The sequence below is a fragment of the Anaerocolumna jejuensis DSM 15929 genome, from assembly GCF_900142215.1.
In the GTDB taxonomy this organism is placed as follows: domain Bacteria; phylum Bacillota; class Clostridia; order Lachnospirales; family Lachnospiraceae; genus Anaerocolumna; species Anaerocolumna jejuensis.
The window spans coordinates 57,672-115,342 of sequence record NZ_FRAC01000020.1 but is presented as its reverse complement, the minus strand read 5'-3'; the positions used below and the strand labels follow the sequence as shown (position 1 = coordinate 115,342).

Genomic DNA, 57,671 nt, shown 5'->3' with positions numbered 1-57,671 from the left:
TAAAGGTTGGCTGTGACAGAGGTCATATTCTTGTCAAAGAGCAGTTTTCCATTGCCTTTTACTGCTTTTATGGCATTCTCCTTTGTAATCAGACCCTTTATATTATCAACTTCTGCTGCTTCCTGAGGAGTCAGTCCGCTTCCGTCAGCTTTGGAATCCGCCGCAAACCCTGCCTTTTCATTTCCATAAAGATCTGTCCAAAGGTTCTGCGTATCATATATCTTCCCGGTTACTGCATCAACAGATATATAGGACTTATCGGGACTATATACCAGAAAAGCCTTCACTGTGCTTTTACCATTACTGTCCTTATTATAGGCACTCTGGTAGGATAAGGTCATCTTAATATTCTTTCCAATCCTGGAAGCCGCATCTTCCTTGGTTATTTTAACTTCAGAAGACGGGATGCTGACATCATAAAGCCAATTGACAGTATAGGAGGTAACTTCACCAGTCTGGTAATTAACACCTACCGTTACGGTATTATCCGGCATGGGGATACCGTTTTCCATTCTTTGATATTGGTAACTGTAAGTACCATTGTAAGAACTTCTTGCAGAAGCATCCGTATATTGAAGCTTATTATAAATATCCGGGGAAATCCCCTTAATAAAAGCATCTGCTTTGTCTTTTAATTCGCCCTGAAGATACACCGGTTTATAGCTTTGGTTCGTATTGTAATTATAACTCTGAATACGCCCTTTGGAATCGCAGTTAATATAGATGCTCTTGCTGGAGTCCTTATTAGCCCAGGTAAGGTTCCAGGTACTGTCCGTATAGGAACTGCCAGAGTTATAATTATATGAGAATTCCGATAAATCTGAAGGTATGGTAATTTTACTTTTTACAGTATTGATCATGTTCTCCAGATCCTTCGACGAAGCAGAATCACCTGTCTGCGCCTTGGATGAAATTGTTGTATTTACCAGATTAGTTCCTGCCAGGGAACTCGCATCTGCCTTTAATAAATAGGGTGAAGGCAGAGCACTAACTACAAGGGCACCGCTTAAGATTACAGTCCCTATTTTTTTCGTTATCATAAAATTCCTCCTTTACTAAATTTTTATCTTATTTCCTTGTTCAACCATTAGACGATGCAAATAATAATATGGTTCCATCTTTCTATAAATATTTATATTTAAAATTTTAGTAAAGTTCATTTCCTGATTCAAAAACATTTTTCCTGCCTGCTAACCCGGTCTGTGTAGGCAGAATTCTTATATCCGGTGTATGAATAACCCACTTCTTAGTTTCGGCTCGAACCAGGTAGATTTTGGCGGCATTAATTTTCCCTGGTCCGATACGGCCATCAGCTCCTTTATATCCGTAGGATACATGGAAAAAGCAACTGTCATATCTTCCCGGACCCTGCGCTCCAGCTCCCCAAGGCCTCTGATTCCTCCGACAAAATCAATCCTCTTATCAGTGCGGGGGTCCTCAATTCCAAGGACGGGACCTAAGAGATTATCCTGCAGCAGGGAAACATCAAGTCCCGCCACTGGATCTTCCTTTCGGTACTCTTCTTTTATTATAAGCTTATACCAGCCATTTTGTAAATACATTCCATACTCTCCCTTACTTTTGGGCTGATAAGGCTCTCCTCCCTGAAACACCACCTCAAAGCATTCGGAAATCCTGGTCAGAAATTCTTCCCCGGTATATCCGTTTAAGCCTTTTACCACTCTGTTATAGGGCATAATCATAAGCTCTTCGGAGGGAAATATGACGGACAGAAAAAAATTATATTCCTCCCTGCCGGTATTATCAGCATGTTCCTCTCTGCGCTTTAGCCCCACCTTTACAGCGGATGCGGCTCTATGGTGTCCGTCAGCAATATAAATGGAAGAAATGCCTTCAAATTCCTCTCTGATTTTTGCCACGATTTCTTTCTCTTCTATTTTCCACACATTATGGGTAATACCATCCGGTGAAGTAAATCCATAGAGCTTCTCTTCCTTCTTTTGCTGCTCCATAATTCCTTTCATACTGCCGGAATCACGGAAGGTCAGAAAAATTGGACCTGTCTGGGCATTACAGACATCAATGTGGGTAATTCTGTCCAGCTCCTTGTCCGTTCTGGTATTTTCATGACGCTTAATAACACCGTTGGTATAATCATCAATGGAGGCACAGGCTACAAGCCCCGTCTGGCTTCTTCCCTCCATTATTAATTCATAAAGATAAAAGCACTCCTTTTCCTCCCTGATAAAGTGCTCCTTTGTTATCATCTCCTCCAACAGTTCCTTTGCTTTCTCATACACAGCACTGTCATAGGCAGTCACACTGTCCGGAAGCTTTGTCTCCGCTCTGTCTATCTGTAAAAAGGAAAAAGGCTCCCGAACCACTTCCTCTTTTGCTTCTTCTCTGTTATAAACATCATAAGGCAGTGCCGCGATTCTTCCTGCTAATTCAGGAGCCGGCCTTACCGAACAAAAAGGCTTAATTTCTGCCATATTTCCCTCACTTTCTGCCGCTTACTGCGGCATGGCTTACAGTACATATATTACGTCCATGTTCTCCCGGCACGTGTGCAAGATAATCTTTGACATGGCTTACCGCACATATATTACGCTCATGTGTGGTATGTCCACGGCTGCACATAATGGGGCTTGACAGGATTTTAAAAAAGGTTAATACCAAAAGCCTTATAGCATCTCCCGGAATATCCTGTTTGGATGTCCTTCCGACACTATTCTCTTGGTATTAACCTGCCGCTTTTACATAATCTGTTTCATTAAGATAACGTTCTGACTCTTAATACACCATTTATTGTTTTTAACTTCTCAGCAATTCCCGAATTAATGCTGCCCTCCACATCAATAACAGTATAAGCATAATCTCCCTTACTCTTATTAATAAGGTTGGCTATATTAATATTTTCTGCGGAAAAGACTCCCGTAAACTGGGTTAACATATTAGGGATGTTCTTATGGTTAATGGTCACTCTGGTTCCCTGAGCAAAGGTACCGGCATCACAGTCAGGATAATTTACAGAATTCTTGATAATTCCATGCTCCAGGTAATCCTTAATCTGTTTTACTGCCATCACCGCACAGTTATCCTCAGATTCTTCCGTAGAGGCACCAAGATGAGGAATCGCAATAACTCCTTCCATGCCTGCGGTCTTTTCATTGGGAAAATCCGTTACATAAGAAGCAACCTTGCCTGATTTTAAGGCTTCCTCCATATCCTCATCGTTTACCAGGAGATCTCTTGCAAAGTTGAGGATAACCACGCCATCCTTACATTTTGAAAGAGTTTCCTTATTTATCATCTTCCTGGTATCCTCTAATAAAGGAACATGAAGCGTTATGTAATCACATTCTTTATAGATATCCTCCTTGGATTTTACGGAGATGATATCTCTGGATAAGTTCCAGGCGTGTTCAACGGAAATATAGGGGTCGCATCCGTATACTTCCATTCCCAGGCGGTTTGCGGCATTGGCTACCAATACGCCGATGGCTCCAAGCCCGATTACTCCAAGCTTCTTGCCCTCTATTTCTTTGCCGGCAAATTTCGCCTTTCCTTTCTCCACTAATTTTGCTACATCTTTTTCTTCCTTTACGGTCTGTACCCAGTTGATTCCGCCGACGATATTTCTGGAAGCAAGCATTAAGCCAGCAATAACAAGCTCTTTAACACCATTGGCATTGGCTCCGGGGGTATTGAATACCACAACGCCGTCACCGGCACACTTATCCAGCGGAATATTATTAACACCGGCTCCTGCTCTGGCGATTGCTGCAATATTCTCAGGTAATTCCATTTCCAGCATGGAGGCACTTCTTACCAGTACTGCATCCGCTTCCTTCATATCTTCTATTTTGGCATAATCTTCTGAAAAAAGCTTAAGTCCTACCTTTGCAATGGGATTCAGACAATTATATTTATACTTTGACATAAGCGCTCCTTTATGGTTATTTTAAGTTTTTCTTTTCGAATTCCTTCATAAATTCAACTAATTTCTTAACCCCTTCAATCGGCATTGCATTATAGATACTTGCACGCATACCGCCCACTGTTCTGTGGCCTTTTAAGTTCTCAAAGCCTGCAGCCTTTGCTTCCTTTACAAACTTGGCATCCAGCTCCTCATTGCCTGTTACAAAAGGAACATTCATTAAGGAACGGTCTTCTTTTACAACAGTACCCTTGAACAGCTTACTTTCGTCTAAAAAGTTATAAAGCACCGCTGCTTTTTTCTCATTGATTTCCTTCATAGCTTCCAGGCCGCCCAGCTTCTTCAGCCACTTGAATACCTTGCCGCAGATATAGATACCGTAAGCAGGAGGAGTGTTATAAAGGGAACCGTTGTCAGCATGTATTTTATATTTAAACATGGTAGGAGTTCCGGGTAAGGTATCCTCCGTAATCAGATCTTCTCTGATAATAACAATTACAACACCGGCGGGGCCTACATTTTTTTGTACACCGCCGTATAACAGGCCATACTTGGTTACATCTACCGGCTCTGACAGAAAACAGGAGGATACGTCAGCTACCAGGGGTTTTCCCTTGGTATTGGGAAGAGTCTTGAATTTTGTTCCATATATGGTATTATTTTCGCAAATATAAACATAATCAGCATTTTCACTGATTGGAAGGTCGGAGCAATCAGGTATGTAAGTGAAGGTCTTGTCTTCTGAGGATGCTATCTTATTGGCTGTTCCATATATCTTAGCTTCCTGGAATGCCTTCTTTGCCCACTGTCCTGTGACGATATAGTCTGCCACCTTGTTCTTCATCAGGTTCATCGGAATCATAGCAAACTGCGATGACGCACCGCCCTGTAAAAAGAGTACCTTATAGTTATCCGGGATGTTCATCAGCTCCCTTATATCGGCTTCCGCTTCATTCAGGATGGTTTCATAAGCCTTGGACCTGTGGCTCATCTCCATAACAGACATTCCGGTGCCCCTGTAATCCAACATCTCTTCTGCCGCTTCCTTCAGTACTTCCTCCGGCAATACAGCCGGGCCTGCTGAAAAATTATAAACTCTTGCCACTTAATTATCCTCCTTATATTTTCAGCCAGAGCAGAGAAGTTCAGGCTTCTTTGCCCAGCTGGATTTTACGCTTGACCACTTTAATCCATTACATTATAAAACTTAGTTAAAATATAGTCAATATGTTCTTTCGGATTTTCCCTATTTACTCTTAGCTTCCAAATCCTCTTCCGTAAATACTTCCTCGATTGCTGCACCAGGTGCAACCATGGGCCATACCTTATCGTCACTTTCGAGAATACAGTCGATAACCACGGGAATATTAAGGCTGATTGCTTCCTTCAGTACCGTTTCTGCTTCTTCCCGTTTCGTAATCCGGTAAGCCTTTGCTCCCATGGCCTCGGCTACTTTAACAAAATCCACACTGTCATTCAGGGTGGTATAGGAATAGCGTTCTCCATAGAATAAGGATTGCCACTGTCTTACCATTCCAAGGACATGGTTGTTGAAGATGACCTGTATAATGGGTATATTATATCTGGTGGCAGTTGCAATCTCGTTCATGTTCATGCGAAAGCACCCGTCTCCTGCAATATTAATGACTGTTTTGTCCGTATTTCCCACCTTTGCACCGATACAGGCCCCAAGCCCGTAACCCATGGTGCCAAGTCCTCCGGAGGTGATGAAGGTCCTTGGGTTCTTGTATTTATAGTACTGGGCCGACCACATCTGATGCTGGCCGACTTCCGTGGTTATTATGGCCTCTCCTCCCGTAAGCTCATAGAGCTTATTTAAGATAAAAGGTCCGGTAAGTCCTCTCTCATGGTATTTTAACGGATATTTCTCCTTCATATCCATTACGTGGGCAATCCATTCCTTATGCTTTTGTTCCGGAAGCTTGCCGTTTAAGGCTTTTAAGACCTCTTTGATATCTCCAATGATTGCATGGTCAACCAGTATATTCTTATTTATTTCTGCCGGATCAACGTCAATCTGAAGGATTTTTGCATTCCTGGCAAAACGGGCCGTGTTGCCGGTTACCCTGTCACTGAACCTGGAGCCGACAGTAATTAAAAGGTCACATTCTGTGACGCTGAAATTAGCCGTTTTTGTACCATGCATTCCAAGCATTCCGGTATAATAAGGGTCATCACCGCTGAAGGCTCCCTTTCCCATTAAGGTATCCGTTACCGGTGCATCTGTCCTTCTTACAAACTCTCTGACTTCTTCCCAGGCATCGGATATTACCGCTCCGCCGCCGATAAAGATAACCGGTTTTTGTGATTCTTTAATCATCTGGATTCCGGTATCGATATCCTCAGAGGTTATGGTATCTTTCACGCGCTGGATTATAGGGGGTGTCACCTTACTATATTCTGCTTTATTGGCGGTAACGTCTTTTGCGATATCTACCAGAACCGGGCCCGGTCTTCCGGTCTGGGCAATGAGGAAGGCCTTTCTGAGCGTATCTGCCAGCTGGGCTACATCCTTTACTATAAAGTTATGCTTGGTAACAGGCATTGTAATGCCTGCTATATCGACCTCCTGAAAGCTGTCCTTTCCTAAGAGATTTACTGCCACATTTCCCGTAATCGCTACCATTGGTACGGAATCCATATAAGCTGTTGCAATACCTGTTACAAGATTTGTAGCCCCTGGTCCGCTGGTTGCCAGGCACACGCCCACCTTACCGGTGGATCTGGCATAGCCGTCTGCTGCATGGGAGGCCCCCTGTTCATGGGAGGTTAGTATATGCCGTATCTCATTCTGATGCTTGTATAATTCATCGTAGATATTTAGAACAGCACCGCCCGGATATCCGAAAATAGTATCTACGCCCTGCTCCTTTAAACACTCTACCAAAATCTGTGATCCTGTTAACTGCATTTTTCTACCTCTCTTTAAGCCTTGTCATTTGAAAATCATTCTTTAAAATCTGCCGGGAACCTCCAAAATAGCCCCTTTGCTGGCTGATGTTACCAGTGCGGAATATCTGGCCAGATAACCCGTTGTTATTTTAGGCTGCTTAGGCTGCCATTTCTCCCTGCGCTTTGCCAATTCCTCCTCGGAAAGGGCAACATCTAAGGAGTTCTTAGTAATATCTATCTGAATAATATCTCCTTCTTCCAGCAAGGCAATATTTCCGCCTACGGCAGCCTCCGGACACACATGTCCGATGCAGGCTCCCCTGGACGCACCCGAGAATCTTCCGTCCGTTATCAAAGCTACACTGGAGCCAAGCCCCATTCCCATAATAGCTGAGGTCGGATTCAGCATTTCTCTCATGCCCGGTCCTCCCTTGGGACCTTCATAGCGGATAACTACTACATCTCCCGGATTGATCCTGCCGTCCTTTATGGCAGCGATAGCATCATCTTCACAGTCAAATACTCTGGCCGGCCCTTCATGCTTTAACATCTCAGGAGCTACCGCAGACCTTTTTACAACTGCAGAATCCGTTGCAAGATTACCCTTCAATATAGCTATTCCGCCTGTTTCACTATATGGATTATCGATGCTTCTTATGACATTGGTGTCCAGATTTTGGCACCCTTCTATGTTCTCGCCGACGGTATTACCGGTTACTGTAACCAGCTCCGTTTTAATAAGGCCTTTTTTATTCAATTCATTCATAACGGCATATACTCCGCCGGCTTCATTCAAATCTTCTATATATACATGGCCTGCCGGTGCCAGATGGCAGAGATTGGGAGTCTTTGCACTGATTTCATTTGCAATCTCAAGATTTAATTCCACTCCCGCTTCATGGGCAATGGCAGGTAAATGCAGCATACTGTTGGTAGAACAGCCAAGAGCCATATCCACTGTCAGAGCATTCATAAAGGCATCCTTTACCATAATATCCCGGGGTCTTATATTCTTTTCAAGAAGCTCCATTATTTTCATGCCGGCATGCTTTGCCAGACGTATTCTCTCAGAATAGACAGCAGGAATCGTTCCGTTTCCCTTAAGTCCCATTCCCAGTACTTCTGTCAGGCAGTTCATACTGTTAGCTGTATACATACCGGAACAGGAGCCGGCGGTAGGGCACACCTTACAGGCATATTCCTCCACCTCTTCTTCTGTCATCTTTCCTGCGGTATAGGAGCCTACAGCTTCAAACATACTGGAAAGGCTTGTTTTCTCACCCTTTACCCTGCCTGCAAGCATAGGACCTCCGCTTACGAAAATAGTAGGGATATTTACTCTGGCAGCTGCCATTAACAGTCCCGGAACATTTTTATCACAATTGGGTACCATTACCAGTGCATCAAAGGCATGTGCCATTGCCATTGCTTCTGTGGAATCCGCAATTAAATCCCTGGTAACAAGAGAATATTTCATTCCTGTATGTCCCATGGAAATTCCGTCACATACGGCAATAGCCGGAAATACAATAGGGGTACCGCCTGCCATGGCAACTCCCATCTTAACGGCATCCACAATTTTGTCCAGATTCATATGTCCGGGGACAATCTCATTGTAGGAGCTGACAATACCAATAAGAGGTCTGTCCAGTTCCTCCTTGGTAATGCCCAGGGCATTAAAGAGAGATCTATGGGGAGCTTGTTGAATTCCTGTTTTCACTGAATCACTGTTCATAGCAATACCACCTTTACTTTTATTTTGTCTTATTAACGCTGGAATGTATAAAATTACGATGTTTCCGTATATAATAACTTAATTTATATAAAAAATCAATATTAAAATCTTAGTTATCAAAACTTTTCATATAATAAAAGTTAACTTTATAATTACACACTTTCTTTTCTCTCTATTTCAGAACATTTAAAACAAGGCATAAATTTTGCAAAAAAGAAGTATCTTCCAAAAAACACCTTAAATGTCTTTGGAAAATACTTCTTATCTTATTTGTTAAAGGAATTTATTTTAGATTATCTTCTGTTGCATATATTTCCACAATTTTTAATAAAATTTCAACAATTTTCTCCATGGACTGTACCGGTACATATTCGTACCTTCCATGAAAATTATTGCCGCCTGCACAGAGATTCGGGCAGGGAAGTCCCATATAGGAAAGCCTTGCTCCGTCTGTACCTCCGCGGATGGGAACCACCACCGGAGTTACACCCACCTCTTCCATGGCACGTTTGGCATTGTCAATTAAGTGCATGTGGGGCTCTACTTTTTCCTTCATATTATAATAGGAGTCTTTAACTTCTACCTTAAAGGTTCCTTCCCCGTATTTTTCATTCAGGTATTCTCCGATTTTAAGAAACCTTGCCTTCTTGTCCTCAAACTGTCCCTTGTCATGGTCACGGATGATATATACAGCCCTGGCAGAATCCACAGTTCCCTCCAATGCATTTAACATATAGAAGCCTTCATAATTATCCGTATACATAGGATTTTCGTTAACGGGAAGCATATTTTGGAACTCCATGGCAAGAAGGAGTGCATTCAGCATCTTATTCTTGGCACTTCCCGGATGGATGCTCACTCCCTGTATCTGAACCTTTCCCGCTGCTGCGTTAAAGTTCTCGTATTCAATCTCTCCCAGCTCTCCGCCGTCAATGGTATAGGCAAAGTCTGCCCCAAAGCCTTCCACATCAAAGAAATCAACACCTCTTCCAACTTCCTCATCGGGCGTAAAACCAATCTGAATGGTTCCATGCTCAATCTCAGGATGCGCAAGCAAAGTTTCAGCCATCGTCATAATTTCAGCAATGCCTGCTTTGTCATCCGCTCCAAGCAGAGTAGTACCATCGGTTACAATAAGATCTTTTCCTTTTGATAAAGTTAAGACCGGATAGGCCTCCGCATTCATGCGGATGTTCATCTCTTCGTTTAGTACAATTTCACCGCCGTCATAGTTCTTTATAATCCTTGGCTTTACATCCTTACCGCTTAAGGCATTGGAAGTATCCATATGTGAAACAAAGCCGATGGACGGCAGCTTTTTCTTCGTATTAGCCGGTATGGTGGCATATACATAGCAATGGTCCGAGAACCTTACATTCTCCGCTCCCATATCCTTCAATTCTTTAACAAGCATTTCTGCCAGGTTTCTTTGTTTTTCCGTACTTGGTACATTTTCCACATCATCCTGGGATTGAGTGTCTACTTTGACATATTCCAGGAATCTTTCTGCTACATCTTTCATATTAATAACCTTGCCTTTCTTACAGCCTGCAAGCCTTGAGCCCCAGGTACAAATTTGCGTGTGAAAATTGCTTTTTCATTTTCACACTAATATCTTTTTAACTTTATTTCTGCCTTAATTCTGAAAAGCCTGCAGACTTCCTTATTTAATTTATTAACTTATAATACCAGTACCAGCATACCAAATGTTATCAGTACGCCGCCTGCGATAGTTTTAGTATTTAATGGTTCTCCAAGGAATAAAAATGCCAGCACCATGGTTATTACAACACTAAATTTATCCACCGGTACCACTTTTGACGCATCTCCGATCTGAAGTGCCTTAAAATAGCATAACCAGGAAAGCCCTGTTGCTATTCCCGATAATATAAGAAATATCCAGCTTCTTTGCGTAAGGTTTGGAATCTCTTTATATTTTCCGGTTAAAAATACTATGAGCCATGCCATGAACAGGACTACAATGGTCCGAATGGCAGTTCCTACATTGGAATTCACGTTTTTCATACCGGTCTTGGCCAATATGGATGTCAAAGCCGCAAAAAACGCTGACAAAAGTGCATATACTATCCACATTTTACTATCTCCCTTCCTGGTATCTATTGTATACAATCCTCATGGATTACACAAGTATTTTTTACCAGATATATGATTCCTCCTAATCCCATGCATAACACAAGCTTGCTTGTGTTACTGCTTAAATAGCAAGATTAAAAATGCACCGAATTATCAATCTAATCCCCATGTATACGCAAGCCTGCTTGCAATACTGCTTAAATAGAAATTTGAAAAATTCATTACCTTTATCACTCTAATATCATCTCAAATTCCAGCTCATGAAGAATAGGAATTCCATCAAAGCCTGTCAATGGTATCTGAGGTTTTATTTTTCTGGACTCGCTGATGGCATTCCTATGAACAGCTGCCAGATCAAATCCTCTTTTTTGATAAAACCTTATGGCTTTGGTATTGTCATTAGTTGTAATAAGAAATACTCTTTGACAGCCTTTTTCCCTGGCAGTACCGATTAGATGCTTTATTAAAAGAGTTCCGATTCCTCTGTTTTCCGAGAAGCTGTCAAGGGATACAATTTCACATTCCTTCTCTGATATGTGGTAAGTGATAATTCCAATGATATTACCATGCTCTATGGCTAGAAATCCCGGCAGCTCTTCTGCTCGATGGATTTTTCCTTTCGTTACAATAATATCGCTGCCCCAATTATCACTTATGGCATTCACAACAGCACTTCTGTTGCCTTCGTGAATTTCAATCATTTCAACCGGATTATCGTATTTCTCCTTTTCAAGCTTATAATAGGACAAAATTTCATCATCATGAGTGTGTTCAAAGCCTATTTTCTCCAGTACATGTCTGCTTCTAAGATTCCTGTGTACGGCATCCGCATAAATAGTGTCCATACCTAGCTGATGAAAAGCATATGTAATCAGCAATTTTTCGGCTTCCGTACCAAAGCCTTTGTTTTTTACAGCATCATTTGTTAATATGATACTCAAAGTCGCGCATTTTTTAACAGCATCCATGCGCTTTAACTGTATCTCTCCTATTATCGTATCTCTGTAAGAAATGGCAAAGAATACCCTTGTGGCATCCAGTACCTTATTTTGATAATACGACTCTATCCTTTCTTTATTATAATTGAAAGCATCCTCTGTCATCATCGGGTCCGGAATATATTGTTTATAAACCTCATGACAATGTTCCAGGGTATATGGAACCAGTAAAATATTTTCTCCCTGCAGTATCATAATTTGCCTCCTATATAAAAGTTAATTCAGTTTTCTTTCAGGTTTTTTTCTTTCTGTATTTTTATTTCTGCATTTCTTTTTTTGTATTTTTGGATTTCTATTTTGTATTTTTATTTTTGTATTTCTATTTTAGCATGAAAGCTTTATATTTACGTTTTTGAATTTCCATCGTAAATATTATACTATAAAGCACAATATCACACTATATCATTTTCTTATTTAGCCTTCTATAGTAATAAATCAGCCTTTGATATATAATGAATTCAGTTAATCTTCATACAGCCATGCCTTCCCGGCACACCGCAAGATTGGGCCGAGGATTTCACAGGCACTTGTATGAATTATTCTTTTCAATAGTTCACACTAAACATTTAAGGAGGAGTTCATTATGGATAATATCATTATAAATGTTTGGTTGTTCATAGCCATTCCTTTACTTATGAGTATTGTATGTATTTCGATGGCCAATTCTAAGGGGGATAACCGCAACAGCGGAGCCGGTTACAGGACAAAGCGTTCCATGGAGTCTCCGGAGAATTGGAATTTTGCCAACCGGACATTCGGTTATTACTCTATTGGGATTTTGATTATGGAACTTACTGCTCTTGTATTGGAACATAAAGTTTTAATACCAAAGAAAATCATCCTGACTGAGCAGATTTTTTACATCAATATCATTTTACTGATTGCAGGTACTGCAATAGGTATTATTATAATTGAACTACGGCTTAGAATGAAAAAATAGCACAACACCTCTGAAAAGCCCATTTTATCGCAACTGGCTTAACAGTCGAGTCCTAATATACCTCATTTTTATTGACCTATCTGGAAGAATAGGATATTTTAATACTAACAAACAGTATGGAGGTAAGTAATGGAAGACAAAAAATCATTTGGAGACTACATTACCAAAAGAAGAAAAGAAGTTGGATTGACCCAAAGAGAATTTGCAGAAAAACTATTTGTAACAGAATCAGCCGTATCAAAATGGGAAAGGGGAATCTCTTATCCTGATATTGCTTTAATTCGTGACATCTGCGAAATTCTTAATATAAGTGAGCATGAGCTGCTGACTGCCAGTGATGATGTTCAAAGCAGAAATTCTGAGAGGCTGGCAAATAAGTACATCCGAATGGTCAATACCTATAAAAATATCCTGATATTCTTATATGGTATATCCCTGGTAACCTGCTTTATCTGTAATCTGGCCGTTCAGCATAAGCTGTCCTGGTTTTTTATCGTAATGGCTTCAGAGCTTACAGCAATATCCCTTACTCTGGTTCCTGTTCTTGTTCCCACGAAAAAGGCCCTGCTTACATTAGGAAGTTTTACTTTGTCCCTCAGCTTATTATTGCTTATATGCAATATCTATACCGGGGGTGACTGGTTTATTATATCCTTTGTTTCTGTTATATTTGGCCTTTCACTGGTATTCCTGCCTTTTATTTTGCATAACATATATCTTCCCTCTGTGTTTTCAGATAAGAAGGCATTGCTGTATTTTACCACAGAATCGTTGCTGTTAATACTATTGATTTTCCTGTGCAGCCTCTATACCAAGGGCAGCTGGTTTTTCAGCCATGGTCTGCCAATAGCCGGTTTTTCTCTGCTGCTTCCCTGGAGCATTATGCTGCTTATCCGGTATGCCAGGATAAACATATTTTTCAAAACTGCCGGCTGCTTTGCTCTAGTCTCTGCCTTTGATTATACTTTTCAGGGATTTATGCACTTCATATTAAAGGATGGCAGCAGTCCGGATTTTCAATATGATTTTACCAATTGGAATGATGTTACGATAAATGGCAACATAAATATAATAGTCTTTCTTTTATTGCTTATTTTTGCAGTTCTCTTCCTTGCAGCCGGAATAGCCCAATGTCTTAATTTATTTCAGGTTAAGAAGGAAACTGAAAAATAAAGTAATATAATTTCTTCAGGAGTATTAGAATTTTTAGGTTTTATGGCCATATGTACTCCTTCTGTATTATATAAGGTATTAATTCTCTAAATAGTAACAAAGGTTAATGATATGCCCTTATATGAACTGCTTCATAATAAAGGCCCTGACACTGATCCTGCCATCTCTTTTGCTTTGGGATTGAAATCAGCCACAATAAAAAATAGCTTTGAGTGCTTCCTTGCTGCTTCTTCAAAATAGTGCAGTATTGTTTCCCTATGCCCATACTGCGCTTGAACAGCCCTTTCTTCTTTAAAAAAGCACACTTTTCCCAACTCAGAATGTATGAGTGCCGTAACACGCTCTAATTGATTTGAATGTTTTTGAAAGGAACTACTATGAAAAATAAAACAGATTTTGCGATTTTAGTTGATTCAGGTTGTGATGTACCGATAGAATATCAGGAAAAATACCCCATCTATGTTCTGCCGCTGTATATAAACTATAATAACACACTTTACAAAGACCGTATCGATATCACACCGGAAGAGGTATATGAAAAATTAGAGTTTGAAATTCCGAAAACATCCTTACCGAGTTATCAGGAGACAGCTGATACCTTTGAAAAGATATATGAAGATGGTTACAGTAAAATTATTGCAATACATATATCAAGAAATCTTAGCGGAACCTTGAATTTAGTACGGTTAGTAAGTGAAGAATATAAAGAAAAAGGAATCCTGACTTTTACTTTTGATACAAAAAATATTGCTATTGGAAGTGGTATGTATGCAATTTTTACAGCAAAACATATAGATGCAGGAAAAAATTATGAAGATACCGTACAATTGCTTAAATCAGCATATGGTAAATCAAGACTATTCTTCTGTGTTGAAACTTTGGAATTTCTTTATAAAGGCGGCAGAATCGGCCGTGCAGCTTCATTGGCAGGATCTGTGCTTAACCTTAAGCCTATTATAACTTGTGATGAGGAAGGAACCTATATAATTGCGGGAAAAGAGAGGGGAAGGAAAAAATGCATTGAAAAAGCGATTAATTTAGCAGAGGAATTTGCAGTAAGAGGAAAAAAAGCCGAGATTACAATAATGTGCAGCGGAAAGGTATTGGGTTTAGAGAAAATTAAAGAACGTTTGGAACAGCTAATTCCTAATTGCATTGTTACTATAAGGGGACAAATCAGTCCTGTATTAGGTGTACATGTGGGGCCTGGATTGGTCGGTATATCAATATTTATATTAGAATAATTTCTTAAAGAGGTGATGATATAAGTGACTGCTTATATTCCCTGTTCTTGTTTCCACCAAAAAGGCCCTGTTTACATTAGGAGGTTTTATTCTGTTCCTCTGCTTATTATTGCTTGTATGCAATATTTATACCAGGATAATCTTTCTTGTATTACTTATTTTTACAGCACTCTTCCTTGCAGCCGGAATAGTTCAATATTTTAATTTATTTCAGGCAAAAAAGGAGCATGAAAACAATAAATAAAACATGGCAGGAGGTGCATGCTGCACCTCTTTGCCATGTTTTACTCATTTCACTATGCTTTCGCTGAAAACTCCTTCGGTCTTATGTAAGATGTTAATTCAGGACCTTCATCATTAAACATTCATTTACCCCTTTTTTATATAAATCCGGGATAAGGCCGATTTCAACATATCCGGCACTCTTGTACAATTCTTTTGCTTTGGGATTGAAATCAGCCACTACCAGAAATAGCTTAGAGTTCTCCCCTGCTGCTTCTTCAAAATAGTGCAGTAATTGCTTTCCTATGCCCATACCGCGGTACTGTTCTTTTACCGCTATTATATGTAAATAGGGAAAACTATGGAACGCCCCCTTCGGCATTATCCAGATAAAGCCCAAGCAAATGGATTTATCATTTTCTGCCACATAAATTTCTTCTTTTGAAATACCTTCCTTTATTGCTTGAACAGCCTTTTCTTCATCCGAAAAATACACATTTCCCAGCTCAGAATGTATGAGTGCCAGGACGCAATCCTCCAAGTGCCTGCTTTCTCCCTTACTAATTTTAATATTCATTGCTGCTATCTCCCTCCAAACGAAGTGACACAAAAATAGCGCAATTCCCAGAACAGCCTGTTCTTACAAATTGTGCTTATTTTATATCCTCTTACCTGATATCTGATTAAACTCTCTTGATGATTATAAGTCCAATAATCACTTTATGCAACCAAAGGATTGTTATGCAGAGGGCTATTCCATCAAGCTAACATATTTTATGAAGAATTTCTTAGTGCCACTAAAAATCTAAACATATCAATCTTGAGTTCGAAACCAACAACATATATACTAACATACTACCATATACATATATTACCTGTTTACTTTCGAACATGTGTTTGCTATACTTATACAAACGCATGTTCTCATTGTTTGTGTGAGGTAGTAAAATGGAGAAAACAATATTTCATATTGATGTCAATTCTGCATTTCTAAGTTGGGAGGCAGTATATCGGATTAAACATCTAGGAGGTACCGTAGATTTACGTGACCAAATTTCTGCTGTCGGAGGGGATGAAGCCATGCGGCATGGGATTATTCTCGCAAAATCAATACCAGCCAAAAAATTTGGCATACACACTGGTGAAAGCATATTGGAAGCAAAGCAGAAATGTCCGGAGCTAATCCTGGTGCCTCCAAATTATGGACTTTATGAGCGCTCTTCCGCTGCTTTTATGAAAATACTGAGAGAATATACCCCTGATGTAGAACAATATTCCATCGATGAAGCCTTTATGGATATGACTGGGACGAAATGTCTATGGGGTGAACCTGTTACAGTAGCTAATATGATAAAAGACAGGATACATCGCGAGCTTGGATTCACCGTAAACATTGGAGTTTCATCTAATAAACTCCTCGCAAAAATGGCCGGAGACTTCAAAAAACCCGATCTGGTGCATACATTATATCCCCATGAAATAAAAGATAAAATGTGGCCTCTGCCTGTCAGTGAATTATTTTTTGTAGGCCGTGCCACTGCCAAAAAGCTTTTTTCCCTGGGAATCCATACCATCGGGGAATTGGCAAACACAGACCCTGATATATTAAGGGCTCACATGAAAAAGCATGGAGAGGTTGTATGGGGCTTTGCTAATGGATACGACTTTTCTTCCGTCGCATCTGAAGCTCCCCCACAAAAGGGCTATGGAAACAGCACTACCATCCCGTACGATGTTACAGATAAAAAAGATGCATATATTGTCCTTTTAGCTCTTGCTGAAACAGTAACGGCCAGATTGCGGAAAGCCAATGTTAAAGCAGAGGTTATTTCCATCGGAATAAAGGATTATGTATTTAATTACATGTCCCATCAAATGGTCTTGATGAGTGCTACTAATATAACGAAAGAAATTCACAAAATAGCATGCAAGCTTTTCAATGAAGCCTGGAACGGAGTACCTATTAGACATCTTGGTATACACACCAGCCGGTTAACGGATTATGATTTTACCAGACAGATTAACATGTTTGATACGGAAGATTATGAGAAATTAGAATATGCTGATTTAATGGTGGATGCCATACGCGGAAAATACGGAATAGATTCCATAAAACGTGCGGTATTCCTGGGAGGTCCAATTGACCATATGTCCGGCGGGATTTCCCGAGAAAAAAGAACCGTAGATTATTCAAAGCTTAAAATAGAAAACTCATGAAAGGAATGTCTTTATGTCTGCATTTGGAATTGGTATTAATACGCAAGGCACCGAAGCTGGGAAAATCCGTGGAATACAAAAAGAAATTGCCTGCGCCTGTTGGTTTACAAGTCAAGGAAAGCCAACACCTTACATGATAAAATTTAAGGATGACAATGATGAAATCCAGACTGTTAAAGAAATTTTCGTGAAGTATATGGAACAAAAGAAATACTCAGGAATTCCTTCATTAGAATATCTCTGCAATATTGTTATAAACAATATCCAGCATGAGGTTAAGCTCATATTTTTCCAAGACGAATGTAAATGGATAATGACTTTTTTATAATATTATCCCGGAGGAATAACCTCCGGGTTTTTAATGCTGCTCTCTAAATAACTAATCAACTGCCTCATATAATTTATCATCTTTATAAATATAATCATTAAGTAATCCCGCAGTACCATAAGGCGCATATATATGATTTTCGGGAGAAATATACATGTTTTTCAGTCCGTACGCTGCACCAACATAAATGACAGGGATATCATCAAAGTCAGATACACGATAAATTAAGCTTGTTTCATCCGCACTCATATCCCCAAGAGAAAGAATAATTTCTTTTACGCCATCATGATCTAAATCATAACAACTTAATTGAAAATAATAATCCTCATTAGGTTCTTCCCTATCATCAAATGCACTGCTATTTTTTAATGGGTCATTTACAATTAAATCAAGCAGATTAACGCATGTCTTCTCATTATAATACATTATTTCCGTGCCCTTTGGATTCCCAAGCCTTATAGTAAACTTTTCATTTATTTCATCCTTATTAATATCGGCTTCCATATAAGCATTACTCCCATCCAGGGTAATGTCTTTTCCCTTAATGTATATATAATCGTTTGTATGGGTATCAAATAAAATATCATTTCTAAAAGTAAAATCTTTGGTGACTTCTTTTTGATTTGTACTAATTTCTTTTTTACTGCACCCACATAACAATAAAATAGCTAAAGATAAAATTAATAATCTCTTCACTCCCATTTAATTTCTCCCATAGTGTCTTTTTTTCGGGATTTATAGGCCTGAGGCAGCGCCGGGATACCCAGCTTTCCAGACCTCCACCCCTTATGATACATAACCTTACGATTCCGCCAATATTATTTCTCATCTATTGTTTTTTATATAATCTTTAAAATAAGAAATAAATGGATTATAATATTGTTGCATTTCTTTGATTTCAGGATAAAATTCATTATATACTTTCTTATTTTGTACTTTCTCCAACTTTAATGAAAATTCTGTATCTTCATAATCATTCAACATAGTGTAAAAGTAACTGCAATCTACTTTTGCGTCATTACCATCCGTATATTTACCTGCATTTCCTAAAAATGTTGCCCATGAAATTTCATTTCTCTCGTATCTTATAAATAAACATGCTACATATAAATCATTATTTGTGTCAAACTTTTCAAAAGGCTCAGAGTATACATAATAATTTACAATACGAACAGCATTAGGAATATACTTAGTGGCAGCGAGTTCAATTATCCAAAATGGTGGTTCATTATACTGGTCAATTATTTCTTCGCACCATAAATCATAATGTTTATACCAAATCAACCTTGATTCTAACATTAGTCCTAGCTTATGTGCAAAATTTTTATTAAGTTCGAATTTCAATAATAACACCTCTCAGTTCCAGATGGTAATAAGCGATTTATCTGAAAATAGTTAATTCGTAATAGATAACGATTGTGAAAATTATTAGTCGATATTTATTATCATACATTATATCATAGTTACCACTAATTTTCTAAATCATATTTATTACCTTGTTTCAAAGCCATTCATGTTATTTCATGTAATCTTATGCTATCTCTCATTGTCTAATCCAAAATACAAAAAAGCGCAATCCCTGAAAAGCCTTGATTTTCTTAGGATTACGCTCGTATTAATCTTTGGAACGATAACGTATTTCGCTATATTCTCATAATTTTTATCTTCCAAAAAATTTTTCATTTTCTATAGACACTTTAATTATATCACCATTGAAAAGCTTATACGCATTTGTTAGTACCTTTTTATCATCACCTAAGTACTCAAATATAGTTACAATTACAATATGTTTTAGAAGAGTAATTGGATAGATCTATTTGGGCTTTTTAATTGCAGCTAAATACCCATGGCCGCCATCTCAGCAAGTATCTTTTCCCCTCTTGTCTCCATACCTCTGCCGCTGAACTTTTGCAGCGGCAATTCGGAAACGATGTTCCCGTCCTTCGTAAACAGGACTCTGTCAGCTCTGGCCGCGACTTTTGCGTCATGTGTCACAAGCAATATGGCTGTACCCTCCTTGTTGATCTCCACCAGCAGCTCCATGATTTCCTCCGCCGATTTTGAGTTGAGCGCGCCGGTAGGCTCGTCGGCAAAGAGAATCTCCGGCGCATTCATCAGGGCACGGCAGATACCGGCTCTCTGGAGCTGGCCACCCGAAACCTCAGTGGTATCCCTGTTTTCAAGCCCGGCAATCCCCGTTTTCTTCATCAGGGCCTTGGCTTTTTGCGTGAGTTTCGCTGTATTCTTTTTTCCCTCATGCATGGCGGGAAGGATGATATTATCCAAAATATTTAAGTTTTTCAGCATAGTGGGCTGTTGAAATACAAAACCCATTTTTGTCCGGCGAATATCTGCAAGCGTGTTTTCGTGGAGTTTCGATAATTCAGTATCGCCAAATTTCACTGACCCGCTTGTAATCTCGTCCATGCCGCTGAGCGCAAAAAGCAGTGTGGATTTCCCAGAACCGGATGGCCCCATTACGGCAACAAACTCTCCTTTTTTGATTTCCACATTTACTCCGTTCAATGCCTTGGCCTGCTCATTATCTTTGCCAAAGATTTTCACAATATTTTGACCTGCAATGATACAATTCATAATGTTAAGCCTCCTTAATATGTTCAGAAATTTTTAATGTCTGGATGCCGGAAATGCCCAGTATGGTAGCAGCAATGGCACAGCCCGCAATCAGCAGCGGCGAAACAAGATAGGCAAACCACGGGTTTACTACAAAATGAAAGGCTGCTGCGCCAAAGGAAGAAACGATTGCCACACCGACAAGCTCTCCCAGAGTGTTTGCCAGAATCGTGCCGATCATTATGCCCAATGCCAGCACGGTAATAGAGCGAGTAAAATACTGTCTGCGAATATCCGCACTGGTGAAGCCCATTGATTTCAGTATGGCGATCGAATAACGGTCTTTCGCCACCAGCATTTTCATAAACAGCACCGTAACCAGTAATATAAGTAAGGCAGTTGCCCCGATAGCAGCAACGGAAGCCATTTGAATTGCATCCCGTATTGAGCCGAACATTTGCTCAATGCTTTCATTAATGCTGGTAACCTTGGCAAAGGAGAATTCTTCTCTGTACTGTGAAATTGCCGTTTCTACACTCTGGCGGTCACGAAATGTGACTGCAATGCCGGTGCTCAAAACCTTCCCGCTATTTGTGTCAAAAACAGCTTGCGCTGTTCGGCCTCCGTTGGTGACATCCGAATAAATTCCGCAGACCGTCAGGCGCTTTTCCGTGCCGTCAACAACTAAAATGATATCATCTCCAACCTTTTTTTTAAGGTCTTCGGCATTGAGGACGGAGAGGGCAAGCTCTGATTCCGATTGCGGCGCACGGCCTTTAGCGTAGGTGATAGGAAAGACGGAATAGTCACCAAATGCCACCTGCAGCTTCTCCATTGTGCCGTTGTCCGCTTTCCGGTCTAGCATCCGGCTGGTGAACAAAGCATACTTGTCAACATTTTTGTCCGCCGCCAGCACACCAGCAATCTCCGCCGACTTCCCCGCAACGGCCTCCGTCTGAGTCCGCATCACCCCAATATGAGCGTCGCAAATGCCCATTCCCATATAGGTGATGAAGCTTTTGGCAGTGATGGTGCTGACGATATTTTGCGGCACAATCATAAGGAAGGAGGAAATGACCAGCACCATCAGCATTGTGACATACAGCTTTTTTCGGGAAAGAACATCCTTGATTCCAAGAAAGACATTCCGGGAAAAAAGCTTGTTGTGACTCAGCCGGAAGCCTCTGGCCGATATCGATTTTTCCTGCGGTGCGCCGAACCTCACTGCCTGCACCGCGGATATTTTACGGAAGCGCCCCAACATGCCATTCACATACAGCATGACAGCCCCGCAGATTACCACCGTTCCTAAAAGACCCCAGAGTAAGCCGGGTAACGGGTTTCCGCTTTCGCCCATGTACAGGCGGATGTTTTGCATGAAAGGCGCTTGAAGCGGCAGGGAAGCCAGAAAGCCCAGCATACAGGCCGCCCCTGCAATGGCGCCATATTTCGCAAGGTAGAGTTTTTTAATGTGCGATACCCGCATCCCAACAGCCTTCAGTACGCCGATTTCCTTATAATCCTCTTCAATTTTAGCCAACAGTGTAAAACGAATGCACAAAAATGCCACAAGGATAACAAGGATGCCTATTAACACCAGCACGGCGATCATGATGCCGTCCGTAATGCCATTTATCATTTTTACTTGATTGTAGGTGATTGCAGGCGGGCCGTTTGCAGGAAGCCCTGCATCAAGATAGGCGGCCTCAAAAGCCGGGAAGGAAATGTGCTTTTCCAGCCGGAACTCAATCAGGTATTCCAACTGTCCAAATTCACGGACTCTTTCAAAATCTACTTGGTTCACGAGAAACCGCTTGGAGCTTACCAACCCCGCATTCATGGCAGAATCCCGTAAAAACCCCGCGACGGTAAAGGAAATGCCGTGGATTGTCACCGTATCGCCAAGTGCCACGTTTCCTTTCTGCATATAATAGATGGGGACATAGATTTCGCCGTCGGCCGGATGGATGACTTCGCCATTTAAGTTAAGTAAGAAGTCAAATTTTTCGCCCTGTACAGAAAGGCCGTTGTCCTGTATGCTTCCGGCAAGAGAATTGTCCCCAATGACAATGTCCGCACCCTCGATGTTGAGGAATTTAAGTACCTGATAATTCTCTACGTTATCATTAGCGTCCGCGAAGCTTTTCAGCTGTTCCATATCTACGTCGCCTGTGTGCATCTGCATATAATGAAACGACTTTGCCGAAAGAAGCATGTTGTCAATAGCACCAAACAGGTTTACTGTCAGCGATGCGGCCAAAGCGGTCAGCATGGCGGCAACGAGGATAAACGCCATAATCGTGGCTGTAATCAGTTTACTTTTTCGTATATCGTTTTTGATTATTTTTTGATACATATCAACCTTCTGTCTTTCTGTGTTCTTAACCCTTTGGAAAACGCAGGACAAACATCTTTGTATAAGGAGAGGGTGCGTCCAATACGAGAACCTCACCATAATGCTGTTCCATCACCTTTTTTACAATGGCAAGCCCGAGGCCTGTTCCGCTGCCGGTGCTTCTCGCATCACTGCCGGAAACAAAAGGCTCGAACAGATTCCCGGCGATGGTCTCCGGGATAGCCGCTCCGTTATCGGCAATTTGTATCTCAATACGGCTGGGGTCCTCCGTCAGCCCCACGGACAACAAGCTGCCCGCCGAGTTATGACGGATTGCGTTGGTCAGCAGGTTGACAATGGCACGGTCGGTTTCCAAGGAGTCCGCCATGTGAAATATAGGTTTATCCGGCAGGCACAGCTCCAATTTCATCTGTCTGCTTTCGATTTCACCAAACAAAGCGGCGCAAGCTGCGCGAAGCAGCTCTACAAGGTCAACCCTTGTAAATTTCATCTGGTATTGCGGTGTACCCAGCTTGGAATAAGAAAGCAGCTGATTAATCAATTGGTTCATCTGCGTGGATTTCGCTTTTATCGCCAGATGATATTCCCGCTGTTTGTCCGGATCCTCCACCATACCGTTCGCTAAAGCCCCGGCGTATCCGGAAATTGTTGTCATAGGGGTTTTCAGGTCATGAGCAATGTGGGAGAAGAGCTGCATTCTCTCATTTTCCATAGCCATTCGCTTTTCTTCCGAGTCTTTTAGTTTTCGCGCCATAAAATTGAAGGCATCCCGCATTTCCCCAAATTCTGATTCTGCTTCAAAGTCCAGCGTCGTGTCCAAATGACCGGCCGTCACCGCCTTGAAGCCATCCTTCATTTTTTGTATGGGCACCATGATTTTCCTGCTGATCCTGCGTCCAAAAAGGACAATCCATATAAAATAGACTGCGATTGTAACCAGTATCCAGAAAGCTGAAAGCGCGATTTGCAGACTTTCCGTCCCCTCGGTCAAAGGGGACGATACCAGCTCCGAGAAATCCAGTCCGATGTTCCATGTAAGCAGACTGAATAAAAGCTCCAAAACCAGAAGGGTCAGCGCAATTCCGAAGGTATAGCCTATAAAACTGCCCATGATGACTCTTTTGAAGCTGCGCCTGTTCTTCATGCACGCACCTCCAGACGATACCCTAAGCCCCGGACGGTTCCGATGGATACCGCGCCGTCTTCGGGAAGCTTGCCGCGCAGCTTGCTGATGGCGACCATCACCGTGTTATCGTCCACGATGGCTGCCTCCTGCCATGCAGCCTCATAAATCTGCTGTTTGGTGTATACACGTCCGGGACTTTGCATAAATAGCTTCATCATGTTAAATTCCGTAGCGGTAAGAGGGATTGTCCCTCTGCCAAAGCGAAGAGTGCAAGCGGAAACATCCATACACAGTTCGCCTGCCGTCAGTAACGCTGCTTTGAAATCCTCCGCACTCCCGTCATAGCGACGTAATTGGGCTTTGATTCGAGCAGTGACCTCCAAAGGGTCAAAAGGCTTTGTCACATAATCGTCCGCACCAAGGTCAAGTCCCAATATTTTCTCATGATTTTCAGTTTTAGCACTCACGACAATAATGGGAAGATTGCTGTGTTCTCTCAAACCTTTAATAAGCTGATAGCCGTCAAGCTCCGGCATCATGATGTCAATGACAGCCAAGTCAATCCGTGCGGACGCGGCCTGTTTAAGCGCCTCCAATCCATTTTCAGCCTGTATCACGGCATAGCTGTCCTTTTCTATATATAACCGTAAAAGCTCACGAATTTCCTTCTCGTCATCTACAATCAGAATCGTTTTTTTCATGGTTCCACCTCTCTCTTACTCGTCATACCTTCGAGCCATAAGTTCATTATAGTTGCCTAACCTTTCAGTTAAACACGGTTAACCTTAACATTACCTTAAAATTTTTACTTCAATCCGGTGGACAATGCCGAACATTGTATCGGGTCTATTTTCAAGCTCTAGCAATTTTGTACACATATTCAAGCTCCCTTTGAAAAAGTCACTCAGGATTTACCAGTTAGGTCAATGTTATTGTATTTTACCTAAAAGGTCAATGGAGACTATTAATTCTAAAAACTTACTGTTCTTGGGAATTTACTAATAGGCAAGCAATGCTCCGGTATATACCGGAGTCGATTGTTGGTGGCAAAGCCCCCAAGGGGAAACCCACTGACGCAGGCCTCCCCTATGTTAGCTACTTGTATGCTGCCTACATTATTTCAATCGTTCTTACGCTATCTCACATTACTTATTGCAAAACACAAAAAAAGCGCAATCCCTGGAAAACCTTGATTTTCCTTGGATTGCGCTCATATTATTCTTTGATATTGCCGTTACACTCTCTTCAAATATTCGCCTGTTCTAGTATCGATGCTGATCTTATCGCCCTGTTCAACGAATAAAGGAACATAAACTGTTGCTCCTGTTTCAACTATGGCAGGCTTAGTAGCACCCTGTGCAGTGTCACCTTTAAATCCTGGTTCTGTTTCCGTAATAACAAGTTCAGCAAATAACGGGGGCTCAATGGTAAATACCTGTCCATTGTGGGAAAGCATCTTAACCATATCATTTTCTTTTACGAACTTTAAGGCATCTCCTACTGCTTCTTCGTTTAATGCGAACTGGTCATAGGTGTTAACATCCATGAAGTTGAAAAGGTCTCCGTCTTTATATAAGTATTGCATATCAGCACGTTCGATGTGAGCCTGTGGACACTTTTCAGTAGGTCTGAAGGTTCTTTCTACTACACCGCCGTTCTTAATATTTCTAAGCTTTGTACGAACAAAAGCTGCTCCTTTTCCGGGCTTTACATGCTGAAATTCAATTACCTGGTAAACATTATTATCTAATTCGATAGTTAAGCCATTTCTAAAATCGCCTGCTGATACCATAAATGATATTTTCCTCCTTAAATTAACTACACTATAGTTTATCTTATCTGATACTTTTTTTCAACTATTTTTTATGAAAGCGTAAAAAAACATACAATTAAAACGATTCTTCTAAACAATTTTACCATAGAGCTATGACATTAAGCTCTAAAAATACCTTGCATTTTTAAACTTACTATTAGGGCAGTATTGCAAGTAAACCTGCAAATCGCGTGGGGATAAGATGTTAACTATTTATTGGGATAGTAACGCATCGATAGCAAACAGATAACCCTTTAATCCAAGCCCCACAATCTGTCCGGTGCATACCGGTGCCGTAACGGAGTTATGCCTGAATTCTTCCCGCTTATGTATATTGGAAATATGCACCTCAATAATAGGTACGGTCAAAGAAGCCAGAGCATCCCGGATGGCATAGCTGTAGTGGGTAAAGGCTCCCGGATTAATTATAATACCCTGGGTGCCGTCATAATATGCTTCCTGGATACGGTCTATGATATTTCCCTCGGAATTGCTCTGGAAGATATCTACCGTTATATTCTCTTTTATTGCCTTTTCTTGAATAAGGGATTTTAAATATCCGTAATCCTCAGTTCCGTATACGGATTTTTCACGGATGCCCAAAAAGTTTAGATTAGGTCCGTTAATAACCAACAGTTTCATAGCCATCTGTTCCTCCACCTGTATTCTAACTTTGCTGTATTACCCTCTCCAGAATACTTTCTACCACATCCTGCAGATTTTTGTTTTCAGTTACTATCTTAAAATCCGAAGCAGCTTCATAAAAAGGAAGTCTTTTATCATAAAGAAGCTCCAGCTTTTGAAGTCCGTCCTTTCCGGAAAGCAAAGGTCTTGTAGTATCATTTTTAAGTCTTGCTGCCAGAACCTCCTTGGAAGCTTCCAGATAAATTACTGTCCCTAATCTCTTTAAAAGCTCAGAATTACCTGTCCTAATCGGAAGTCCTCCTCCAACAGATACAACCGTCTGGTTCAGCTTTCCAGCCAGCTCCTTAAGAGCCTCTGTTTCCTGCCTCCTGAAATGCTCTTCCCCTTCTTCTTCAAATATCCTGCTGACTGTCCGTCCCAGCTTTTGCTCAATATACTTGTCCGTATCCAGAAAGCTATAGCTTAATCTTTTGGCAAGCTGCTGGCCCACTGTGGTCTTACCGCAGCCCATGAATCCAATTAAAATTAAATTATCCATAATGCCTCATTTCCGGCTTTTTCTCTTTGTATTGGAATGTCTGTAAAAGTACAATACGATTTTTTCCAGATAGCGCTTTATAATAATTTGGATTTCCGTATCCTTTCCTATGGGATTCACAAAAATACTCTTAAGTCCTGCCCTTCTGGCACCGTAAATATCTGTAAACAACTGATCTCCGATAAAGACTGTATTGGAAAGGGTGGTTTCTAGTATCATAACTCCCTTTAAATAACCGGTTCTTGAGGGCTTCCCTGCCTTATACACATAGTTCTGATGAAGGTCTTTGTTAAATCTTTTCACCCGCTCTTCGCTGTTGTTGGATATAAAGCAAACTTTAAAGCCTAACTCATTCAAATTTCTGATTAGCTTCTTTGCTCTTTCATCGGCATCCTTTCCATGTTCTACAAGAGTATTGTCGATATCAAAAAGAATTCCTCTGTAACCTCTGTTGTAAAGAGCTTTATAATCAACCTTGTAAGCAGAATCCGCTGATTCATCAGGATAAAAATTAGGAAGCATGTTGTCCTCTCTTTCCGATAAAGCATCCAATTATTGCCTTGATGCTTTTCTCCCTATTATATCAGATACAAACGCTTATTGGCAAGACAAAGACAAAAACTTGCTTGGCAAACTTGCCGTTCATACAATGTATGGTAATTATAAGATAACCGTGTTAAAATAATAAAATACATACCATATCATAAATTTTAGGAGGACATTATGTCATCACATATTTTAAAAAATGAAGAATTAACTCTTACTTTCTCTGATGCCGGAGCTGAGCTGCAGGCTATTACAGATACAAAATCCGGAAAAGAATATCTCTGGAATGCAGACCCTGCTTATTGGAAACGTATTTCTCCCGTACTATTTCCCATTGTGGGAAATCTTAAGAATAAAAGCTATTCCTACCAGGGAAAAACCTATTCCTTACCACAGCATGGTTTTGCCAGGGACATGGAATTCTCACTGACAGAAAAAAATGCAGATTCCCTGAGTTTCTTATTAGAATCTTCCGAAGAGACCTTAAAAGTATATCCTTTCCCCTTTCAGTTAATAATACGCTATACTTTAAATGAAAGGACTGTTAATGTGACCTGGGAAGTAATAAACACCGGTGAAGACACCATGTATTTCTCTATTGGAGGCCATCCGGCCTTTTTGTGCCCTATTAATGACAAAGACAAGCAAAGTGATTACTATTTCAGTTTTGATTCAAAAGCACCCATCAAGGTTAGTAAAGTCAGCGAAAATGGTCTTATAATAAAAGATGCCTCACAACCGCCAGTGATTCTGCCTTTGGAAGATGGATTACTGCCTATTGACTCACATCTCTTTGATGATGATGCATTGGTTATTGAAAACAACCAGTATCACTCTGTCTCATTGCTGACACCGGATAGAAAGCCCTATGTAACGGTTTCCTTCGACGCTCCTTTATTCGGCCTTTGGTCCCCTGTTAAAAAGAACGCTCCCTTCGTATGTATTGAACCCTGGTACGGAAGATGCGACAGCGAAGATTTTAAAGGCACCCTCGAAACCAGAGAGTGGGGAAATGAAATAGAGGCGGGCAAAATTTTTCAAAAATCATATACTATAACAATTGGATAATATAAAGGTTAGCTGTACCTGCAATAAAGCCTGCAGGTACGGAAAGGGCAAGGTTTCTTATGAAAATACCTGTAATTGGCGTCACGCCCCATTATGAAACTGATAATAATAAAATATGTATTGCCTCTATGTATATGGAAGCCATTCTCCATGCAGGAGGCGTCCCACTCTTGCTTCCTTTAAAAGCCGATAAGGAAGCTCTTGCCGCAGCGGTAAAGGTCTGTGACGGATTTCTTTTTACAGGAGGACCTGACATCGATCCCTTCCGTTTTGGTGAGGAAACCATACCGGAGTGTGAAGTGGTCAATCCGGAAAGGGATGAGATGGAGGAGATTTTGTTTCATCTGATAATGGAAGAGAATAAACCGGTATTGGGGATATGCAGAGGAATACAGGTACTTAATGTATTTCTTGGCGGTACTTTGTATCAGGATATTCCGGCCCAGTTTCAGGGTAAATTAAACCTCTGCCATTCCCAGAAATCCGGACGGACGGTTTTATCCCACAGTGTTGCAATTCAGAAGGGCAGCCTGCTCCATGATATTCTTAAGACGGATACTCTAATGGTTAACAGCTTCCATCATCAGGGCATTAAGGAGCTTGCTCCTTCCCTCAAAGCTGCGGCAGAGTCCAAGGACGGCTTAGTTGAAGCGTTATATCTGGAAGAGCATCCCTTTTTCCTGGCTGTTCAATGGCATCCGGAGCACCTTTTTCGAACAAATGAAGGGGCAGAAAAGCTTTTCGAAGCTTTTGTAAAAGCATGTTAATATTGGTTATCCGGCAGTGTTACAGCCCGCAAATTCAATAGGAATTGATTCCAGATTGCCGCCTCTTTGAATTGATCCCCGCGGCAAAAGGGCGGTCTTTCACAATGGGACGACAATTTACACAAAGCAGAAAGAACGATTGCACTGGTTCCAAGGCGCAATCGTTCTTTCTGCTTTGTGTAAATTGCTTGTAAACATATTTGACAGGACTTTTTATGTTCAAATCTCAAATCATAGAATATTTAAATTTAATTTTTAAACTGGATGAATGTCACTTCCCAGTAATGCGGCACCGATAATTCCGGCATCATTATAGAGCTTTGCGGTTATTATTCTTGTCTGTTTATCAGAATTTCTGGAATAGCTTTCTCTTGCGACTATTTCCCTTATCGGTCCCATTAACAGGTCTCCGGCTTTACTGATACCTCCGCCGATGCAGATTATTTCAGGCTGGAAGACATTTATGATATTAATGATTCCCGCAGCCAGATATTTTATATATTGCTTTAATACTTTGATGGCTGTTTCATCCCCTCTTCTTACAGCGTCGAAAAGGGTTTTTCCTTCAACCCTGTTGATATCTTCAGCGCATTGCTCCCAGAGCAGGGAGAATACATCTCCCTTCATGGCAGCTTTTGTCTGCTGTATCAGGGCTGTAGCGGAAGCATATGCCTCAAAGCAGCCGGTCCTTCCACAGTTACAGGGCAGTCCGTCTGCCATGATAACCATATGACCAAGCTCTCCGGCTGCAAAATTCACTCCTTCATAGATTTTTCCGTCTAAAATAATCCCTCCGCCAACACCTGTTCCCAGGGTAACAGCCACAAAGGATTTCGCTTCTGCGGCTGCGCCTGCCAGATACTCTCCCCAGGCTGCGGCATTGGCATCATTATTGAAATAGACCGTTTTTCCGCCAAAGGCTTCTTTTGCCATGGGCAGAAAAGGCTCGTTGCTAACATTTAAGTTATTGGCAAATTCAATCATACCGGTCTCCCGATTAGCCGTTCCGGGAACACCTATTCCAATAGCTTCAATTTCGTATAGCTTTAGGTTATTTCTATCCAGCAGCCTATCTGTCACAGCTTTCATAGCAGCAATAATGCCGGCTGCTCCGGAAGTTGTCTTTGTAGGGACGGTTTCTTTATCAATTAGCGAAGCAGCTTCATTAACAAGTCCGACAACAAGATTCGTTCCTCCAAGATCAATTCCAATATAATATTTCATAAGATTAAGCCACTCCCTTTTATCATAGTCCGGTTTTACTCTCTTATTATCGTCCCTTTCTTTTACCTCTGGAGGAAGAGACGGATACTCTGCTGTTCCTGCTGCTTTCCTTATTACTTGTCTTTGGTTTCCCAGCCTGCTTGCTGCCTGGCATCTGTCTTGAGGTATGTCTTACGGAATTTGCCTCTTTTTTATGGCCTTGCTGCTGCCCGCTGGCTTTCTCACGGCTTTTATCACTGTTACGATGATATGCACCACCTCTTGGCCTTATGAGGCATTTTTTATCAAATCCGATTAAATCTCTTCGTCCTGCCAGTGTCAGGGCTTCTTCTACCAAATCATAGTTTTTGGGATTTCGGTATTGAATCAAAGCCCTCTGCATTGCCTTTTCATGGGGAGTCTTAGGTGTATAGACCGGCTTTAAGTTCCTCGGGTCGAGACCGGTATAATACATACAGGTAGAGATCGTGGAAGGAGTCGGATAAAAATCCTGTACCTGTTCCGGCATATATCCCAAATCCCTTAAATATTCCGCCAGTGCTATGGCCTCCTTTAAAGTGGAGCCGGGATGGGAAGACATGAGGTATGGCACTACGAACTGTTTCTTACCCAGTTCCTCATTGGTCTTCTTATATTTTTTTATAAAATCTTCGTATACAGCATTCCTGGGTTTTCCCATTAATTCCAATACGCTGTCGCTGATATGCTCCGGTGCTACCTTTAACTGTCCGCTGACATGATGTTCGCAAAGCTCTCTCATAAAGTCGGAATCTTTATCCTGCACCAGATAATCAAAGCGGATACCGGAACGAACGAATACCTTTTTTACTCCCGGAAGGCTTCGAAGCTTTCGAAGAAGTGCAAGATAATCCTTGTGGTCTACCTTTAAATTCTTGCAGGGAGTCGGGAAAAGGCACTGCTTATTGGTACAGGCACCCTTTGTCTTCTGTTTTTCGCAGGCCATATGCCGAAAGTTCGCCGTAGGACCGCCCACGTCATTGATATATCCCTTAAAATCCTTGTCCCATATCAAATGGTTTGCCTCGGCCAGAATAGATTCATGGCTTCTGGTCTGTATAATCCTTCCCTGATGAAAGGTCAGCGCGCAGAAACTGCAGCCACCAAAACATCCTCTGTTACTGACAAGACTGAATTTCAGCTCTTCAATAGCCGGAATTCCACCCAAAGGAATATAAGAAGGATGATAATCTCTCATATAGGGAAGAGAATATACCCTGTCCATCTCTGCCTGAGTAAGAGGCTTGGCCGGAGGGTTTTGAACAACGTATTCGGTCTCCTTATACTTTTCCACCAGCCTTTTACCGGAGAAAGGGTCTGTGTTGTTATATTGTATATTAAAACTTTTTGCAAATTCTATTTTACTCTTTAAAATTTCCTCAAAGGCAGGCAGCATCACCGCATCATAAACGGATTCCAGACTTTTAGCCTTATAGGCAGTTCCGTCAATAAAGGTGATGTCGGAAATCTTAAGGCCGCTGTCCAAGGCATCTGCTATCTCAACAATGGAGTGTTCCCCCATACCGTAAGAGAGGATATCTGCCTGGGAGTCAAGGAGAATGGAGCGCTTAACGGTATCACTCCAATAATCATAATGAGCCAGCCTTCTAAGGCTTGCTTCAATACCTCCTATTATAATAGGAGCATGCTTGTAAACTTTCCGTATCAGGTTACAGTAACATATGGTTGCTCTGTCCGGCCGCTTTCCCATAACTCCGCCGGGAGAATAATAATCCATACTTCTTCTCTTTTTGGCAACGGTATAGTGGTTTACCATAGTGTCCATATTACCGCCGCTGACTAAAAAGCCAAGTCTTGGATTTCCGAGAATCTGTATACTGTTTGCATCCTTCCAGTCCGGCTGGGATATGATTCCCACCTTATACCCGTGGCTCTCCAGTACTCTGCTGATAATTGCAGGACCAAAGGAGTGGTGGTCCACATAGGCATCACCTATGACGAATACAAAGTCACACTGCTCCCAGCCTCTTTTCTCCATATCTTCTTTGCTAATTGGTAAAAAATCTTTTATCATCTATATCCTCACTTTATTTCAGGTCAATTAATTTATAAGAAGAAGGAGCCTGTTTGCAGATATTGTTCACAAACAGGCTCCTGATTTGATTTTATATTTTCAATCAGTTCCTTATAAAATACACCCAATTCGCTTATACATCAAATTTATTCATGAAATTCATTGCAGCCAGCTCTTATCCCAATAATATTATTTACCGGCATAACAAAACAAATCCCATGCAGTGGGGATTTCCAGCCCGCATTATCTTTTATTACTGTCATAATTCGTTTTGCCGTGGCTTCATCAACGACTGTCAGAATGATTTCCTTTTCGTAATCAACAGTTATTCCCATGAACATTTCGTGATGAGCCCCCTCACCGCGTGCATTTATAACTGTAGCACCACCAGCACCCTCGGCCCTGATAATATCCATTACTGTATCTGTATATCCTGCATTCACCACAATAAAAAGGGCCTTGATGTTATCGGAACTTTCCATTTGAATTGCTTCCTCCTAATAAATGTTAAAATGCCATTCCCGATATGGGTAATGTAAAAGCTATCCCCGTGTTGGGATGCCCAAAACTAAACTCATTTAGTAGCATATTGAATATAGCATCTGTTTTATCTTTTTGCAAGAGGCAAGTAATAATTACTTTATTTTCTTCAGCAACAAGTCCCAGCATATCCAGTAAATAGTTTGACTCGACACTTCCTCTCCCATATATGGTGTTTACAATTCTGCAATCAACATCACATATTCTGCTCAGCAGCATATCTTTTTGCTTTCTTCCAGCTATTAAAATTAAATATTCAACATTATCTATTTTCTGATTAATCATATTTGACCTCCTTCGCATCGGAGCTTTGTTCTAACTCACATTCGGCTGCATTATATATGCCTTCCATATAATCGGCTTTGTTTTCCATATTGATTTGAGGTTCCATATCGGCTTCTGTATCCATTTGTGCCGCATATGAAAATAATTCTTCATACTCTGCATTCTCATATTCTGCATAGGCCTTCTGTGCCTGCTTCACTTTTCTGTCATATATAATCCCCAGTGCCTGCACGGCAATCAAGGGAGTCACTGATATAAAAGCGATGATTCCAAATCCGTTCGTCAGTACGGACTGCGCTTTGGAACCTGCTGTCGATGCAACTGCCTGGGCAGTGCCCAAAGTAAGAGGTGTTAAAAATGCTGAAGTCAACGCTCCACCCGTCACTCCCCCCGAATCAAAGGCAAGCCCCACAAATAAAGAAGAAGTAAACAGCATCATGAGCAAAGCCAGGGCATAAAGAGGAACCAGAAACCAGAGAATATTAATCTGTGTCAAAATCTTAGCCATGGAAAGCAGCGAGGCAAATCCAATTCCAATGGCAAGGGTGATTCGGATTGTCAGCTTTTTGATATGGCCATTTGTAATTTCCTCAAGCTGTTCTCCCAAAACCGTAACAGCTGGTTCTGACAAGGTTATTGCAACCCCTAAAACAAATCCGAGAGGCAGGAGAAGCCACTTAAACCATTCCGGACGAGACGCATCAAGAAATATTTCTCCGATATACTTGCCTGCAAATGCAAAGCCATAATCAATTCCCGAAAGGAAAATAAGCAGGCCTATGTATACTGGGGCAATACCAAGAATTATTCTTGTGAATTGTCTTTTAGGTAATTTAACAATAAATAATTGAAAAGGTAAAAAAACAATTACAATAGGGATTAAAGCAAGGGCCACACCCTTCACATTGGAGAGGGTTATTGAAAGAAAGCTTTCTGCGGCACTGGGATCATATACCCCTGCAGGCGGAATCTCACCGCCATTGCTGAGCTTCGTGATTATGCCGTAAATGAACACTGCCAGTATCGGACCGACCGAAGCAATTCCAATGATACCAAATGTATCATCGTTGGTTTTGTGTTTTGACATCGTTGCCGAAATACCCATACCCAGTGCCAGAATAAAAGGGACGGAAATATCACCTGTCGTAGCCCCGCTGCCATCAAAGGCCAGTGCTACAAATTCCTCCGGAACAAAAATTACAATTAAAAAAACCAGTGCATAAAGTACCGCAAATACAATCTTGATATTCATATCCTTGACAACACGGTACAACGCAAGTCCGACGAATATACCAACTCCCGTACTTAAAATCCATACAAAAACAGTTTCATGCACCCCATTCATTATCATATGAGTTTGTCGCGCAAGTACTGCCAACGCAGGTTCTGCAACCGTTGCAAGAATACCAAACAAGATACCAAATAAAATTACAAAAATACCCTTATTAAATTTTGCAAGTGAGCTCCCCACAAGCTTTCCTACCGGCAAAATACTTGAATCCAGACCAACCAGAAAAAAGGTCTGCCCGAATACAACACCCGCATAACCCGCTATTAATTTAATGTAATCAGACGGATTCTCCAATGGCGCCACAAATACACAGATAACTATTATTATAATGGCCAAGGGAAGCGATGATAAAAATACTTCTTTTAATGTTCGTAATGTTTTCATATTTTTATTATACAGAATAGAAATAAGAAACACAACCCTAAAACCGAAAGTTTATAGTTAATTTGTACATTTTTTTTCAATTATATAATCTTTATAGTAAATAGTGTATATTGTATGTAAAAGAAAAACTCCATGGCAGTGATGCCACAGAGTCCTTCTGTAATTTCAATTTTGCTACGCCTGACAATCAATTGCTTTCGGTTTTACCCTGTATCTTAAGGATTACTCTCCGGCCGCAATGAGCTCTTTCTCATTCTCATCAATTACCTTTTGCTGAACGTCTCCAGGTGCCTGCTCATAACGGTTGAACTCATAGGAGAAGTCTCCTGCACCGCCTGTCATGGAACGAAGGTCCGTGGAATAGCCATACAGCTCAGACAGAGGGATGTCTGCCGTAATTTCCTGTTTTCCTCCTGTAATGGGGTTCATGCCAAGGACTCTTCCTCTCCGTTTATTCAAATCTCCCATAATATCACCAGTATATTTATCCGGTACCAATACCTTTAGTGTCGCGATGGGCTCCAATAATATGGGAGAAGCAGCCATAAAGCCCTGTTTAAAGGCCTGGATGGTCGCCATCTTAAATGCCATTTCAGAGGAATCCACCGGATGGTAAGAGCCGTCCACCAGAGTAGCCTTTAAGCCCACGACCGGGTAACCTGCCAGGGGACCTTTTATTACACATTCTGCTATTCCCTTTTCTACCGCAGGGAAATAATTCTTAGGAACAGCACCGCCAAATACCTTTTCTTCAAACACATAGGCTTCCTCCATATTCCCGGAGGGCTCAAACTCGATATGAACGTCCCCGTACTGACCATGACCGCCTGATTGTTTCTTATACTTGCCCTGAACCCTTATCTTCTTTCTCAGCGTTTCCCTGTAGGGCACTCTCGGCTTCATGATTTCTATTTCAACCTTATATTTATTCAGTAACTTGGCTACAACAATATCAAGCTGCTGGTCTCCGATTCCATAGAGCAGTGACTGCCGGTTTTCCTTATCATTTACTATTTTAAGGGTAAGGTCTTCGTCCATTAATTTAGCTAATGCCTGGGATACCTTATCGTCATCACCTTTATTTTTTGTCTTAAATCTCTGGGAAGTATAGGGCACCGGCATTACGGGCCTGTCATAGATTATGGGAAAAACTTTTGCAGACAGGGTATCTCCGGTAAGGGTATCACTCAGCTTGCCAATAGCACCGATATCTCCGGCATGCAGCTCATTTACTTCAATCTGCTCTTTTCCTCTTAAGATATACAGACGGGATATCTTTTCCTCCGTATCCCTGTCTGCATTAAAAATACTGGAATCCGACTTTAAAACACCGGAGCATACTTTAATCAATGAAAATTTTCCGATAAAGGGGTCAGCAATTGTTTTAAATACTTTTGCTGACATGGGCAGCCCTTCGTTATAATCTGCCTGAAATACTTCACCGTTCTTCACAGCCTTGCCCCTGCACTCACGCTTTGACGGTGCGGGGAAATACTTCTCGATGGCCTGTAACAGCATGGCAGGCCCCTGGGCATACAGTCCTGAGCCCATTAATACAGGAACAACATTTCCTTCTATTACATTCTCTCTTAGTGCCTCGGATATTTCTTCCTGGGTAAATTCCTCTCCTGCAAAATATTTTTCCATCAGTTCTTCGCTGGTCTCTGCAACGGAATCAAGTAAGGTCTCTCTGAATTTATTTAAATTCTCCATAGAATAGTCGGGTATCTCACATTCCTCATACTTACCCATGGAGGTGAATCTTCGTCCTGCCATTTTAACAACATTTACAAAACCTACGAATTTTTCATTTTCTCTGATTGGAATATGAAAGGGTGCTATTTTTTTTCCATAATGCTGGGTTAAATCCTCTACTACCTGCCGGTAACTGGCATTGTCATCGTCCATGTCTGTTACAAAAAACATTCTGGGAAGATTATACTTCTCACAGTATTCCCAGGCCTTTAACGTTCCTACTTCAATACCGGATTTTGCAGCAATTACAATAACTGCCGCATCAGCCGCCGCAAGGCCTTCCTCTGCCTGCCCTGCAAAATCAAAATATCCCGGTGTATCCAGTATATTTATCTTGGTATCCTCATAGACAATGGGGATTACAGAAGTGGTGATTGAAAAGAGCCGTCTGGCTTCTTCCTTATCATAATCACTAATGGTATTACCTTCTTCTACTTTTCCCTGACGCTTTGTAATTCCTGCCGAAAACGCCATAGCTTCTGCGAGTGTGGTCTTTCCGCATCCACCATGGCCTAACAAAACAACGTTACGAATTTTTTCCGAAGTGTAAACATTCATCCTTTTTTCCTCCATTGCTATATTTTTTGTTTCTTTAACTATAGCTATATTTTACTAAAACTAGTCTGATTTTACAACTACTTTATATATATTTGACACATTAATTTGTCCTATATATTTTTTTATCAGCACTTTAGACATATATTCTTATTTTAACTGCTATTATTCCTTTTATTCTACAAATAGTTTGAAATTAACTCTATCAGACTTTAAAGCGCAACGCTGTAAACTTTAGAACTTTAATGTTTTGCAGTATTGACATGGTGGCTATAGGGGAGTACAATGTATTCAGTCACTGAATTCACCCTGTTATAAACGAATGAAATTCAGCAATAAATTTTGGAGGCAATCTATATGATAATCGTAATGAAACCAAATGCAAAACAGGAGTCCATTGATAATATAATCCGTATTATCGAGGAAAAAGGGCTCACCCCACATTTATCCGCAGGCAAAGAAGTCACCATTATAGGTGTCGTAGGAGATAAATCAAAGCTTTTGGACCAGAACCTGGAGATTGCAGAGGATGTGGACAGGGTTGTTCCCGTAACGGAAAGCTATAAGCTTGCCAATAAAAAATTCCATCCGGAACCTACCGTTGTAAAGGTTGGCAATGCCCTCATCGGAGGGGATGAACTTGTAATCATGTCCGGTCCCTGTGCGGTAGAGAGCAGGGAACAGCTTTTCGAAACAGCTTTTGCCATTAAGAAGGCCGGAGCACAGATTCTTCGCGGAGGTGCTTATAAACCCCGTACTTCTCCCTATGCTTTCCAGGGCTTGGAGGAGGAAGGACTTAAATTCATGAAGGAAGCCAGGGAGGAAACAGGCCTGGCAGTCGTGTGTGAGGTAACCAGTCTGGCTGCTATTGAGACAGCGGTAAAATACGTTGATATGCTTCAGATAGGAGCAAGAAATATGCAGAACTTCTATCTCCTGAAGGAAGCCGGAAAAACCGGACTCCCCGTACTCTTAAAGAGGGGACTGTCCGCAACCATAGACGAATGGCTTAATGCGGCAGAATATATTATTGCAGAAGGAAATCCAAATGTGGTATTATGTGAAAGAGGCATCAGAACCTTTGAAACAGCTACCCGCAATACTCTCGATATTAGCGCTGTACCTGTTATCAAGGCAAAAAGCCATCTTCCCATCATCGTAGACCCCAGCCATGCCAGTGGTGTAAGAAGCTATGTAAAGCCTCTTTCCAAGAGTGCTATTGCTGTCGGAGCTGACGGTCTTATGATTGAAACTCATCCAAACCCGGCTATTGCCTTGTCAGATGGTCCGCAATCCCTTACCTTCCCTCAATTCGAGGAGCTTTGTGAGGAACTGCGCCCCCTGGCTGCCCTAATGGGTAAAAAATTCTAAAATCGGAGATGTCTATGAACGACGTAGTTGTTGGCTTTATTGGCTTTGGATTAATAGGCGGTTCTCTCGCACATGCCTTGCGGGAGCAGAATCCAAAGCATAAACTAACCGCTTACTGCTATAACCGGAATAAAGTAAATGCAGGATTAACAAAGGCTTTACAGGATGGGGTCTTAAATGATATTGTTTATGAGCTGGAGGACCTTGGCGAATGTGATCTGCTATTCTTATGCGCTCCTGTCCTATCCAATATCGCTTATCTGGCCCAGTTGAAAAGCATTCTGAAACCGGACTGTATTATCACAGATGTAGGAAGTGTTAAAGGAAATATATGCAAAGAAGCTGTTGCCCTTGGTCTGGGAAGCCAGTTCGTTGGCGGACATCCTATGGCAGGCTCTGAAAAGACAGGCTATACCAACTCAAGCAGCAGGCTATTGGAAAATGCTTATTACATTCTTACTCCCACCAGGGAGACTAAGAATTCCATCACGGATACCCTTTTTCAATTAATTAAAAGCCTTGGTTCAATCCCAATCCTTTTAAACCCTTCCGAGCATGATGATATAACAGCGGCTATCAGCCATGTTCCTCACATCATTGCATCATGCCTTGTAAATATGGTAAGAAAAGAAGACAACGAAGATAAAATGAAAACACTGGCGGCAGGCGGCTTTAAGGATATTACAAGAATAGCCTCCTCCTCTCCTGTCATGTGGCAGAATATCTGCTTGACCAATACGGACAGCATTCTGCGCTTTTTAGATAAGTATATCCATTCTTTAAATGAGGTAAAGGAATCCCTGCAGTTAAACAGAGAAGCTGCTATCTTTGATTTCTTTCAGGATGCAGGTGAATACCGGGACTCTATTCCGAATACTTCGGCAGGCTTACTGAATAAAATATACGAGCTCTACCTTGATATCATTGATGAGACCGGTGCGATTGCGACCATAGCCACTTTACTCGCTACGAATTTAATCAGTATTAAAAACATCGGCATTATTCATAACAGAGAATTCGAAGAAGGTGTACTGCGCATCGTATTCTACAGCCAGAATTCCTGTGAAGCTGCTGCTTCCCTGCTAAGGAAGCACAATTATACCGTATATGAAAGATAATATTATTGCGTAAGTTATATCTATAAAATTAGTTTAAATTTAATTATGAATAGAGTAATACCGGATATCAATTCAAGGATTTGTTACTCTGAAAAGAGGTTATAATGATTGTAACACGTGCCAAAAGTTTAAAGGGTTCCTTTCAGGTACCGGGAGATAAGTCCATCTCACACCGCAGCGTTATGTTCGGCGCTCTTTCTATGGGTACCACAGAGGTTACCAATTTTCTGGAAGGAGCGGACTGTCTTTCTACCATCAGCTGTTTTCGCAGGATGGGCATACATATCGACTATACTCCCGGTAACAGTACCGTCCTGGTAAGGGGCAAGGGCCTCTATGGCCTTACCAGGCCGGAAGGCATGCTGGACGTGGGTAACAGCGGCACCACCATGAGGCTGATGTCCGGCATCCTGTGCGGCCAGACCTTTCAGACTCAGCTTACCGGTGATTCCTCCATTCAGAAACGTCCCATGGGAAGAGTCATAGACCCTCTCACACAAATGGGTGCTGATATCAAAAGCCTGCCCGGAGGCGGCCTGGCTCCTCTTACGGTAACTCCTGCGAAAGAAGGCCTCCATGGAATTCACTATATTTCTAAGGTTGCCTCTGCCCAGGTGAAATCCGCCATCCTTCTGGCAGGACTTTATGCTGATAGCCCGACCTCCGTCACCGAGCCCTATGTATCGAGAAACCATACTGAAATCATGCTAAAACGCATGGGAGCAGATGTCAGCGTCAGCAATACGACTGCTATAATAGCTCCGGATGCCAGGCTTACGGGGGACCGCATTGAAGTTCCGGGGGATATCTCTTCTGCCGCTTATTTTATTGCTGCAGGCCTGTTAGTTCCGGGCTCTGAAATTCTGATTAAAAATGTGGGAATCAATCCTACCAGAGACGGTATCTTAAGAGTCTTAAAAGCAATGGGTGCAAGCCTTGAAATTCTGAATATCAGGAACACGGATTCCGAAGCCGCCGGCGATATTCTGGTACGGCACAGTAATCTAAAGGCAGCGGAAATCGGAGGGGACCTCATTCCTACTCTGATTGATGAAATTCCTGTCATTGCTGTAATGGCCTGCTTCGCAGAAGGGACTACTGTTATTTGCGATGCCGCAGAGCTTAAGGTAAAGGAGTCCAACCGGATTGATGTTATGGTCAAAAACCTCTCTTCAATGGGCGCAGATATTACAGCCACCGAGGATGGCATGATTATAAGAGGCGGAAAACCCTTAAGGGGCACTCTGATAGACAGCATGGAGGACCACCGGATTGCCATGTCCTTTGCTGTAGCAGGACTTCTTTCTGACGGAGAGACCACCATTCAGAATGCCAGCTGTGTGAATATCTCTTATCCTGGCTTTTATCAGGATCTTGACAGACTTGGGGCATTTAAATAACAGTATGCAGAGCTTTTAAATTAGCTATATTATTGATACCTCCTTGTGGCTTGCTTGTGAGCTTGGCACAGGGAGGTATATTTTATTATAGAGTCCTATTGTCTATGCTTTTAATTGCCTAAGAAAGACTTTTCTTATACATAAGCATCGAAATATTATTACTCATCTTAACATATAAACATCGCATCCCCAGTTTGCACGGGAACGGCACAATTTCTCACTTTTTAAATTATTAAATCTTTACATTTACAGGTAATTACCTCCGCTTTTAATTAATGAAACTTTATAATACTACTTTTTCATCCAAATTTAATCTTAAAATATTAATATAATTCTTTTATATTATCATTCCTTTTTATCCTATTTATAAGCCAGGTGTCCTATGCTTTCATTATTATATTGTTAAATTAGACATTACTTTATGTTTATGCTTACCATTATTATCTATTTTATATGAGAATCATCATTTTGACAATACAAGAAGAATTTCATTGTATATATTTGACAATTTTAAATAATTAGACTAATATATGGTATATATTGGTAATCATACGTTATGTAAACCATTACCTAATACCAATAAAAAACGTAATGTGACAGCAGAAAGATTATTCAAATTGTAGAGGAGAGTACCCATGAAAGGTTTAATTTGGACCGAAGACAGTAAACTTGAATTAGCAGAATGTAAAGAGCCCGGCATAATAAATGATGATGAGGTTAAGATAAAAATAAAATATGCGGGTATTTGCGGAACGGATTTACAGATACTAAAAGGAAATGACACAGTTCCTCCCAATATTATATTAGGTCATGAGGCTATCGGAGAAATTGTACAATTAGGAAAAGCAGTAACATCTTTTAAAATAGGTGACATGGTCATTATTGACCCAAATCAATATTGCGGTGAGTGTTATTATTGCAAAAAAGGATTAACAAATTTTTGCGAAAATGATGAAGGCTTAAAAATTGCAGGAATTAATAGGAATGGTACCTTTGCCGAGTATTTTGTATGTGAACAAAGATTTATATACAAAATTCCAAAAGAAATGAGTTTATTAAGTGCTGTTCTAATTGAACCATTGGCATGTGTTTTAAATAACATAAGAGCTGCCTCCATTCGCGAGAGCGATGCTGTCCTTGTATTAGGTTCCGGACCAATGGGAGTATTGTGTCAAATGATATGCAAAAACATATCAAAACTGGTTGTGGCTACAGAAAATTCTCAAATCAGGCAAAAAATGGCTTCTGCCTATAGTGATTACATATATTCTTCTGAAGAATTATCGCTGGATGAAATATATAAAATTAATCAAAATAGAAAATTTGATGTAATTATTGATACGGTCGGAACACAAATGGAAAATGCTTTAAAACTTGCTGAGAAAAATGCCAGAATTATTCCAATGGGAATGAATAAAAATTATGCTTTTTCGCTAAGTCCAATTTATTTGATTTCAAATGGACTGAAGCTCATTGGTGCAAGCGAATATAATATGCTGTTTACAGATACCATTAGCTCAGCTCTAAGATATAAAGAATTGGATAACCTTGTTACAAAAAGATATTCCATTGAGAAGTATAAGGAAGCCTTTGAAAGTGTAATCGGATTTGATTTAGAGACTCATGAGACTAAGGAAATAACGCAATTAAAAGTAGTATTTGAATTTTAAGATACCTATAAGGTGAAGTCGGTTCACCCTTTGGTTAAGTATTTTGGAATCATTTTAGTGAAGGTATGGAGGAGTATAATGAAGGTAAGTATGGTTAGTCAAATCTCAATAGACGGAAAAATAACACTTGGAAAAGGTAACAGCAGCAAAATGCTCTTTGAGTTATTAACAGAACAGGACATGCGGTATATCCATGGAATCAGAGGGCAGGTAGATGGAATTATAGTTGGAATGAATACAATAAGAACTGATAATCCTACTCTGACTTGCAGATATGATATGGGCAGTGATCCTGTACGGATTATACCTAGCAAAAGCATGCAGGTACCGAAAGATTCCAACATTTTGACGGATGTTACTAAAACTATTTTTATTACGATAAGTAGTTCACCAAATGCTGAGATTATTGAGCAAATAGAAAAGATACCAAATAAAAGTGTTATAGTATGCGGGGAGGATGAAATTAATTTTCATAAAGCTTTTAAAATATTAGAAGAAAAATTTGATATACATAGTATTATGCTTGAAGGCGGTGGAAAGATCAATTGGAGCCTGATTGAAGAAGACTTAATTGATGAAATTATTGTAATGCAATTACCTATTATTATTGGAGGGGGAGAAAATACATCTTTAGTTGATGGTAATGGTTTTACTGATTTAAAGAGTATCAGTAAGTTTAAATTTTCCGGAATGGAAATAAGGGATAATATCAGCATCCTAAAATATGTTAAAGTGCATGAAAAAAAAATTGCCTGATTTTCTATCTAATGTCCACTGCCCTCTCGCAGTGCATGTCTCTCAAAAGGCAGCACATCCTATTTTCTTTACCATAAAAATTGATATAAACCCAGGAAACACTGATATTTCCTGGGTTCTCTTCTATCTCATTTTTCAGTTTTCCAGTCACACTGAGAATTTACTTGTTTTTGCTTACATTTGCAACATTTTGTGTCGTTATCAACATGGCATCCCCAAAGCTAAAGAAACGGTAGCGCTCCTTAACTGCTTCTTCATAAGCTGCCATAATATTATCTCTTCCTGCCAAAGCGGAAACCAGCATCATAAGGGTGGATTCCGGCAGATGGAAATTCGTTATAAGCGCATCTAATACCTTAAACTTATAGCCGGGATAGATAAAGATAGAGGTATCTCCGCTGCCGGGATGCACTATTCCTGATTCATCCGCTGCGGATTCCACTGTTCGGCAGCTTGTAGTTCCGACACAGACAACTCTTCCGCCCTTTTTCCTGGTATCATTGATAACAGCCGCAGCTTCGCCGGAAACCTGATAGAATTCCGTATGCATGTGGTGTTCCAGTACATTTTCCACCTTTACCGGGCGGAAGGTGCCAAGTCCCACATGCAGGGTTACATTCACAATAGGTATTCCCATTGCTTCTATTTCCGCTAACAGCTCCTTTGTAAAATGAAGGCCTGCCGTAGGCGCTGCCGCGGAGCCTTCCTCCTTGGCATATACTGTCTGATACCTGTTCTTGTCTGCAAGCTCATGGGTAATATAAGGAGGCAGTGGCATCTCACCAAGCTGGTCCAGTATTTCTTCAAAAATCCCTTTGTAAGAAAACTGCACCAAACGGTTGCCGTCCTCCAGCTGATCGATTATTTCTGCTGTCAGCAAACCGTTGCCAAAGCTTATCCTGGTTCCGGTCCGGGCCTTCTTTCCCGGTTTTACAAGAGTCTCCCAGATGTCATTTTCTCTGCGCTTAAGGAGTAAAAGCTCTATCCTGGCTCCGTGGACTCCCTTTTCTTTATCCTGGCTGTCCTCATGGATTTTCTCCCCGAGAAGCCTTGCCGGGATAACCTTTGTATTATTTACCACCAGGCAGTCTCCGGGCTTAAGGTATTCCGTTATCTGCCTGAATATTTTATGTGTTACAGCACCGGTTTCCTTATCCAGTACCATAAGCCTGGAGCTGGAACGGTCTTCTAACGGGTCCTGTGCGATTAATTCCTCCGGTAAATCATAATAAAAATCCTGTGTTTTCAATGTTCTCCTCCTGCTTTATTCCTCTTCAGCCATTACCTCAACCGGCAGCTCACTGTCATAATCATCCAGAAAGCTATGGGAAACCTGATGCTTCTGGTAGCCAATCATGGTATCAAGGTTTACATTATGAATACTTCTAAAGATATTCATATCTATTACACTGCTTGTCTGACGGAATTTCTTGACCAGCTCTTTCATTTCCTGACGCTTAGAGCCCATGCCGTTATCTCCCAGCATGCAGTTTTCTGTCAGCCTGCAGGCACACTGGATAAAGGTTAAGTTATTGTATTTCTTCCAGGCCAGGATATCGGCTTCCTTGACCATGTAAAGAGGCCGTATAAGCTCCATTCCTTCATAATTGGTACTGTGGAGCTTTGGCATCATTCCCTTCATCTGCCCGCTGTATAACATGCTCATAAGTACAGTCTCTATAACATCATCAAAATGGTGGCCAAGAGCTATTTTATTACAGCCTAACTCCTGTGCATGCTTATACAGATACCCACGCCTCATCTTAGCACACAGATAACAGGGGGAATCCGGCACAGAGGCTACCACTTCAAATATATTACTGTTAAATACCTCTATAGGTATATTCAGATACTCTGCATTATCTAAAATAATCTGCTTGTTATAGGGATTATACCCCGGGTCCATTACCATAAATACCAGGTCAAAATGGACTTTTCCATGCTTTTTCAGCTCCTGCATGCATTTAGCTAAAAGCATGGAATCCTTTCCACCGGAAATACATACCGCAATCTTATCCCCTTCTTTAATCAGCTGGTAATCATTCACTGCCGTTATAAATTTACGCCATATTTCCTTGCGGAATCTCTTTAATATACTTCTTTCAATTTCAATATATTTTTCCATACGTACCTCATTTCTGCTTTATATAAATCCAGTTTTTTATGCCTGCACTTTCCATACATATGCTCACTCATAATGCTGACATAAAGCAAGAGCTCATGACCTTCAATATAACATCTGCCATTTACTTACCCCAATCCTTTCAGAAAAACCTCCAGGAACCGTTCAATCTCTTCATTGGTCGTCAGGTGGCTTAAGCTGATACGCAGAGTAGCTAGAGCAAGCTTTTTATCCTTCGTCATGGCATAGACCGGCTTTGAGACCGTATTAACTGCACAGCAGGCAGATTTCGTTGCCACACAGATTCCCTCCTCGTCAAGGGCTGCCTGCAGGGCATTGGTGTTAACACCCTTCAGGCTTAGGTTAATGATAAAGGGGGAGCCATCTTCCGGTGTGTTAATAATAATATTTTTATTCTCTTTTAATACCTTTCGCAGCTGCAGGTTCTTTTCCTTTACCCCTTCATAAAACTCATTAAGATGTCCTGTTGTATATGCCAGAGCCTTTTCCAATGATACGCAAAGGGCAAGGGCCGGAGTACCGCTTCGAAAGCTTGTGGTGCTAAGCCCTCCGTGTATCAGAGGCTCCAGCATTATCTGCTCTTTTTTTAACAGTGCACCGCTTCCGGTTATTCCATATATCTTATGTCCTGATAACGTCAGCAAATCCATGTTATGAAAGGCAACGGGTATCTTGCCTACTGCCTGGGTGGCATCCACATGTAAAAAGCAATGGGGCTTTGTCTTAACCAGCTCATATATTTTGTCAATAGGCTGGATGACTCCGATTTCACTGTCAACATAGGCAATGGACACCAAAATGGTATCCTCCCGTAACAGCTCCTTTAAATGCTCCAGATCGATACTGCCATCTCTTCCGATATTGACAAAATCCACCTCATAGCCTTCGTTTTTCAGTGCCGCAACGGGACCTGTGACAGATGCATGCTCCAAAAAGGAGGTAATAATGTGCTTTCCATATCTTTGATAGCTTTTTGCTATGCCTTTTATCGCTAAATTATTGGATTCACTGGCACCGGAGGTATAAATAATCTCCTCTGCTTTGGCAGAGAGCATTGCTGCTATATTCCCTGTTGCCTCATCCAATCGTTTCTTTGCCAAAACACCTGGCGTATGGGGAGAGTTGGGATTGCCTGGGAATCCTTCTGCCGCTTCTACAAAGGACTTTAATACCTCATCACATACCGGTGTATGTGCCGCATAATCTAAATATATCATCTAAATAACCATACCTTTCTCAAAACCTGCAAACTTTTGTCCGCTGGCACATTCTTGAGTGTAAAAATTGTTCTTTAAACTTCCATCTTACAGAAGCTAGTGAATTCGGGTATTTCTATAAATCAGCCGTTAAGCTTTTCAATCTTCTGCATTCATAACGTACGAAACTTATCATACTGATAACAGCTGATTTTGTCAATCCCATTACCTATAAATCCTATCATCTTTCTTTCTTCGATTTTCCTGCATTTTCATTTGACAATATATTCAATTGTTCTTCCTATTTTATTTTTTATTTATCATATTTTACAAAAAGTTCATAAATCTATTGCATTATTTTGAAAAGCATAGTATATTATGAAGAAAAAAGGAGAAAGGGTGTTAATATGAATTTTATGGATAATCTTAGTGTGTCCGATGGTTATAAGGATGAGGCTGATTTAATGAAAGAAGTCATCTTTAAATTATGTATTGGTGATATTCCTTTCACTTCCACTGCTAAACCTATTACTTTAGATTACAAAAACAGAGAGGTCATTCTACTATCTAAGGGAGAGTTGTTAGGCAGTATACCTTTCGAGATTATATACTTTGACATAAAAAGAAAACAGTTGGAAGTAAAGGATTATGCGGAAGCGATTTTAAAGCTTATTGAAGAGGAAATCGGTAAATTACCCTTTGGAGATGTTGTTACAATATAAAAAAATCCCCTTAAGGGGATTTTTTTTATGTCCGTTTATACACTGACCTTTTTATCTAACATCCATGCTGTTGCCAGATAAGTGACGGCAGTCATAACCGCATAGAACACGATACTTAACAGCAGGACATCGCCTTCACTCCGGGATAAATTTGGAATACCGGTAATTAAATCTGTAAGCTTAGCAATTACAAACTCCAGTAATATGAATATTAAAAAGCTTATAAATCCCTTTCCTTTCTTATCTGCCAGGAAAGTTGTGCTAAGGGTAATGGAAAAATAAGCAAGTGTTATCGTACTGATCCAGGAAATTAACAGTGTCAGAATCACCAGGACTACTAATTTACTGTCAATATCGATATTGTACTGCATACTGAAAAAATGACGTATCAAATCTCTTATTTCTTTGATGGAGGAATATCTTGCCAATAATGCTGCCCCATCCACTGCAAATATTAATGCAAATCCCAAGCCTGCTAGTATTATCTGTAATCCGGAGCTTATAACCTTGGCTCCTACGATGCTATAGGTGCTTCTTGGTGTCAGAAAGAGCATGTAGCTTTGCTTTTGCTTCAGATCGTTATGATAAGTAATAATGGATTCAAAAGCAATAAAGAACATTGCTCCCATGGTAAACATACTAAGCAGTCCAATGGCAAGCCCCATGGTATTCTGATGATCCAGGATTAAGCCGGTAAAAAATATCAGCTCACCCAGCATTGCAACAATTAAAATAATCAGCTTGGAAAAAGCCTGCTTTCTCAATTCATATTTCATTAACTTCAACATTTCATACCCCTCCCTATGCGTAAATCTCTTTGTATAATTCCACCATGGATTTGTTATGGCTTTCTCTAAGCTGCTCTGCTGAGCCTTCCAGAACAATTCCACCTTTTTTAACAAAAACAGCATTATCTACTACTTTTTCAAGCTCATCTACCAGATGGCTGGAGATTATAATTGTATTTTCATCTCCTGCAGTTTCCAGTATTGTTGTCATTACTCTTTCTCTTGAAATAATATCGATTCCGTTCAAAGGTTCATCCAGCATATAAAGCTCTGACTTGCGTGCCAATGTAGCAGCTATTTTTAGCTTTGCAGCAAGGCCGGAGGACAATGCCTTTGCATGATCTCTCTTATTTAATTCCATTCTTTCAAGCAGTACATCATATCTTTTCATATCAAAATCTTCAAAGAAATCCTGATAATATTTCCCCACATCATCAATGGTCATATAATTGTAGAAAAAGGGCTCTGTTGACATATAGGCAACTCTTTTCTTTGATTCCACACCGATGGGGTTTCCGCAAAAGGTTATGCTTCCGCTGTTGGGTTTTACCAATCCGGCAGCTATCTTCATGAAAGTAGTCTTACCACTCCCATTTGGTCCCAAGAGAGCGTATATCTTCCCTCTTTCAATATTCAAAGTCAGATTATCTACAGCTGTCTTTGACATATACTTTTTTACCAGTCCGTTACATTCCAATAACATAGTAGTCCCTCCTATTATTTAACATTTTCTGTTATATCAAATTTTTGATACTTCTCTTCCAGCATTGAAAATATTTCATCCTTCTGCAGCCCCAAGTTGGACATTCCTGAAATAAACTGTTCCAGCAGGTCATTTGCCATGTCTTTTCTTATATTACATATTCTTTCCTTATCTTCGGTTACAAAAGTACCCAGTCCTCTTTTGGTAAAGCATATCTCCTGAGCCTCCAGCTCACGGTATATGCGGCTTGCCGTATTGGGATTGATCTTATACATTAATGCCAGATCCCTTCCTGAAATCATCTTATCTCCCAAAGCAAGTTTTCCTGTTACAATATCTTTTTTGATATCATGTATAACCTGAATATAAATTGGGATATTATTATCAAATTCCATATATACCTCTCTTCTCTCTTTACCCTACTTTTGGCTTTTATTAAGAATAGTAAATCATAAAACACTCCCTTTGTTTTATTGTTTGTTATGTTACTAGTGAACTATATACATAGTACGCTGTAATTATCTTTGTGTCAAGTACTTTTATAAAAAAATAAAATAAAAAAAGCTGCCTGTAACAGCTTTTCTTATTTTATTTAACTGCATATTTAACGCCTGCTTTACTCAAATTTGAAATCAGGCCAATTTATCTCGTTTTTTACAGTGATACTTACAGGCAGTATTGGAACAGCTGCATGAATCAAATAACTCATCCTCACAATACTCTTCCTCGTTTTTCCGGTTTTTAATCAATACCGTAATATTCTCTATATCATCAATCCCCTGTGCGGCTAAGGTCCTCTGTAATTCCGTAAACCATAGCCCTTTTTTTACTTTAACGGTTTTATCCGACTTTTCATCTATGAAAAGCACCTGCTCTTCTTCCAGATTCAAATTTATATAGTCTATCTGGTAGAGATTCTTTCTATTAATAACTCCCAAATCTTCCAGTGTCTTGACCATTCTGTAGACCGTGGCAATTCCAACGGTAGGATCTTTCTTTACTGCTTTATAATATATTTCCTTGCAGCTGGAACATTCATCCTCTAAAATAACATCAATTAATAACCGTCTTTGCTCCGTAATACGGAACTTTTTCCTTCTAAGCTGGTCGATAATGAGTTCTTTTTTATGAAATTTAGCTAAGACTGTATCTTTCTCAGTTGTCGTATTCATAAGTACTCCTCCATTCCTGCACATGTTTTAGGACCAGTCGGCTGCTGCATTTTTCATCAATAACAATCAGCAAAAGGCCTCTGCCAATATTTCATTGGTAAAAGGCCAATTGCTTAAATACGTTTATTTCTTACAGGAATCAGCTGCCTTGCTGCAGCCGGAGCAGCCGCACCCACAGCTGGTGCCTTCTTTTTTTGACTTTATGGTCTTATAGGCGGAGAACCCTATACCGCCAAACACGATAATACCAACGATTATATTTGCTATCATACAAACCTCTTTTCCGGATACCGGAAGTAAACCGGTAACCTAAAACAATAACAATAAGCTACAAACTATTCTTAGACAGTCTTGCCTGCATTTACAGCTGATTTTGTTTTTATATTTTTATCTTTTGCCTCACTGGGCCTGCGTACCAGAAGATAAACCAGTAATAAGATTAAAAGGAGTCCTACTGCTGTTCCTGCATGAAATCCTTTGCCGGAAATCAAGCTTCCTACCTGGAATACGGCTGTTGCTACAGCATAAGCAAATAGTGTCTGATATCCCACGGAGAAAAGTGTCCATTTTGCAGAGCCCATTTCACTTCTTACCGCACCGATAGCAGCAAAGCAGGGAGCGCAAAGGAGGTTGAAAATCAGGAAGCTGTAAGCGGAAAGCTGTGAAAATTCACCCTGAAGGCTCTTCCAGAAGGCACCGCCATTCTCTCCCGCATCGGCAAAGCCATAGAGAATACCAAAGGTACCAACTACATTTTCCTTAGCAATTAATCCTGTTACTGTTGCTACTGCAGCTTTCCAGTTGCCCCATCCCATAGGAATAAAGATAGGTGCTATTACCTTTCCGATGGTTGCCAGAATGGATGATTCCGTATCTACCATTTGTAATTTCCAGTTAAAGGTGCCTAAGAACCAAACCAGAACCGTTGCAAGAAGGATAATTGTAGAAGCCTTTTTAATAAAAGCTTTGGAACGGTCCCAAACATGGATCAATATGCTCTTAAGTCCAGGAATATGATAGGAAGGTAATTCCATAATAAAAGGTGAAGGATCACCGGAAAACATTCTTGTTTTCTTTAATAAAATACCGGATACAATAATCGCTGCCATACCCACAAAGTATGCGGAAGGAGCTATAAGGGAGGAGCCAGGGAACAAAGCACCTGCTATCAGCGCAATAATAGGAAGCTTTGCACTGCAGGGAATAAAGGTTGTTGTAATAATAGTCATTCTCCGGTCATGCTCGTTCTCAATGGTACGAGTCGCCATGATTCCCGGAACACCGCATCCTGTTCCGATAAGGATGGGAATAAAGGATTTACCGGATAACCCGAATTTACGGAATATACGGTCCATAATAAAGGCAATTCTCGCCATATAGCCGCAATCTTCCAGGAAAGCCAGGCAAAGGAACAGTACCATCATCTGAGGCAGGAAGCCAAGAACAGCGCCTACACCGGCTATAATACCATCTAAAATAAGAGAATTCAGCCAGGCAGCAGTTCCGATGTTATCTAGGAAGCCTCCTACGGCAGGAGGTATGATTTCGCCGAACAATACATCATTGACCCAATCGGTTGCAATACTTCCTATGGTGGAAATGGAAATATAATAAACGAGAAACATAACAACAGCAAAAATCGGAAGTGCAAGCCATCTGTTGGTAACTATGGCATCAATTTTATCAGTCGCGCTCTTTTGCGTCCTGTTCTTCTTATGCACTGCCTGCTTCATTATTTTGCTTATGTAATTGTATCTCTCATTGGTTATGATGCTTTCTCCGTCGTCCTGCAGGCTGTCTTCGCATTCCTTCACAATGTCCGTTACCGCTTTCAGCGTTCCGCCATCCAGTGAAAGCTCCTCCATAACCTTTTCATCCTGTTCCAAAAGCTTAATGGCAAGCCAGCGTTCATTAAGATTGCCGGTTTTACCTTTGACTGTATTTTCAATCTTGGTCAGAGCATCTTCTACTCCCGTGCCAAAAGTATGCTTCGGTGCTGCCGCTTTTTTTGCATTCGCCAGCTCAACGGCTTTTTGAGCCACTTCCTTGGAGCCAATTCCTTTTAATGCAGAAGTCTCAACAATTTCACATCCCAGCAGCTCTTTCAGCTTCTGTATATCTATGGTATCCCCGTTCTTGCGGACCACATCAATCATATTAAGAGCCATTACCACAGGTATTCCAAGCTCCAGAAGCTGTGTGCTCAGATAAAGATTTCTCTCGATGTTTGAAGCATCTATAATATTAATAATGGCATCCGGCTTTTCGTTAATCAGATAGCCTCTGGCAACCACTTCTTCCAGTGTATAGGGAGAAAGGGAATAGATACCAGGCAGATCCTGAATGATAACTTCCTTCTGCCCCTTCAGAATACCTTCCTTCTTTTCTACCGTAACACCGGGCCAGTTGCCAACATATTGGGTACTGCCAGTCAAATCATTGAACATGGTAGTTTTACCACTGTTGGGATTACCCGCTAAAGCAATTTTAACTTTCATTTTCAATATCCTCCCATGATGAAGCCTTTATCCTATACTAATCCTCCATGCTGCCAACGCGCCGCAAATATGGGCGCCAGCACATATTTGTGTATGAATTATGCTTCTCAATAATTCATACTAGCTCCCATTGCATGCCGCATCTGCTTGCAGATGTGGCACTGCCATAAATCAGGGTGTGAAATGTCTTTTATTTCACACTAACTTCTATTTGTGCTGCCTCATCTTTTCTTAGGCTTAATTCATATCCTCTTATATTAATTTCTATTGGATCTCCCAAGGGTGCGACCTTTACTACCTTTATAGCGACACCCCGTGTAATACCCATATCCATAATTCTGCGTTTTAACGGCCCTTTCTCTCCGATACTGACTACAGTACCGGCCTGACCCGGTTTTAAGTCTCTTAAAGTCATCCTGTCCCCCTCCTATGCCACCATAATTTTAGATGCCAGATTTTTATTAATTGCAATTCTGACACCTTTCACCATAATAATAAAACCGCTGTCATTCTCTGACAACAATTTAACACTTTCGCCCTTTATAAATCCCAAATCCTGCAAATGACGTCTCACATCATCTTTGCCTGTAAAATCTACTATTACTTTTGTTTCACCTATTCCGGCAAATGCTAGTGACATATTCAACACTCCTTTATTCATTATGAAAACCATTATCATTTGTATAGTATTATATGCCCATTGCAGGAACTTGTCAACGATACATTGCATCCAATTGAAAATAAATATCATTATTCATTAAAAAGTTCCATTATTCTCTCATTCCAAGCAGGTAATTTATAAATTGCTGAGCAGTTCTTCCTGAACGGCCTCCATGGCTCATTTCCCAAATGTTCGCTTCCCTTAAGAGCTCTTCCTCTGTCAGTCCGATGCCCTCTTCCTTACCGGCCAGCCCCTTTACAATCTCATAGAATTCTTTCTGGGCAGGTGCGGAGTAATTGATCGTAATGCCGAAACGTGCCACCAGTGACAGCTTTTCCTGCATTGTATCACTTCTGTGAAGCTCATCCTTTGAAATATCGGAGCGGTCGCTCCAGGTCTCCCTGATGAGATGCCTTCTGTTAGAAGTAGCATAAATCAGTACGTTATCAGGCTTTGTCTCCAGACCGCCTTCAATGACAGCTTTCAGATATTTATATTCAATTTCGAATTCTTCAAAGGACAGATCATCCATATATATAATAAATTTATAGTTTCTGTTTTTAACTGCTGCAATAATACTTGACAGATATTTGAACTGATGCTTGTAAATCTCAATAATACGAAGTCCTGACTGGTAATATTCATTTAGTATAGCCTTGACACTGGAGGACTTTCCTGTTCCGCTGTCTCCGTAAAGAAGGCAGTTATTTGCCTTTTTGCCGTTAACAAAGGCCTCCGTATTCTCAATGAGCTTCTTTTTTTGCAGCTCATAACCAATTAAGTCTGAAAGCAGAATATCCTCCGTATTTAGAATGGGCACAAGCTCAACTCCGCTATTCTCCTCCTGTAAACGGAAGGCTTTGTTTAACCCGAACATGCCCACACCGAAATCAAGGTAAAAGGAGGTTATAATTTTAAGGAGTTCCTCCTCCGTAACAGCCTTTGCAATCTGTTCCGAAAGCAGTCTTATTTTATTACTTACGCTCTTATTATAGCGTTTCTCGCTTTTTTCAACTGCCTTATAATGTGTTATCGTAGAAAAGCAGTTAAGCCCCAGCCTTTCTTCAATCCTGCCAAAATCATAGTCAAATAATTCCTTAAATATTTTCAGGTCGGAGCCTGCAAAGGTATTTACAGTGCCCACCAGCATGCCCTTTTTTTCACAGCTGATGCTAAAGGGATTTTCACTTGAGGCAAGAAGAAACGCAAGATAGTTCTGCCAGAGATTATTATCAAAGCCATATTCGGTTGCCAGCACCAAAAGTTTATTTATCTGTTCATAAATATCCGTGATATATTTTTCTTTTGCCGCACCTTCCGGTATCAGAACGGGATACTCCTCCTCAAGATTTCTTATAATGTCAGAAAGTGCATACAGGATATCACTTTCCTTTGCATTTCTGTAAATAACAAGCTTTGCCGTATATTGATACATTCTTTTATCCTCCTTGAGATATGAAATCCACTATTGACAAATCAGGGCTGCCGCAAATTGCCATGCAACAGCCCCATCTAATATGTTATTATAATCAATTTTCTTTCATTTTTAAATACGAAACTGATTAATTGCCTCCTTTAGTTCCATGGAATTTCCTGCCAGTATCCTGGAAGCCTCTTCTAATGCCTCCACCGAAGTATTTTGTAGCCTGACTGTATCCTCCACCATTTCAGAAGCTGCCAGTGTCTGCTGTGATATGGCAGAAATGCTCTCGACAGCACTAAGTGTCCCTGCCCTGGCCTCATCCATATTCACTATATTCTGCCCGATCACAGAGAGGCTGGAGGTAAGCTTCTTTATACCGTCTCCCATATTCCGGAAGGTATCAATGGTATTGTCGACTATGCCATTCTGCCTGTTTACAATCTGCTCCGCATCCTTGGCAATATTTACGGTATCGGAGGTCTGCTTTATGATTTCCTCGATTACCTTATTGATCTCCCCCGCTGCCGTAATGGATTGTTCGGCAAGCTTTTTTATTTCCTCTGCAACAACGGAGAAGCCTCTTCCGGCATCACCTGCCCTTGCCGCTTCAATGGAAGCATTTAAGGCCAGAAGGTTCGTCTGGTCCGCTATTTCATTGATTACCTGTATGATTCTGCCGATGGAATGGGATTTGCTTTCCAAGGCCATAATATTATCAACAACATTTTTGGTAATATCATTGGTTGCTTCCGATTGCTTTGAAAGCTCTCCCATCGTACCGATTCCCTGGGCTATCATATTTCCGGTATCTCCGGCTATCCTTTCAATATCCTTGACGCTGCCGTTCACCGTTTTAATCTTTTCGGACAGCTCATCCATTTGGGAAAGACAATTCTGGGAATCCTGTGCCTGGCCGGATATTCCATGTCCAATTTCACCTATGGAAGTGGATATCTCACTGCTTGCCAGGGAGATATCTTCCGATGACTTTAATACATTATCCGCCGACTGTGCAACAAGTCCGCTGACGCCGGCAGCCTTTTGTATCAGTTTTTTCATATTCTCTATCATTTCCATGGTATTTCCCGCCAGAATGATGAATTCATCCTTATGCTTATGCTCCATGGAGGCTGTAAAATCTCCCTCTGCTAATTTCTTCAGAGTTCCGTTAATATGCTTTAGGCTTCTTGCAATCCCCTCCGAGAGATAGATTCCTATCATAACAGCTATCAAACTGGCAACGACGACTATCCAGCTGGTAATGCGTTTGATGCTTTCAGCCTGTTCCATAAAGCTTGATTTAGGAATTAAGGTACATAAGATAATGCCCGTATCCGATATCTTATCGAACTGGAAAAGATATTCCTTACCGTCATAGCTGACATATTTCTGTCCCTTTGCCGCCGAACCCTCCAGGGCATTTTTATAATAATCCTCCGTTGTAAAATGGAACTGTTCCTTTCTGTCCCCCACACTGATATCCTTACCTGCAGCTTTCTTTTGGGAGGCTTCTTTTGCCAGGATTTCTTTTCCGTCGGAAGTAATCACAGCGACAATACTGTTTTTTCCAAAATCCAAATCTTCCAGGAATTTATTAATTGCATTTTTATCTATGTCAACAATTACCGCTCCGGTATCCGTCTGGAATTTCTGAACCAGGGAAAAGGCATATTCGTCTGCATTTGTTCCAAGCTTCTGATCAATCAAAGGATGGCTTCCGACCCAGAAATTTTTGCTCTTTGAGTTGTTAAGTTTATCAAAACCGGTATCCTTTTTTAAATCACTGTAAAAACCGTCCACGGACCTGTTACCGCTGGTAACAATAGGTATCCCCGTTTTCGTAATAATATGGATATCCTCGATCATGCTTTCTGCTTCTGCTTTTTTTGTAAGCTCCATGCCAAGGGTCTGAACATAGGATTTTCTCATGACATCGTCATTATACTTTAAATTCTGGACATAATAATATACATCCGTATCCTTGGTATACAGGGTTGCTATGGATTCCACTCCGCTGAATCCGAAATCCAGATACTTTGAAGCCATATTCATTGTGTTTTCAGTGGATTTTTCATAGTTTGACACCAGACCTTTATAAGCCTTGAAATAGGACAGGCTGCCAAGTGCAATTATGAATAAAATCGGAATGGCATAGCCAACTATTAATTTAAACCGTATTCCAAACATCCTCTTTTCGGCTTTGCCTGTATCATCGGATTTTCTCTTTCCTTTTCTGTTCTTTTCTTTCACAATCTCTTTCTTTTTGCTGCGCTTCACCAGTTTTTTTTCCATAAGCTGTTTCTCCTTTGTACGGATTGCATTGCTTTTAACTAAAAAAAGTGTCGAAGGCGCACCCCAACCTGGAGCTGCGCCTTCGACACAAAAGCATTGTACAACGTTTATTTTTAAAATGCAAGATTTTTTTTATATTTACATTCTTTCAGGAGCTTCAAAGCCCAGAAGGTATATTCCGGTTTCAAGAATTTCCTTTACCAGAGTAATAAGAGCTACCCAGGATTTCTGTTTTTCCTTATCTTCTTCCGTCAATATCTTATTTTCATGGTAAAAGCTGTTAAAAGCATTGGCTAATCCATAGAGATACTGGCAGATTTTATGAGGAGCATATTCATTTCCTGCCGCTTCTGCCACTTCATTGAATTTGGCAGCCTCCAGCATCAGGCCTATTTCAGACGGTGTCTTTCCGGGCTGCAGTGCATCTGCCGCAATTCTTTCACTTCCGTACTTTTGTATAATAGATTTGATGC

General features: G+C 40.8%; 54 protein-coding genes (2 of these 54 cut by a window edge). 13 read left to right on the top strand and 41 right to left on the bottom strand.

Annotated features, from left to right (window positions below):
• The 10 genes from BUB77_RS18785 to BUB77_RS29215 all read right to left on the bottom strand — a co-directional run.
• Window positions 1–1,040, bottom strand: the 5' portion of a protein-coding gene (locus tag BUB77_RS18785) for a YcdB/YcdC domain-containing protein (protein WP_073278382.1). Its footprint begins 1,171 nt before the window's first position; the window shows 1,040 of its 2,211 coding nt (coding positions 1–1,040); it begins with the start codon at window positions 1,038–1,040; its stop codon lies beyond the left edge, outside the window.
• 177 nt (window positions 1,041–1,217) lie between these two features.
• Window positions 1,218–2,453 (bottom strand): DUF1015 domain-containing protein, encoded by a 1,236-nt coding sequence (locus BUB77_RS18780; protein ID WP_073278381.1) that lies wholly within the window; start codon window positions 2,451–2,453, stop codon window positions 1,218–1,220.
• A gap of 7 nt (window positions 2,454–2,460) precedes the next feature.
• A complete protein-coding gene (locus BUB77_RS18775) occupies window positions 2,461–2,640 on the bottom strand; it encodes a hypothetical protein (protein WP_073278380.1) in 180 nt (59 codons plus the stop codon).
• A gap of 94 nt (window positions 2,641–2,734) precedes the next feature.
• On the bottom strand, window positions 2,735–3,904 hold the full coding sequence (locus tag BUB77_RS18770) for a phosphoglycerate dehydrogenase (protein ID WP_073278379.1): 1,170 nt from the start codon (window positions 3,902–3,904) through the stop codon (window positions 2,735–2,737).
• A 16-nt stretch (window positions 3,905–3,920) separates the two neighbouring features.
• Window positions 3,921–5,006 carry a 3-phosphoserine/phosphohydroxythreonine transaminase gene (serC, locus tag BUB77_RS18765; protein WP_073278378.1) on the bottom strand — a complete coding sequence of 362 codons (1,086 nt, stop codon included), beginning with the start codon at window positions 5,004–5,006 and terminating at the stop codon, window positions 3,921–3,923.
• A gap of 141 nt (window positions 5,007–5,147) precedes the next feature.
• The gene (gene ilvB / locus BUB77_RS18760; protein WP_073278377.1) at window positions 5,148–6,833 is read right to left on the bottom strand and encodes a biosynthetic-type acetolactate synthase large subunit; all 1,686 of its coding nucleotides are present in this window, start codon (window positions 6,831–6,833) and stop codon (window positions 5,148–5,150) included.
• A 42-nt stretch (window positions 6,834–6,875) separates the two neighbouring features.
• Window positions 6,876–8,549, bottom strand: a complete 1,674-nt coding sequence (gene ilvD / locus BUB77_RS18755) for a dihydroxy-acid dehydratase (RefSeq protein ID WP_073278376.1) — start codon at window positions 8,547–8,549, stop codon at window positions 6,876–6,878.
• A 283-nt stretch (window positions 8,550–8,832) separates the two neighbouring features.
• The gene (pepT, locus tag BUB77_RS18750) at window positions 8,833–10,071 is read right to left on the bottom strand and encodes a peptidase T (protein ID WP_073278375.1); all 1,239 of its coding nucleotides are present in this window, start codon (window positions 10,069–10,071) and stop codon (window positions 8,833–8,835) included.
• A 158-nt stretch (window positions 10,072–10,229) separates the two neighbouring features.
• On the bottom strand, window positions 10,230–10,643 hold the full coding sequence (locus BUB77_RS18745; protein WP_073278374.1) for an EamA family transporter: 414 nt from the start codon (window positions 10,641–10,643) through the stop codon (window positions 10,230–10,232).
• 230 nt (window positions 10,644–10,873) lie between these two features.
• The gene (locus BUB77_RS29215; protein WP_084124450.1) at window positions 10,874–11,836 is read right to left on the bottom strand and encodes a GNAT family N-acetyltransferase; all 963 of its coding nucleotides are present in this window, start codon (window positions 11,834–11,836) and stop codon (window positions 10,874–10,876) included.
• 388 nt (window positions 11,837–12,224) lie between these two features.
• Here BUB77_RS29215 and BUB77_RS18730 point away from each other — a divergent pair, with 388 nt between their 5' ends.
• The 3 genes from BUB77_RS18730 to BUB77_RS18720 all read left to right on the top strand — a co-directional run bounded on the left by BUB77_RS18730 (window position 12,225) and on the right by BUB77_RS18720 (window position 14,998).
• The gene (locus BUB77_RS18730) at window positions 12,225–12,581 is read left to right on the top strand and encodes an SdpI family protein (protein ID WP_073278373.1); all 357 of its coding nucleotides are present in this window, start codon (window positions 12,225–12,227) and stop codon (window positions 12,579–12,581) included.
• Window positions 12,582–12,710: 129 nt separating this feature from the next.
• Window positions 12,711–13,754, top strand: a complete 1,044-nt coding sequence (locus tag BUB77_RS18725; protein WP_073278372.1) for a helix-turn-helix domain-containing protein — start codon at window positions 12,711–12,713, stop codon at window positions 13,752–13,754.
• Window positions 13,755–14,131: 377 nt separating this feature from the next.
• On the top strand, window positions 14,132–14,998 hold the full coding sequence (locus tag BUB77_RS18720; protein ID WP_073278371.1) for a DegV family protein: 867 nt from the start codon (window positions 14,132–14,134) through the stop codon (window positions 14,996–14,998).
• A 337-nt stretch (window positions 14,999–15,335) separates the two neighbouring features.
• On the opposite strand, the gene BUB77_RS18715 is transcribed toward BUB77_RS18720, so the two are convergent.
• Entirely contained in the window at window positions 15,336–15,797 is a 462-nt protein-coding gene (locus BUB77_RS18715) for a GNAT family N-acetyltransferase (protein ID WP_073278370.1), read from the bottom strand.
• Window positions 15,798–16,168: 371 nt separating this feature from the next.
• On the opposite strand from BUB77_RS18715, the gene BUB77_RS18710 reads away from it, so the two are divergent.
• Both BUB77_RS18710 and BUB77_RS18705 read left to right on the top strand, forming a co-directional pair.
• Window positions 16,169–17,437 carry a DNA polymerase Y family protein gene (locus BUB77_RS18710; RefSeq protein ID WP_073278369.1) on the top strand — a complete coding sequence of 423 codons (1,269 nt, stop codon included), beginning with the start codon at window positions 16,169–16,171 and terminating at the stop codon, window positions 17,435–17,437.
• A gap of 13 nt (window positions 17,438–17,450) precedes the next feature.
• On the top strand, window positions 17,451–17,765 hold the full coding sequence (locus tag BUB77_RS18705; RefSeq protein ID WP_073278368.1) for a hypothetical protein: 315 nt from the start codon (window positions 17,451–17,453) through the stop codon (window positions 17,763–17,765).
• Window positions 17,766–17,816: 51 nt separating this feature from the next.
• Here the strand turns inward: BUB77_RS18705 and BUB77_RS18700 are convergent, their stop codons facing one another.
• The 10 genes from BUB77_RS18700 to BUB77_RS18655 all read right to left on the bottom strand — a co-directional run bounded on the left by BUB77_RS18700 (window position 17,817) and on the right by BUB77_RS18655 (window position 27,339).
• Window positions 17,817–18,467: a hypothetical protein gene (locus BUB77_RS18700; RefSeq protein WP_073278367.1), complete on the bottom strand. Its 651-nt coding sequence runs from the start codon at window positions 18,465–18,467 to the stop codon at window positions 17,817–17,819.
• A gap of 123 nt (window positions 18,468–18,590) precedes the next feature.
• Window positions 18,591–19,109, bottom strand: a complete 519-nt coding sequence (locus BUB77_RS18695) for a hypothetical protein (RefSeq protein WP_073278366.1) — start codon at window positions 19,107–19,109, stop codon at window positions 18,591–18,593.
• Between the two features lie 492 nt (window positions 19,110–19,601).
• Window positions 19,602–20,360, bottom strand: coding sequence for an ABC transporter ATP-binding protein (locus BUB77_RS18690; protein WP_073278365.1), 759 nt, complete (start codon window positions 20,358–20,360; stop codon window positions 19,602–19,604).
• A gap of 4 nt (window positions 20,361–20,364) precedes the next feature.
• The gene (locus BUB77_RS18685; RefSeq protein WP_073278364.1) at window positions 20,365–22,695 is read right to left on the bottom strand and encodes an ABC transporter permease; all 2,331 of its coding nucleotides are present in this window, start codon (window positions 22,693–22,695) and stop codon (window positions 20,365–20,367) included.
• A 25-nt stretch (window positions 22,696–22,720) separates the two neighbouring features.
• The gene (locus tag BUB77_RS18680; protein WP_073278363.1) at window positions 22,721–23,839 is read right to left on the bottom strand and encodes a HAMP domain-containing sensor histidine kinase; all 1,119 of its coding nucleotides are present in this window, start codon (window positions 23,837–23,839) and stop codon (window positions 22,721–22,723) included.
• Window positions 23,836–24,522 (bottom strand): response regulator transcription factor, encoded by a 687-nt coding sequence (locus tag BUB77_RS18675; protein ID WP_073278362.1) that lies wholly within the window; start codon window positions 24,520–24,522, stop codon window positions 23,836–23,838. Before BUB77_RS18675 ends, BUB77_RS18680 begins: the two co-directional genes overlap by 4 nt.
• Window positions 24,523–25,055: 533 nt before the next feature.
• Window positions 25,056–25,613 carry an elongation factor P gene (gene efp, locus BUB77_RS18670; RefSeq protein WP_073278361.1) on the bottom strand — a complete coding sequence of 186 codons (558 nt, stop codon included), beginning with the start codon at window positions 25,611–25,613 and terminating at the stop codon, window positions 25,056–25,058.
• 234 nt (window positions 25,614–25,847) lie between these two features.
• On the bottom strand, window positions 25,848–26,276 hold the full coding sequence (aroQ, locus tag BUB77_RS18665) for a type II 3-dehydroquinate dehydratase (RefSeq protein ID WP_073278406.1): 429 nt from the start codon (window positions 26,274–26,276) through the stop codon (window positions 25,848–25,850).
• A gap of 25 nt (window positions 26,277–26,301) precedes the next feature.
• Window positions 26,302–26,817 (bottom strand): shikimate kinase, encoded by a 516-nt coding sequence (locus BUB77_RS18660; RefSeq protein WP_073278360.1) that lies wholly within the window; start codon window positions 26,815–26,817, stop codon window positions 26,302–26,304.
• A 6-nt stretch (window positions 26,818–26,823) separates the two neighbouring features.
• Window positions 26,824–27,339, bottom strand: a complete 516-nt coding sequence (locus BUB77_RS18655) for a YqeG family HAD IIIA-type phosphatase (RefSeq protein ID WP_073278359.1) — start codon at window positions 27,337–27,339, stop codon at window positions 26,824–26,826.
• A 201-nt stretch (window positions 27,340–27,540) separates the two neighbouring features.
• Between BUB77_RS18655 and BUB77_RS18650 the strand changes: the two genes are divergently transcribed.
• Together BUB77_RS18650 and BUB77_RS18645 are read left to right on the top strand one after the other, a co-directional pair.
• The gene (locus tag BUB77_RS18650) at window positions 27,541–28,431 is read left to right on the top strand and encodes an aldose 1-epimerase family protein (RefSeq protein WP_073278358.1); all 891 of its coding nucleotides are present in this window, start codon (window positions 27,541–27,543) and stop codon (window positions 28,429–28,431) included.
• Window positions 28,432–28,490: 59 nt separating this feature from the next.
• A complete protein-coding gene (locus tag BUB77_RS18645; protein ID WP_073278357.1) occupies window positions 28,491–29,198 on the top strand; it encodes a gamma-glutamyl-gamma-aminobutyrate hydrolase family protein in 708 nt (235 codons plus the stop codon).
• 255 nt (window positions 29,199–29,453) lie between these two features.
• Here the strand turns inward: BUB77_RS18645 and BUB77_RS18640 are convergent, their stop codons facing one another.
• The 6 genes from BUB77_RS18640 to BUB77_RS18615 all read right to left on the bottom strand — a co-directional run bounded on the left by BUB77_RS18640 (window position 29,454) and on the right by BUB77_RS18615 (window position 37,288).
• Window positions 29,454–30,422 (bottom strand): ROK family protein, encoded by a 969-nt coding sequence (locus BUB77_RS18640; protein ID WP_073278356.1) that lies wholly within the window; start codon window positions 30,420–30,422, stop codon window positions 29,454–29,456.
• A gap of 46 nt (window positions 30,423–30,468) precedes the next feature.
• Complete coding sequence (locus BUB77_RS18635; protein ID WP_073278355.1) at window positions 30,469–32,475, bottom strand: YgiQ family radical SAM protein; 2,007 nt, start codon at window positions 32,473–32,475, stop codon at window positions 30,469–30,471.
• Between the two features lie 146 nt (window positions 32,476–32,621).
• Window positions 32,622–32,957 (bottom strand): P-II family nitrogen regulator, encoded by a 336-nt coding sequence (locus BUB77_RS18630; protein ID WP_073278354.1) that lies wholly within the window; start codon window positions 32,955–32,957, stop codon window positions 32,622–32,624.
• 25 nt (window positions 32,958–32,982) lie between these two features.
• Complete coding sequence (locus BUB77_RS18625) at window positions 32,983–33,300, bottom strand: hypothetical protein (RefSeq protein ID WP_242962542.1); 318 nt, start codon at window positions 33,298–33,300, stop codon at window positions 32,983–32,985.
• Window positions 33,293–34,975: a DUF1538 domain-containing protein gene (locus BUB77_RS18620; protein WP_073278404.1), complete on the bottom strand. Its 1,683-nt coding sequence runs from the start codon at window positions 34,973–34,975 to the stop codon at window positions 33,293–33,295. Before BUB77_RS18620 ends, BUB77_RS18625 begins: the two co-directional genes overlap by 8 nt.
• Window positions 34,976–35,197: 222 nt before the next feature.
• A complete protein-coding gene (locus BUB77_RS18615) occupies window positions 35,198–37,288 on the bottom strand; it encodes an elongation factor G (RefSeq protein ID WP_073278353.1) in 2,091 nt (696 codons plus the stop codon).
• A 354-nt stretch (window positions 37,289–37,642) separates the two neighbouring features.
• Here BUB77_RS18615 and aroF point away from each other — a divergent pair, with 354 nt between their 5' ends.
• From aroF to BUB77_RS18590, 5 genes are all read left to right on the top strand, one after another.
• Window positions 37,643–38,656, top strand: coding sequence for a 3-deoxy-7-phosphoheptulonate synthase (gene aroF, locus BUB77_RS18610; RefSeq protein WP_073278352.1), 1,014 nt, complete (start codon window positions 37,643–37,645; stop codon window positions 38,654–38,656).
• Between the two features lie 14 nt (window positions 38,657–38,670).
• A complete protein-coding gene (locus BUB77_RS18605) occupies window positions 38,671–39,774 on the top strand; it encodes a prephenate dehydrogenase (RefSeq protein WP_073278351.1) in 1,104 nt (367 codons plus the stop codon).
• A 104-nt stretch (window positions 39,775–39,878) separates the two neighbouring features.
• Window positions 39,879–41,174 (top strand): 3-phosphoshikimate 1-carboxyvinyltransferase, encoded by a 1,296-nt coding sequence (gene aroA, locus BUB77_RS18600; RefSeq protein ID WP_073278350.1) that lies wholly within the window; start codon window positions 39,879–39,881, stop codon window positions 41,172–41,174.
• Window positions 41,175–41,809: 635 nt separating this feature from the next.
• A complete protein-coding gene (locus BUB77_RS18595; protein WP_073278349.1) occupies window positions 41,810–42,844 on the top strand; it encodes a zinc-dependent alcohol dehydrogenase in 1,035 nt (344 codons plus the stop codon).
• 78 nt (window positions 42,845–42,922) lie between these two features.
• Entirely contained in the window at window positions 42,923–43,600 is a 678-nt protein-coding gene (locus tag BUB77_RS18590) for a RibD family protein (protein WP_073278348.1), read from the top strand.
• 160 nt (window positions 43,601–43,760) lie between these two features.
• Here BUB77_RS18590 and queA read toward each other — a convergent pair whose 3' ends face one another.
• From queA to BUB77_RS18575, 3 genes are all read right to left on the bottom strand, one after another.
• On the bottom strand, window positions 43,761–44,849 hold the full coding sequence (gene queA, locus BUB77_RS18585; protein WP_073278347.1) for a tRNA preQ1(34) S-adenosylmethionine ribosyltransferase-isomerase QueA: 1,089 nt from the start codon (window positions 44,847–44,849) through the stop codon (window positions 43,761–43,763).
• Between the two features lie 15 nt (window positions 44,850–44,864).
• Window positions 44,865–45,725, bottom strand: a complete 861-nt coding sequence (locus BUB77_RS18580; RefSeq protein WP_073278346.1) for a tRNA 2-thiocytidine biosynthesis TtcA family protein — start codon at window positions 45,723–45,725, stop codon at window positions 44,865–44,867.
• A 125-nt stretch (window positions 45,726–45,850) separates the two neighbouring features.
• A complete protein-coding gene (locus BUB77_RS18575) occupies window positions 45,851–46,960 on the bottom strand; it encodes a cysteine desulfurase family protein (RefSeq protein WP_073278345.1) in 1,110 nt (369 codons plus the stop codon).
• 386 nt (window positions 46,961–47,346) lie between these two features.
• Here BUB77_RS18575 and BUB77_RS18570 point away from each other — a divergent pair, with 386 nt between their 5' ends.
• Window positions 47,347–47,661 (top strand): hypothetical protein, encoded by a 315-nt coding sequence (locus BUB77_RS18570; protein ID WP_073278344.1) that lies wholly within the window; start codon window positions 47,347–47,349, stop codon window positions 47,659–47,661.
• 35 nt (window positions 47,662–47,696) lie between these two features.
• On the opposite strand, the gene BUB77_RS18565 is transcribed toward BUB77_RS18570, so the two are convergent.
• From BUB77_RS18565 to argS, 11 genes are all read right to left on the bottom strand, one after another.
• Complete coding sequence (locus tag BUB77_RS18565) at window positions 47,697–48,449, bottom strand: hypothetical protein (protein WP_073278343.1); 753 nt, start codon at window positions 48,447–48,449, stop codon at window positions 47,697–47,699.
• Between the two features lie 13 nt (window positions 48,450–48,462).
• Window positions 48,463–49,152 (bottom strand): ABC transporter ATP-binding protein, encoded by a 690-nt coding sequence (locus tag BUB77_RS18560; RefSeq protein WP_073278342.1) that lies wholly within the window; start codon window positions 49,150–49,152, stop codon window positions 48,463–48,465.
• A gap of 14 nt (window positions 49,153–49,166) precedes the next feature.
• Window positions 49,167–49,547 (bottom strand): GntR family transcriptional regulator, encoded by a 381-nt coding sequence (locus tag BUB77_RS18555; protein ID WP_073278341.1) that lies wholly within the window; start codon window positions 49,545–49,547, stop codon window positions 49,167–49,169.
• A gap of 237 nt (window positions 49,548–49,784) precedes the next feature.
• A complete protein-coding gene (locus BUB77_RS18550; protein WP_073278340.1) occupies window positions 49,785–50,324 on the bottom strand; it encodes a transcriptional repressor in 540 nt (179 codons plus the stop codon).
• A 123-nt stretch (window positions 50,325–50,447) separates the two neighbouring features.
• The gene (locus tag BUB77_RS18545) at window positions 50,448–50,594 is read right to left on the bottom strand and encodes a FeoB-associated Cys-rich membrane protein (protein ID WP_073278339.1); all 147 of its coding nucleotides are present in this window, start codon (window positions 50,592–50,594) and stop codon (window positions 50,448–50,450) included.
• A 71-nt stretch (window positions 50,595–50,665) separates the two neighbouring features.
• Entirely contained in the window at window positions 50,666–52,822 is a 2,157-nt protein-coding gene (gene feoB, locus BUB77_RS18540; RefSeq protein ID WP_073278338.1) for a ferrous iron transport protein B, read from the bottom strand.
• A 190-nt stretch (window positions 52,823–53,012) separates the two neighbouring features.
• Window positions 53,013–53,237, bottom strand: coding sequence for a FeoA family protein (locus BUB77_RS18535; RefSeq protein ID WP_073278337.1), 225 nt, complete (start codon window positions 53,235–53,237; stop codon window positions 53,013–53,015).
• A gap of 12 nt (window positions 53,238–53,249) precedes the next feature.
• Window positions 53,250–53,462: a FeoA family protein gene (locus tag BUB77_RS18530; RefSeq protein ID WP_073278403.1), complete on the bottom strand. Its 213-nt coding sequence runs from the start codon at window positions 53,460–53,462 to the stop codon at window positions 53,250–53,252.
• A gap of 130 nt (window positions 53,463–53,592) precedes the next feature.
• The gene (locus tag BUB77_RS18525; protein ID WP_073278336.1) at window positions 53,593–54,918 is read right to left on the bottom strand and encodes an ATP-binding protein; all 1,326 of its coding nucleotides are present in this window, start codon (window positions 54,916–54,918) and stop codon (window positions 53,593–53,595) included.
• 111 nt (window positions 54,919–55,029) lie between these two features.
• A complete protein-coding gene (locus tag BUB77_RS18520; RefSeq protein ID WP_073278335.1) occupies window positions 55,030–57,198 on the bottom strand; it encodes a methyl-accepting chemotaxis protein in 2,169 nt (722 codons plus the stop codon).
• 138 nt (window positions 57,199–57,336) lie between these two features.
• Window positions 57,337–57,671, bottom strand: the 3' portion of a protein-coding gene (argS, locus tag BUB77_RS18515; protein ID WP_073278334.1) for an arginine--tRNA ligase. Its footprint extends 1,426 nt past the window's final position; 335 of the gene's 1,761 nt are visible here — the last part of the coding sequence; the start codon falls outside the window, past its right edge; its stop codon occupies window positions 57,337–57,339.

Bases quoted from the DNA above. Each gene is read 5' to 3' on its own strand.
- BUB77_RS18700 (WP_073278367.1), bottom strand. From the start codon at position 18,467: ATGGGAGTGAAGAGATTATTAATTTTATCTTTAGCTATTTTATTGTTA.
- BUB77_RS18640 (WP_073278356.1), bottom strand. From the start codon at position 30,422: ATGAAATATTATATTGGAATTGATCTTGGAGGAACGAATCTTGTTGTC.
- aroA (WP_073278350.1), top strand. From the start codon at position 39,879: ATGATTGTAACACGTGCCAAAAGTTTAAAGGGTTCCTTTCAGGTACCG.
- feoB (WP_073278338.1), bottom strand. From the start codon at position 52,822: ATGAAAGTTAAAATTGCTTTAGCGGGTAATCCCAACAGTGGTAAAACT.
- BUB77_RS18525 (WP_073278336.1), bottom strand. From the start codon at position 54,918: ATGTATCAATATACGGCAAAGCTTGTTATTTACAGAAATGCAAAGGAA.
- BUB77_RS18605 (WP_073278351.1), top strand. From the start codon at position 38,671: ATGAACGACGTAGTTGTTGGCTTTATTGGCTTTGGATTAATAGGCGGT.
- aroF (WP_073278352.1), top strand. From the start codon at position 37,643: ATGATAATCGTAATGAAACCAAATGCAAAACAGGAGTCCATTGATAAT.
- BUB77_RS18575 (WP_073278345.1), bottom strand. From the start codon at position 46,960: ATGATATATTTAGATTATGCGGCACATACACCGGTATGTGATGAGGTA.
- BUB77_RS18615 (WP_073278353.1), bottom strand. From the start codon at position 37,288: ATGAATGTTTACACTTCGGAAAAAATTCGTAACGTTGTTTTGTTAGGC.
- BUB77_RS18710 (WP_073278369.1), top strand. From the start codon at position 16,169: ATGGAGAAAACAATATTTCATATTGATGTCAATTCTGCATTTCTAAGT.
- BUB77_RS18705 (WP_073278368.1), top strand. From the start codon at position 17,451: ATGTCTGCATTTGGAATTGGTATTAATACGCAAGGCACCGAAGCTGGG.
- BUB77_RS18660 (WP_073278360.1), bottom strand. From the start codon at position 26,817: ATGGATAATTTAATTTTAATTGGATTCATGGGCTGCGGTAAGACCACA.
- BUB77_RS18680 (WP_073278363.1), bottom strand. From the start codon at position 23,839: ATGAAGAACAGGCGCAGCTTCAAAAGAGTCATCATGGGCAGTTTTATA.
- BUB77_RS18550 (WP_073278340.1), bottom strand. From the start codon at position 50,324: ATGAATACGACAACTGAGAAAGATACAGTCTTAGCTAAATTTCATAAA.
- BUB77_RS18595 (WP_073278349.1), top strand. From the start codon at position 41,810: ATGAAAGGTTTAATTTGGACCGAAGACAGTAAACTTGAATTAGCAGAA.
- BUB77_RS18530 (WP_073278403.1), bottom strand. From the start codon at position 53,462: ATGTCACTAGCATTTGCCGGAATAGGTGAAACAAAAGTAATAGTAGAT.
- BUB77_RS18535 (WP_073278337.1), bottom strand. From the start codon at position 53,237: ATGACTTTAAGAGACTTAAAACCGGGTCAGGCCGGTACTGTAGTCAGT.
- BUB77_RS18580 (WP_073278346.1), bottom strand. From the start codon at position 45,725: ATGGAAAAATATATTGAAATTGAAAGAAGTATATTAAAGAGATTCCGC.
- ilvD (WP_073278376.1), bottom strand. From the start codon at position 8,549: ATGAACAGTGATTCAGTGAAAACAGGAATTCAACAAGCTCCCCATAGA.
- BUB77_RS18685 (WP_073278364.1), bottom strand. From the start codon at position 22,695: ATGTATCAAAAAATAATCAAAAACGATATACGAAAAAGTAAACTGATT.
- BUB77_RS18560 (WP_073278342.1), bottom strand. From the start codon at position 49,152: ATGTTATTGGAATGTAACGGACTGGTAAAAAAGTATATGTCAAAGACA.
- BUB77_RS18565 (WP_073278343.1), bottom strand. From the start codon at position 48,449: ATGTTGAAGTTAATGAAATATGAATTGAGAAAGCAGGCTTTTTCCAAG.
- BUB77_RS18635 (WP_073278355.1), bottom strand. From the start codon at position 32,475: ATGATAAAAGATTTTTTACCAATTAGCAAAGAAGATATGGAGAAAAGA.
- BUB77_RS18555 (WP_073278341.1), bottom strand. From the start codon at position 49,547: ATGGAATTTGATAATAATATCCCAATTTATATTCAGGTTATACATGAT.
- efp (WP_073278361.1), bottom strand. From the start codon at position 25,613: ATGGTATCAGCAGGCGATTTTAGAAATGGCTTAACTATCGAATTAGAT.
- BUB77_RS18570 (WP_073278344.1), top strand. From the start codon at position 47,347: ATGAATTTTATGGATAATCTTAGTGTGTCCGATGGTTATAAGGATGAG.
- BUB77_RS18630 (WP_073278354.1), bottom strand. From the start codon at position 32,957: ATGGAAAGTTCCGATAACATCAAGGCCCTTTTTATTGTGGTGAATGCA.
- BUB77_RS18780 (WP_073278381.1), bottom strand. From the start codon at position 2,453: ATGGCAGAAATTAAGCCTTTTTGTTCGGTAAGGCCGGCTCCTGAATTA.
- BUB77_RS18620 (WP_073278404.1), bottom strand. From the start codon at position 34,975: ATGAAAACATTACGAACATTAAAAGAAGTATTTTTATCATCGCTTCCC.
- BUB77_RS18770 (WP_073278379.1), bottom strand. From the start codon at position 3,904: ATGTCAAAGTATAAATATAATTGTCTGAATCCCATTGCAAAGGTAGGA.
- pepT (WP_073278375.1), bottom strand. From the start codon at position 10,071: ATGAAAGATGTAGCAGAAAGATTCCTGGAATATGTCAAAGTAGACACT.
- BUB77_RS18725 (WP_073278372.1), top strand. From the start codon at position 12,711: ATGGAAGACAAAAAATCATTTGGAGACTACATTACCAAAAGAAGAAAA.
- BUB77_RS18590 (WP_073278348.1), top strand. From the start codon at position 42,923: ATGAAGGTAAGTATGGTTAGTCAAATCTCAATAGACGGAAAAATAACA.
- BUB77_RS18645 (WP_073278357.1), top strand. From the start codon at position 28,491: ATGAAAATACCTGTAATTGGCGTCACGCCCCATTATGAAACTGATAAT.
- ilvB (WP_073278377.1), bottom strand. From the start codon at position 6,833: ATGCAGTTAACAGGATCACAGATTTTGGTAGAGTGTTTAAAGGAGCAG.
- BUB77_RS18625 (WP_242962542.1), bottom strand. From the start codon at position 33,300: ATGATTAATCAGAAAATAGATAATGTTGAATATTTAATTTTAATAGCT.
- BUB77_RS18745 (WP_073278374.1), bottom strand. From the start codon at position 10,643: ATGTGGATAGTATATGCACTTTTGTCAGCGTTTTTTGCGGCTTTGACA.
- BUB77_RS18720 (WP_073278371.1), top strand. From the start codon at position 14,132: ATGAAAAATAAAACAGATTTTGCGATTTTAGTTGATTCAGGTTGTGAT.
- BUB77_RS18715 (WP_073278370.1), bottom strand. From the start codon at position 15,797: ATGAATATTAAAATTAGTAAGGGAGAAAGCAGGCACTTGGAGGATTGC.
- BUB77_RS18730 (WP_073278373.1), top strand. From the start codon at position 12,225: ATGGATAATATCATTATAAATGTTTGGTTGTTCATAGCCATTCCTTTA.
- BUB77_RS18650 (WP_073278358.1), top strand. From the start codon at position 27,541: ATGTCATCACATATTTTAAAAAATGAAGAATTAACTCTTACTTTCTCT.
- BUB77_RS29215 (WP_084124450.1), bottom strand. From the start codon at position 11,836: ATGATACTGCAGGGAGAAAATATTTTACTGGTTCCATATACCCTGGAA.
- BUB77_RS18675 (WP_073278362.1), bottom strand. From the start codon at position 24,522: ATGAAAAAAACGATTCTGATTGTAGATGACGAGAAGGAAATTCGTGAG.
- BUB77_RS18690 (WP_073278365.1), bottom strand. From the start codon at position 20,360: ATGAATTGTATCATTGCAGGTCAAAATATTGTGAAAATCTTTGGCAAA.
- BUB77_RS18545 (WP_073278339.1), bottom strand. From the start codon at position 50,594: ATGATAGCAAATATAATCGTTGGTATTATCGTGTTTGGCGGTATAGGG.
- BUB77_RS18520 (WP_073278335.1), bottom strand. From the start codon at position 57,198: ATGGAAAAAAAACTGGTGAAGCGCAGCAAAAAGAAAGAGATTGTGAAA.
- BUB77_RS18655 (WP_073278359.1), bottom strand. From the start codon at position 27,339: ATGCTTCCTAATTTTTATCCTGATGAATCAGCGGATTCTGCTTACAAG.
- aroQ (WP_073278406.1), bottom strand. From the start codon at position 26,276: ATGAAACTGTTGGTTATTAACGGACCTAATCTAAACTTTTTGGGCATC.